Source organism: Labilibaculum sp., from assembly GCF_041595635.1.
Classification (GTDB): Bacteria; Bacteroidota; Bacteroidia; order Bacteroidales; family Marinifilaceae; genus Labilibaculum.
This window is the reverse complement of record NZ_JBFHJW010000037.1, coordinates 1-42260: the sequence shown is the minus strand read 5'-3', so window position 1 is coordinate 42260 and position 42260 is coordinate 1. Positions and strand designations below refer to the sequence as shown.

Below are 42260 nucleotides of genomic sequence, written 5' to 3'. Positions count from 1 at the left end.
TGGCTCTTTCCAAAGAACTGACTTCTTTTATGCAATTTAATAATTGTACAACACTTAAAATTCACAAAACCAGTCCAAGAAATTTTAAATCCATTTTGCAAATGAGCCTAAAGTAGAAACTCCGATATGACTTGGCAAAAAAGCTATCTATCCTATTTTTCAACAATAAAACACATATTTACAAAAGAACTTTACTCAAAACCTGTCCACAAATACAAGTTTTTACTATTCTTCCTGTTCTTACAGAATTTTGTTTTTCGAATTAAAAACAAAAAGATCTGATTGTATATTTTAAATATTTTATCGATACAATATTTCCAATCGTCGAAAAAACTTTCCCTGAATACATACACCATATATATTAGTAGTATGCTTAACAAATCAGCTAGTAAACAAAAATATATACATCTGATTATTAGGAATTAAAAATAGCATTTCGAACAGTACAACAGAAAATTGAATTATGAGAAACTTTAAAACAAACATAGTGAGTTGCATTTTTATGGCAACGGCCTTGCTGTCGCTTTATTCGTGTGAATCAAAAATTAAAAAAGATAATACTTTCACACCAGAATCAGCTTATGTGCAAATTGCTACTGGGCAAACTGTCTTATATGACAAAGATGGAAAAAGTATCAGTCGTGAAGACGATAAAGACTCCTGTTATGGACAAGATGCCGACTATTTGAAAGGTAAAAAGATGGCTTATACCAAGAATGAAGATGGAACCATTACCGACCAAAATACGGGTTTAATGTGGCAAGAGATCCCATACACCGAAGGATTTTCCTGGAAAGATGCAGTAGAATATTGCGAAGATTTGAAACTGGCCAGTTATGACGATTGGCGAGCTCCCAGTGCAAAAGAATTGTATTCCATCAGCGATTTCAGTTCAGGATGGCCTTATATAGATACGACCTATTTTTCACTGGCTTCAGGAGAAATTGGGAAACAGGAACAATATTGGACTCTCAACAATTATGTAGGAACAACTGAAGAGGGTGGATATTCAGCTGCATTTGGAGTTAACCATGTAACTGGACATATTAAAGCCTATGCGGGCGAAGCTCCTTCGATGAAAGATGGTAAAATGCCAGCTCCACCAAATGGGCCACAGGGAACAAAAGGACAAGGAACAGCTCCACCTCCTCCAGGAGGAAAAAATGGAAAACATTTCAATCCTCTATTAAAATATGTGCGTGCAGTGCGAGGTCAGGCATACGGAATCAACGAATTTACCGATAATAAAAATGGTACAATCAGCGACAAGGCAAGTGCCCTGATGTGGACAAAGGATGACAACAAAGAAGGTTTGAACTGGGAAGATGCTTTAAACTATGCTGAGAATTCAAAATTTGCAGGATACTCCGACTGGCGCTTACCTAATGTTAAGGAACTTCAGGGAATTGTAGATTACTCGTATGCTCCGGGAGCACAAGATTCTACAAAAAACAGAGCCGCTATTGATCCAATATTTAATTGCGCATCCATAACAAACGAAGCTGGCGTTGACGATTTTCCTTACTATTGGACCAGTACTTCGGCTCATTTTACCAAAGGAAAACCATATTACTATGCATGGTATGTGGCGTTTGGAAGAGCTGTAAATGCTGAAGGGGTAGACTTTCACGGCGCTGGTGCTGTTCGTTTCGACACAAAACATAAGAATGGTCCTGCCGGAGAAGGCGGAGAAAGATATTACAACTATGTTCGACTGGTTCGAAACATTAAATAGAATAAAACAATTTTATAATCAAGTCAATGAATCCGTCGGGGAAATTTCTCTGGCGGATTTTGCTTTTCGCTTAGGCTTAACTTGATGAATTTTCACCTAAAATTAAGGATTTTATAAAGCATAAAAAATCTAGGAACTAATTTCAAGGAAGAAATTCACCAACTTCTCTAAATTTTTAAGCATTACAATCACTCAATAATAGTTAAAACCATATTCTTCAGCCACTTATCAGACTGTAAATCCTAGAATACCGCAGGGTAAAAGGATCCTCAATATTCCATCCTAAAAAACATTTTGTTATCCTATCTGCGAGATAAAAATACAAAAAAATAACATCCAGAATCACTCCTTTTTCTTTAGGAATTGATTCTGGATGTTTATAAAATTCAATACTTCTTAAGTAATTTCAACTTACTTATCCCGAACTATTCGCACATAGTTTTGAACACGAATAGAATCTGCTGCATTTACCGATTCCATTACCCAATCTGAATAATCACCATATTTAGGATCAGAACGCTGAGCACCTGCTCCATGCCAATCGTAATATTCTGTAGCATCGCTATTGTCTTTGCTATAAGCTTTTCCAAAAGCCAAATAAGTGGCAGTATAAGGAAAATCTCCTAAAGTTGTACTTGTCCAGAACCAACTATCATCATCGGTACAAGAAAAATAATCTTCATCAATAGCTGGCCAGGTTGTTTTGTCGTAATCTACAATACTCTGCAATTCTTTTGTATTAGGCACTCTCCAATCGGTATAACCTGCAAGTTCGCTTTCATCAGCGTAAGCAAGAGCACTTTTCCAATCGTAAGTATTTCCATCATCTTCTTGCTGCCACATCAATCCGGTTGCATTATCGGTAACAGTTCCATCGCCATTGCTGGAAAAATCATTCACTCCATATACATCTTCGGTTCCTCGCACCGCTCTTACAAAACAACCAGGATCTTCAACCCCAGAAGTACCATCAAAGTACAAACCTGTTTCGTAGCATTTAATATGTCCATCAGCAAAATTGTACCCAAAAGCACCTTCAATAGCGATATTTTGCAAGGGACCTTTTGTATACAAAGTACTTGACCAATATTGTCCAGCATAAGACATTCCCTCGCTGTACTCAAAATCGAAATATTCATCATACAAATAAGGTTGAGAATTAGAAGTACTTTCTGAGTCTAAATACCCATTCGAATTAATAAGAGAATATAACTCTTTAATGGTTGGAAGTCTCCAGTCGGTATATCCACCAATTTCCAAATCATCCACATAGTCGAAAGAATCGTAATAATTATGACGTTCAAAATCGGGAGTTTGCTGCCACATTAAACCTGTGTTTAAATCGGTAACCGTACCATCACCATTATCCTGAAATGAGGATGCTGTTCCTGTATATTGAGCATCTTCTCCGTAGTAATCATCCGATTCACCTGGTTCAGAAATTTCATTTCCTTCCTCATCGTAAAAAGTATCTTGTCCGGTATCTGATAAAAAGAAGCTAACCGTTAAATCAGAAGTTGTTTCTGTATCATCATCTGTTATATCATCATCTGAAGTATCATCGCTACATCCAAATAACAATATTGCAAAACAATAAAATGGAATTAGCAATGCTTTTTTAATTATGCTTTTTTGTTTTGTACTCATAGTTTTCGTCTTTTTTAGATTTAAAAATTGTATGGATCAAAAGTATATTTTCTAAAAACAAAAAACGCCCATTCTTGTAAGGATGGGCATAATTTGAGTACAAAAAAGAGTCTACTCTTGCAAGTTCACTTTCCTAACTGGCTGTTTTAGTGTTTTTTATTTTTCCTCTAAATTCAAAAGGGGTCATTCCTGTTTCCAATTTAAAATTGTTGTTAAAACCCGATTTTGAATTAAAACCGGAATCGAAAGCGATCGCCAAAAGCGTATATTTGTCCTGTTCATCGTCTTGAATTCGCTTTTTAACTTCCTTTACCCGATAAGAATTAATGAAGGAATAAAAAGTTTGTCCTAACGAATCATTAATAATTTGGGAGATAAAATGTTTCGGTATTTCTAAAGAATCAGAAAGATCAGCAATACTGAGTTTGGTCTGCAAATAGGGTTTTTCCTTTTCCATAAAAGCCAATAGTTTGCATTTATATTCCTCTTTTACATCCTCGCTTAATTTGTTTCTTACATATTTTTCTTTGCAAAAGGAATCCTCCTCCTTTGCATTACTTTCTACTACTTCGCTATCGTCCAATTCATCCATCACACTCAGATAAACAGGCTGTTGCCTGATTCCCAAATAACCCAAAATATAAACGAAACTTGCAATTAAAACCATTTGAATGTCGCCAATGAGAAAATGCAAATGTTTTCCAATGATCTGCTCGACCAACATTACACACAAGTAGGCAGACACAAAGGAAATAATAATGCCATAGGACCAACGAATAGTTAGATACACGTCCTTATAAGAAAAATGATCTTGAATATTTCTTTCGTGTTTATTGAGGATAATAAGCGTATAAACAGAATATCCGAACAAAGAAATAGATTGAATAATTGAAAAAATAATTTTTGAAGTGTCATTCACTCCCTGCGAATGTGGCCCCATATTATCGGGCGGACCTGGTAATACATCACTATGAAAAAAAACTGCAAGCGAATAGTAGATCAGAAAAGGCAAACAATGAAAAAGCAAGAATTTGTAATTCATTTTCTTCCTGAGTAAGGAAACAACATAAAAATACAAGGCCGGTCCCCACAACAATCCAAAACTCGCATTGATCCATAAAGGAGAAAACCAAGGGGATTGTATAAATAGAACAGGAAGAAGCGATAAATTTAAAAGAACAATAAATAGAATTAAGAACCATTTATTGGTGTGATTTTCCTTTGAAAAAAGAATTATGAGAAGGTAAAAAACACTAGTTACCAATCCTGCACTTGCAAATATATAACCCATTTTAATGAATAGATTTTGAATATTATTTTTAAGATTAACTTTTTTTATTGATTTCAAAAGTAATTAAAACTATTCACCTGAGTAAATTCTCTTATGCTTTCTATCGTAATTGTAAAGCAAAAAACAAAATACAAAGCCGATTGGGAATCACTTAAAACCTGCGAGATACCATGATGGTACAAAGATGCTGAATTTGGAATATTTATTTGCTGGGTACCAACAATTGTACCTGCAAACAATGCAGAATGGTACGGTTTTCATATGTGGAACGAAGGAGAAGTTGACGCATTGGAAAATCCAAGTAAACAAACCTCAAGTACCCATAAATTTCACAAAGAGAATTTTTGGGAGCCTGCCGACTATGGATACACCAAATTTAAAGCTGAATAGCAAAAATAAAATAATACCACTTAAAGATCTGAAAAAGTAACTTTTTCAGATCTTTTTTAATTCTATTTCGTACCGATGCGAATAAAAAATAACAGAAAACAGCCATTAAAGACCAAAACTATCTTGCCATGCGCTGTTTTTTGTATCGTAAAAGCGATATGATTTAATAAAATTTCACAATCTTTACTTAGACTAGAAAAAAACAGTGCCAAAATCTATGGTAGATTAATTGCTGTTTTACTACCAATGATAATTAACCACCAATGAAGAATGCCTATGTTTCCAATTGATATTCGTACCATTTACCTTAGTTTGACTATTACCTGCATAATAAATCTAATATTGATTGGCTCCCTATATTTTCAAATTAAAAATAGATATCCTGGAACTTTTTTAATTCTACTTAGCTTTTTCATGAGCGCAATGGGAAATATTTTGGTTTTTTTACGCAGTGCTATCCCCGATTGGATTTCTATACCAGTAGCCAACACTCTAATTGTTTCATCAACCATTATTTTACTAATTGGATTGGAGCAATTCGTGAAGAAAAAAGGATACCAGCTTCAAAACCATATCCTACTACTTGTTTTTCTTCTCGTTCATTCGTATTTCACGTTTGTAGAACCCAATTTAAACGCCAGAATTATTAATCTCTCCTGCGCTTATGTTCTGGTTAGTTTTCAAATTGCATTTTTAATGTTAAAACGGGCCCCTGCATCCATGCGAAAAATAACTAATCCGGTTGGTTATGTGTTTGTTGGCGTTTTTACTATTCAATTTTTTCGAATCATTTATCTTTTACAAAACAACCAAAAGTTAACCGACTACTTCAAGTCTGAAGCTATAGAATCTCTATTTATATTAACTTGGGAAATCATTATCATATCTCTTACTTATAGCATTTTTTTGATGTACAATAAGCAATTGGTTATAGATGTAAATGCTCAAGAGGAAAAGTTTTCTAAAGCATTTCATGCAGCTCCCTTCGTCATCATGTTATCGAAATTTTCTGATGGAAAAATTTTCGAGGTAAATAAAAATGTCCAATCCATTTTTGGCTATCATCCCAACGAATTAATTGGTATAAAATCGATTGATTTGGGCATATGGGAGCATAATAGCGATCGTCTAAAATTCATCTCCGATTTGCTATCCAATAGAATTGTGATAGAAGATGAATATCTATTTCGTAAAAAATCGGGGGAATTATTTCCTGGACTAGTAACAGCCGAAATCATCAGTATAAATAATGAACAGAGTATTATTTCGGTAATAAATGACATCACCAATAGAAAACAAGCAGAGCTTAAACTTAAGAATAGTGAAGCTTCATTAAGAGAACTAAACTCTACAAAAGACAAATTTTTTTCCATTATTGCTCACGATTTAAAAAGTCCATTTAATGGCATTATGGGCTTTAGTGAGGTATTAAGTGATCAAGTTAAAAACAACAATTATGAAGGAATTGAAAAATATGCTGAGATTATAAATACCTCTTCGCAACATGCCATGGACCTTTTAACGAACCTTATGGAATGGTCGAGAGTACAAACAGGTTTAATAAAGTTCAATCCCGAATATATTGATGTGGTTCCAATGATAAAATCAATTACCGAATTATTAAAAAGTGCCTCGGAACACAAATCAATTACTATTAGTTTAAACAGCTCTATTAATTTCATCTTATATGCCGATAAAGAAATGATCGAAGTGGTATTACGAAATCTTATTTCTAACGCCATCAAATTTACCCCTTACAAAGGAGCTATAAATATTACTACCGTCGAAAAAGAAAACGAATATGTAATTTCTGTTGTTGATAATGGCATTGGCATTGAAAATAATGTGCTCGAAAATCTATTTCGAATTGATAACTCTCACTCAACACTGGGCACAAACAATGAGAGAGGTACAGGTTTAGGCTTAATTCTTTGTAACGATTTTATTGCAAAACACAAAGGCAAAATTTGGGTAGAAAGTGAACTCGATGTTGGAAGTACCTTTTATTTTTCTTTGCCCAAAAACTAAACTCATTAGAATCCTGTAAAATCGAGTCATAGCCAAACGTCTGAGATTTAAAATCTAAGCACAAAAAAAATCAAACTCGAGGTAAGCCGATTTCTGATAGCTCAAAATAGTTACCAAAAATTAAAAGGCAAAGAATACTCCATTTTCTTTTTACTGAGAATTAATAAGCAATACGGCTTTTATCTTTTAAAAAAGACTAATTTTGCAACTGCAAAAAGCAACTACTCTTACCGAAGCTAACACACAATCAGTTAATTATACACAAAACATGAAAAAAGATAACATAAAGCCATCACCAGAAGCAAAAGCACTTTCTCTTTACTTAATGGCCTACAAAACAATAGATCCTATGTGCAAAGAGAAATCGAAACGAATTAATAAGCGTTGGGATCTTGTTAAAGCTAATGAAGTGAGCCTTGGTGACTATATGAATGAAGTGAACGAAATGTTAGCATCCTATGGTGGGTATTCCGAAGTTGTCGAGAAAACAGTTAGGTTTTACATTGACAAAACTGGAGAATGGAAATTAGAAGGAAATGACAAATATTGCCAAGATGCGAAGTTAGTTGCTGATAGAATCTTGAAGAAATAAGCACTTGTTCACAAAGTCAGGATAGCTGAGTACTAAAAATGAGCTCACCGAAATATCATGCCAAAAGGCAAAGATCACATCCGGTAAGCTCATAACTATTAAAAAAGCGATATTTTTAAACAAAAGGATTTTTGTGGTAAGAGAATTGCTACTCAAAAAGTCCGTTTAGTAAATGATCCTCAACCAGATTTGGCACGCTTACCTTTAAATCGGGTCTGCGTTCCATTTCTCGTTTAAGAGCAAAAATAGCACCCTTGTTTCTGGCCCAACTACGTCTGGCAATTCCGTTGTTCACATCGTAAAATAGCATGCTTTTCAAACGGGTGTCGGCTTCTGGTGTTCCATCGAGTAACATGCCAAATCCACCATTGATTACCTCTCCCCAACCTACGCCACCACCATTGTGTATGGATACCCAGGTAGCACCTCTAAAACTATCGCCAATCACATTCTGAATGGCCATATCAGCAGTAAACTTACTACCATCGTAAATGTTCGAAGTTTCGCGGTAAGGTGAATCAGTTCCACTCACATCATGATGATCGCGGCCTAACACTACGGGTCCAATTTTTCCTTCGGCAATGGCTTGATTGAATGCTTCGGCTATTTTCGCACGTCCTTCAGCATCGGCATATAGGATACGAGCCTGAGAACCCACTACCATTTTATTCTTTTTGGCATTTTTTATCCAGGTAATATTATCCTGCATTTGCAACTGAATTTCATCGGGAGAACTCTCCATTATTTCCTTCAAAACTCGCATCGCAATTTCATCGGTTTGGTCTAAATCTTCCGGTTTTCCCGAAGCACAAACCCAACGGAAAGGACCAAATCCGTAATCGAAACACATGGGTCCCACAATATCCTGAACATATGATTTGTATTTAAAATCGATTCCATTTTCAGCCATAACATCCGCACCAGCGCGAGAAGCTTCTAACAGGAAGGCATTTCCATAATCGAAGAAATAAGTTCCTTTTGCAGTGTGCTTATTTATTGCTGCCCCATGACGACGCAAACTTGCCTGCACTTTTTTCTTAAAAGTTTCTGGCTCTTCGCGAATCATTCTGTTAGCCTCCTCATAAGAAGTATCAACGGGATAATATCCTCCCGTCCAAGGAATGTGCAAGGAAGTTTGATCGGAACCAATGTGTATGAAAATATTCTCCTCATCGAAACGCTCCCACACATCCACTACATTTCCAATAAAAGCAATGGAAACAACCTCATTATTCTCCTGAGCCTTTTTCACACGAGCAATCAATTCATCCATCGAATCGATTAGTACATCAACCCAATTCTGTTGGTAACGCTTAGTAGCCGCTTTACGATTCACCTCAGCAGCAATGGTTATGCAACCTGCAATATTTCCTGCTTTTGGTTGTGCCCCACTCATTCCGCCCAATCCGGCAGTTAAGAAAATCTTTCCTGCAGGCGTTTCCTCTTTTTTCAGGATTTTACGAAAAGCATTCATCACGGTAATGGTAGTTCCGTGCACAATTCCCTGCGGACCAATGTACATAAACGAACCCGCAGTCATTTGTCCGTACTGCGATACACCCAGAGCATTAAATTTCTCCCAATCGTCGGGCTTGGAATAATTTGACACCACCATTCCGTTGGTCACCACAACTCTAGGTGCATCTTTCGACGATGGAAACAAACCCATAGGATGACCTGAATACATGTTTAAAGTCTGCTCATCAGTCATGGTAGCCAAATACTGCATTGTTAACAGATACTGCGCCCAGTTTTGAAAAACCGCACCATTTCCACCATACGTAATCAGCTCTTCGGGATGCTGAGCCACAGCTGGATTCAAGTTGTTCTGCATCATAAGCATGATACCTGCCGCTTGAAGCGACTTTGCAGGATATTCCTGAATAGGTCGGGCATACATCTCGTAATCAGGCTTGAAGCGATACATGTAAATGCGACCAAAATCCAATAATTCTTGTGCAAATTCAGCTGCTAATTCTCTATGCCATGCTTTTGGAAAGTATCGCAAGGCATTACGAATTGCCAATTGCTTTTCCTCAACACTTAATATATCTTTTCGTTTCGGTGCCCTATTGGCATCCTTTGGATATTCTTTTTTTGCAGGTAATTCAGATGGAATTCCTTGCAATATTTGTTCTTGGAATGTCATAGCTATTTCTTTACTATTTCACAATAAAAGCTCTGGTCTTTACAAAATTGATCATCGCATAAATATCATCTTTCAACACACGGTCATCTTCTAATTTATCAACCTTACTTCTGATAATATTAAAATTCTTTTCCATGATATCAGAAACATGATTTGGACTTCTAAACTCTAATGCCTGAGCACCGTACATCAATTCAATGGCCAATATTTTTTCAAGATTTCCTAAAATCTGATTGAATTTACGTCCGGAAATACTTCCCATGGAAACATGATCCTCTTGTCCTAAAGAGGTAGGTACACTATCTGCCGAAGGTGGAAAACATAGCGATTTATTCTCTGTGACCAAAGCTGCGGTAGCATACTGAGGGATCATAAATCCTGAATTCAACCCTCCACTGGCAGTCAGCAAACGAGGCAATCCAAATTTCCCTTCCAGTAACAAGTAACATCTTCGATCTGAAATATTACCCAATTCCGATGCGGCAATCGAGCAATAATCCAAGGCCATTGCCAAAGGTTGTCCGTGAAAATTACCACCTGAAATAGCTTCTGTGTCGCTTAACACGATAGGATTATCGGTTACCGAATTCATTTCGATTTCAGCCAACTCATTTAAATGATAATAGGCATTTCTCGAAGCCCCATGTACCTGAGGAATACAACGCAATGAGTAAGGATCCTGAACCCGTCCACAATTAATATGACCCGCTAAATTTTCCGAATTTTGCAAAAGCATACGCATTCGCTCCGCAACTTTCATATTTCCTTTGAACGGACGAATGGCGTGCAATTCCTTTTTAAAAGGAGCTGCACTTCCCTGAAAACCTTCCAAACTCATTGCCCCTGCAACATCTGCTAAATCAAGAAGATATTCCATTTTGTATAAACCAAGAATGGTATGAGCTAGAATAAACTGAGTGCCATTATTCAAAGCCAAACCTTCTTTTGCTTCCAATCGAATAGCAGCTAATCCATGCTTTGCTAACACTTCTTTTGCTGGAACAATTTCTTTCCCTATCCAAAATTCACCTTCTCCTAAAATAGGCAAAAATAAATGCGACAATGGAGCCAAATCGCCCGATGCTCCTACTGAACCTTGTTCGGGAACAACAGGCAACAAATCATTATCTATAAAAAACAGAATACGTTCAATAATATCTAAACGAACGCCCGAGAACCCTTGCGATAAAGCTTGGACCTTGCAAATCATCATTATTTTCGACAATTCTTTTTCAATGGGATTTCCTACCCCTACAGCATGAGAAATCAACAAATTCTCTTGAAGCTTACTTGTCTCTTCTGGAGAAATTTGAGTATCGCATAAAGGACCAAATCCCGTATTGATTCCATAAACGGCCTTTGCAGACGCAGCCATCTTTTCAACCTTAGCTCTACATTCTTTCACTTTGCTAATTGCCTCTGGACTTAAACCTGCTTTTAGCTCTCCTCGAGCTATCTGAATTGTTTTCTCAACCGTTAGGTGATCTATTCCATATTTAAACATAGTTCTGGTAGATTTAATTTTGATCAAAGTTATTTGTATTTTTGATAACTAACAAGATCAAAATAACCATCAAATAATAACTGTGAGTAATCAAATAGAGTTTCGACATTACCGATATTTTCTTGCATTAGCAGAAGATTTACACTTTGGTAAAGCTGCCGAAAGGTTGTACATTTCGCAACCAGGCTTAAGCAGGCAGATTAAACAAATGGAAGAATTTTTGGGTATTAAACTGTTTGAACGTCACAATCGAAAAGTACAGTTAAGCACAGCTGGTCTTTATCTTCAGAAAGAACTAAATAGCACTTTTAATCGCTTGAATGAAATTGTAAATCATGCCAAATTACTAAACGATGGCTTAAATGGAAATTTAAATTTAGCTTACGTTGGATCGGCTATGCAGGATGTAATTCCTAATTTAATGTTGGAATTTAAAAAGCACCATCCAAATGTACTGTTCAGTTTAAAAGAAATGGATAACAACAAGCAAATCCAAGCTTTATTAAATCAGGAGATCGATTTGGGATTTGTTAGAATGGAACGGGTCCCTAGAGGTTTAAAAATTCAATCTGTTTTTGAAGATACTTTCTCATTGGTTCTACCTAAAGATCATCCAATAAATGAGGAAAACTTTAAAAACTTGTCACAATTAAAAGATGAATCTTTCATATTCTTCGACTCTTCGTACAGCGAATCTTATTATGAAAAAATGATGCAAATATTTGATGAAAGTGGATTCTCTCCTCTCATTTCTCATAATACAGTAAATGCGAGTTCTATTTTCAGGCTAGTAGAAAATAATTTTGGAATTTCTATTGTTCCCACCTCATTACAACAAGGATACAACATGAATGTAAAATTTATAGAACTGCTTAAAATTCCTCAACGAACTACATTAAAGCTCGTTTGGAACAGTTTAAATACCAATCCTATTTTAGGAAACTTTTTGAAAGTGATTACTACATTAGTAATCGATACGAATCACAATTTATTTTAAATCACGCATTATAAAAAGTAGCACTCTTTTAATCTTCAATTTTCAAGGGAATTTCGAATTTAAATGTGGTACCAACATCTTTTATACTTTCCACCCAAATTTTCCCTCCATGCTTTTTTACTAATTCATTGCACAAAATTAAACCCAAACCAGTACCTTTTTCATTTTCTGTACCTAAAGTACTTATCCCTTTATTTAGGTCAAACAATTCTTTCTGTTTTTTTAAGCTCATTCCTATACCATTATCTTTTACTGAAACAATTAATTTTGTTTCCTTCAGTTCAACATTAATACTTATTTCTCCATTTATTTTTGTGAATTTGATAGCATTAGAAATTAAATTTCGGAGTATCGTCCTGAATATATTTATATCAATATCAACGTAAATAAATCACTAGATTTTTTTATAAATAATTTAAAAGAAGAAAATAAATCGCAATCTAAACGTGCTTTAATTTATCAACACTTTTGTTCATTTAAACATGTAAATAATACAGTACACTACCTTCTAACAAGCCAATAATCAAACAGATTCAATTGTTAATAAGAAAACACAAAATACAGCTCGATAGTATGAGTAAAATGTATAGCTTTGTCGCTGCTAAAAAATATTGGAAGCAATGGCAGTCTTCCTGCAGTAAGTAATTATCCATCAGGAAATTTAGAGAGAAATAGCTATGAAGCGAGTAAATGCGTACAAAAAATTATTTAATGTAGATCAGGACACTGATCTAAAAAAATTAAAATCGACTTATCGTAATCTGGTAAAAGAGTGGCATCCTGACAAATTTCAATCAGATGATGAAAAATTTGCAGAAGCTGAAATCAAAAGTCGTGAGATTATTGACGCTTATCATTTTTTAGTTAGTATTGCTCCTGAAACCATCGAAGCAAATAAAGATGAATACCAAAAAACAACAAATGAATCGGCCATTGTTGATTACAAGCACAAAGGCTTGTTGCTCGAAATTTCTTTCTTAGATGGAACTACTTATGAATATTTTGGTGTACCAAGAACGGTGTTCAACAAATTCATCAATTCAGATAAGCAATACCGATTTGCCAAAAGAAGTATTTTCAATTCCTACTTGTACCGTAAATCAAAAAAGGATGCTGTAGCAGCCTAAAACAATATTTTCAATATCATACCCAAACTACTTCGGGTGTGATATTGTTCTTATTCCCCCCAACACCTTACTAAAAAATAAGAAGTTAAACCTCTATTTTTTCCTTTCGCCTCCCCAGAAAAATAATTCCGATCTGAGTCCTTTTTGTCGCATTTTTTTCTTGAAAAACGAATTCAATACCCTATGAACTAAAATTTCTGTGTAATTTAAACATCTAAAATTTTCAACATGAATTTGACCATCGACAACATCCTGCTCATTGGATCTATACTATTATTTATTAGTCTTATAGCTGGTAAAACATCCTATAAATTTGGTATTCCAACTTTAATCCTTTTTTTGGCTATTGGCATGATGGCTGGCTCTGATGGTTTTGGAGGCATATTTTTTAACAATCCAAGAATTGCAAAATTTATTGGCATTGTATCCCTAAATTTCATTCTTTTTTCGGGAGGTCTTGATACTGATTGGAAACAAGTAAAACCAGTTTTGAAAGTTGGATTAAGCTTGTCTACTCTGGGCGTATTGCTCACTGCCTTAAGTTTAGGAACTTTTGTTTGGCTCATCACCGATTTCACGATCTACGAAAGTTTACTATTAGGCTCCATTGTATCTTCAACCGATGCAGCAGCTGTATTTTCTATTCTCCGGGCAAAAAATCTATCCCTCAAATTGAATCTCAGACCGACTCTGGAATTAGAAAGCGGAAGTAATGACCCTATGGCTTACGTGCTTACCATCGCGTTTCTTTCCCTAGTTGTCAATCAGGATCAAAGTATCTATTCCTTAATTCCTTTGTTTTTTACACAAATGATTGTTGGTGGACTTTTAGGTTTTGGTTTTGGATGGCTCAGCAAACTGATCATCAATAAAATAAAACTAGATTTTGAAGGACTCTATCCCGTTTTAGTCATATCCTTAATGCTCATTACCTTTTCATTTACCGAATTTATAGGCGGAAACGGATTTTTGGCTATCTATATTTGTGCTGTTTATTTAGGAAATCAGGACTTGATCCATAAAAAGACCATTCTAAAAATGTTCGATGGAATGGCCTGGTTGATGCAGATTATTCTGTTCCTAACCCTTGGATTACTAGTATTCCCGTCGCAATTATTTACCTGGTCGGTTGTAGGATTAGGCTTACTCATCTCCCTATTCCTAATTTTCCTTGCAAGGCCAATAGGTGTATTTCTAAGCCTGGCACTTTTTAAAATGAAATTACGAAAACGACTCTACATTTCATGGGTTGGATTGCGAGGAGCTGTGCCTATTGTGTTTGCAACCTATGCTTTGTTAGCAGGAATTGAGAAAGCAAATATGATCTTCAACATTGTATTTTTCATTTCCTTTAGCTCCATTTTAATTCAGGGAACAACACTTTCTCTGGTTGCAAAATGGCTTAAGCTTGCGCTTCCCGAAAGCTCAAAATTACTAACCACACATGATACCCTGCTAAGCGAATATCCCAAAACCACTATGAAAGAACTCAAAATAGAAGCAAACAGTCCTGCAATTGAGAAGAAAATTGTTGAACTAGCTTTTCCTCCAAATGCAATCATTGCCATGATAAAACGAGATAACAAATACCTCACTCCCAATGGATCTACGGTAATTAAAAACAAAGATATTCTTGTTGTTTTATCCGAAAATAAAGAGGTCTTAAACAATGTATTGGATAGCTTAGAAATTAAACCAAATTAAAATGGCAGCCATTACTAAACCATAAAAACTTTCAAGCAGCAAAAAAAGGTAAAACACATTGAAAAAAACATTTTTACAATCCAGTTGTTTTACTAATATGATTGCACAACTTATACTAATTCTGTTATTGATAAAGCCTAACACAATGACTCTTGTCGAATTCAACTCGTCTACAAATATATCCGATTGGTTCATCGTTAATGATGTGATTATGGGAGGAAAATCCAATTCTGATTTTTACCTAAATAAGGAAGGTAACGCCATATTTAAAGGCTTTGTATCTCTTGAAAACAATGGCGGTTTTTCCATGTCAAAACATCCTTTTGAACAAACATCTATCCATCAGTTTAGCAAGATAGTTTTAAAACTTAAAGGTGATGGTAAAAGATACCAATTCCGTGTCAAATCCAACGCGTCAGATGCTCATTCTTATGTAAGTTATTTTGAAACGAATGGCGAATGGCAACTTATTGAAATTTTTCTATCACAATTGGTTCCCACTTTTCGTGGACAAACACTAGATAAGCCAAACTATCCTGCTAAAGTTCTGCAGGAAATTGCATTGCTTATTGGAAATCAAAAAGCAGAAAGCTTTCAATTGGAAATCAAAAGCATTGTCTTAAAATAATTTTAAAAAGGCACAGGTAATTATTTATTGTCTACATATTTTGCTTGTAAATTCTATATCTTTATTCTTAAAAATAAGCCGAATATAGAATATGCAGCAAATTCGAAGTTTTTTTCTGGGAATTGTAATTTTAACAGGAGTTCTTCTGAATTCATCTGCACAAGAAAATGCGATTGTAACTAAAATTAGCTTTACTGGAATAGATAGTCTGCAAAAAGACGTTTTATTAAAACAGATGAGCACCAAAGCCAGACCCTTCACCGGAAAACTAAGTTTCTGGAAAAAAACGGCACGATTCTCAAGTTTCACATTCGAAGAAGACCTTCTTAAATTGAAAAAATACTATCAGCAAAATGGTTTTTTAGATGCAGCTATTGCTTACGAACTGCTACCCAATAAAAAAAACAAAAAACTTGCTATTCAAATTAAAGTCCGCAAAGGAATACCAATTTTATATGGAGATATAAATTACCAATTAAATAACAATTCAGCACTTGTAAGTTTTTTAGACTCCTTACAAACAAGTATCTCCATTAAAGAAGGCATGCCATTTCAAGATGAAAAAGTCCTTTTTACAGAAAATTTACTTCATGAAAAATTCAGTCAAAAAGGATATCCTTTCGTTCAGGTAGAAAAAAGCATTAAACTGAATGAAAAAGAAAAGCTCGCAGACATTACGTTCAGCATCAGTCTGGGAAATAAAAGCCACTTCGGTGCCATACTGCTAAGTGGTGACTCTTTAATCGACAAATCGTACATCCTAAAACATATTGACCTAAAAAAAGGCAATGCATTTTCGCAGGCTAAATTGGAAAAAACACAAGAAAGTTTGTTCGATATGGGTTTATTTAAATACGTGATTATACGCGCAGTAATGGACAGTGCTCTTCACGATCCCATTCCCATCTCCATTCAAGTAAAAGAACTTCCTCGATGGTCGTTAAAAGTTGGTGCTGGTTATGGAAGCGAAGATAAAATTAGAACATCCATACTACTGAAACGGATTAATTTTTTGGGTGGAGGACGAACTTTACTAATCAAAGGAGAACGGTCCTACTTCACACCAATCGACATTGAAAGTAAATTCATACAACCTGATGTATGGGGAAAAAATCTAGATCTCATTGTAAACCCCTATTTTTCACGCGAACGAGAGGATAGTTATGAAGTAGACCGATTGGGTACCGCACTTACCTTACAAAAACAACTAACAAAAAAATCATCAACGTCTATAACCTACACTTTTGGAAAAGACAAAGTTGATTTGACTGAAGATTCCAGTTTAACCACCGATGAAGAAGACGAACTGAACACCAATAAATCAGGAATTACACTCGGTTACAATTTAAATACTACAAACAACCTATTTTCGCCTACAAAAGGATGGAAATACGAGGGCAGTTTAACCTATATGGGAATAGGCTTAAATTCTGAATATCACTACTACAAAATAATCTCCGAGCTAAACTATTTTCATCCTATGGGCAAAAAAATCGTTTTTGCTAACAAATTAAAAGGTGGAATTATGAAACCAACACAGGGTGATTTGGCAACGCCAATTGAAGATCGATTTTTAATGGGTGGGGCATTATCCTTGCGAGGATGGGGAAGAAACAACATCTCACCTACCGACGATTCGGGAAGTCAGTTGGGTGGAAACAGCATGTTCGAAGCCAGCAGTGAACTCCGTTTTCCTTTATTTGGCATATTTTCGGCAACCGCCTTTGTAGATTTTGGAAATGAATGGTACAGTTCTTGGAAATTGAAACTAAACGACCTAAAATACGATGCTGGTTTGGGCTTGCGAATTCAAACTCCAGTAGGACCCATTCGCTTAGATGTGGCAAGTCCTGTTTTCGATGGTCAATTTAGAACCCAATTTTTTATTACCATTGGTCAAGCGTTTTAATGTAAATCTAAGAGCAGAAAAATGAAGCGATTCTTTAAAATAGCAGGTACAACAGGCTTAGGAATATTACTTTTCCTAACCATTTTTATTTTGCTCCTATCCAGCGGATCTTTCAACAATTGGATTTCACAAACCATCTGTAGAGCAGCCAACCAACAACTAAATGCAGAACTTAACATCGGAAATATCGAAGGAAATCCTCTTTCTCATCTACAAATCAATAAGCTACAAATTACCCAGAACAAGCAAAATTTAGTTGCTATTCAGGAACTTGAAATCCAATACAATATTTGGAAAATATTTCAAAAAAAAGTCGAAATTACCCATTTAAAGGTGAGTGAAACCAATCTATTTTTAAAACAAGAAGATGAGTTATGGAATTTACAAAAACTAATTCCCGCAAATGAAAATACCAATACAGAAACTAATTCCCAGCCATTTTCATGGAAAATTGAATTGGCTGATGTTCGAATCAATAAATTCGAAACGACCATAGAGAGCAAAGACACCAGCAATCTTATTCCTCACAATGTAAAATTCGATGCTGCTTTTCAATTCTTACAAACATTAAATCGAAAAGGATTTAAGCTTCATCAATTTAAATTGGAAACAGAAAAACCAACCTTTCACCTCAACCATTTTCAAGTGGAAACAAATCTTGTGGATTCTGTTTTTAATTGGTCAAACTTGCAACTTCAGCTGCCAAAATCAGTCATTGCTTCCAATGGCACACTTCCTTTAAATCAGCTGGAAAATTCCGAGATTCACTTTCACGCCACCCCTTTCTCTTTCGAGGATATCCATGCATGGCTGCCATTTATCCATGGTAGTGCAGACATAAATCTAGATGTTGTTAAAAAAAACGAAAGCAGTCAAATCGATCTTACGCTTCAACAAGGCCACCAAATTCTCACTATTTTAGGCGAAATTACCAACAATAGTAACTTAGCCAACTTTCATTTTATTTTGAAGACAGATAGCCTGAACGGTGAATACTGGACACATCAAGCAGCATTACAATCAAATATTAAAGGAACATTAGAACTAAGTGGAGAAGGTCTCAATTTCGAGAACAATACCCTTCAAGCCCGCGCAAACTTTACTGATTTAAAATACAATAAATATACAGTTGATGATTTCACACTGGGTGTTGACAAAAATGGGAACCAAGTTGAAGCAACAATAAAAGCAAACACCATTTTTGGAAACCTGAATTCAAAAATTCATATGGATCAAATTTCTGAATTGGCCAATTACAAGGCTGAACTTAACATCAGAAAACTTGATTTGAGTAAACTAAGTGCGAATAAAAATTTAAAATCAAACTTGAACTTTGATTTACAAGCCATTGGACAAGGATTCACTCTGGGAGAACTGCAATCAAAAATCAACTTACAATCCCAAAAATCAACATTATTCAATCAGCCACTCACAAAACTAAATGCCAATCTTTTTCTCCATAAAAAAGAATATCAAATAAATCAGATTATTTTTGAAGCGCCCTATTTAAAAGCTCAGATTACTGGGAAAGGCAACTTTAACGAAAGCAACCTTCTACAAGCAAATCTGAAAACCAACAATATAAACAAAGTACTTATTGCATTAGGAACGAAACCTGCAGTTTGTAACGGAGATATTACAGCCAAACTATCTGGTCCTTCTCAAGCGCTTGATTTTAATAGCAAAATAAACATTGCAAATGCTCAAATCGATTCGCTCGAAATAAGAAACTTACAAGCCAAAATCCAGTCTCACTTTTCGTGGAATGATTTAGTAACAGGCCTCGACTCCATCGCAAGTGATAGTGCTACAAATCCACTTTTTCATCATCTTTCACTAAAAACGAAGGTCAGTGCAGACTATGCTGCTTATCAGAAGTTCTACTTTACGGATGTAGACGTGAATGCAGAAAAAAAACAGGAAACAATTACTGGTCAAATCGCCTCTTCGGGGATTTTCGGGAAGCTAAAAAGCAAATTCAACATTCAACACCTGTTTTCAACTCCGAGCTATGAACTTGAAACTAGTGTCGAAAATATTGATTTTTATAGGATTACTGAAAATGAAAAACTCCATTCTGATCTCAACCTAGAAATTCTCGCAAAAGGAAAAGGAATAGATGCTGAATCAATGGAAACAAGTTTACAGATTAAATCCAACGAGTCATCTATTTTTGGACTTCCCATGAAGACTTTACAAGCAGAAATCAATTACAAAAAAGGAAATTACCAAATAGAAGGATTCCATTTAGAAAGTCCTTTCGCAGTTGCCGATTTAACGGGGCATGGTAATTGGACAAAAAACAACGCTGTAAAATTTCAAGTAAAAACAACCGATATTCACCAGTTCAATTCAGCTTTAGGGATGGACAAGCTGCAACTTAATGCTCATATAGATGCAGAAATGAAAGGTCCAGCCGATTCTCTTCAAATCTTCTCCTCAATAGAAATCAACCATCTGGAAATGGATTCAATAAAAATCGACCAAATAAAAGCCGATGGCAATATCCAATTTGTAAACACAAATTATTCTGGTTCTTTTCAGCTTATGGCTAAGGAGTCTAAAATTCAAGATTTTCAGATAAAAGACATACAATTTACCAGCACTTTCGATCAGCAAGAAGCCAACAATTCTTTCCGCTTTTTCGCCAGCGATTCACTAGAAGCTAACATTACATCAAAAATCATTTTCGATCAAAATCCTATCATTTCCTTTCCTGATATTCATTTGAATCTCCACAATGATATTTGGACAGAAGCTAACAAATCTAACTACATTCGGTTTTGGCAAGATTCTATTGAATTCCACCAAATAGAGATCAATTCAAAAAAAAGCAAGCTGAAAGCCAATGGAATGTTTGCCTTTCGAGGATTAGAAGACCTGCAAGTTGATATTGAAAACATAAATCTGACAAATATTTCAGATCTTCAATTGCTACCTTATCAATTTTCCGGTCAACTCAGTGCAAATATCGACATCTCCGGCTCAGCCAATCTGCCCCATATTCAATGCTATATTGACATTAACGAACCTGAAATTGACAGCCTAAAATTCCGAAAATTTCATTCAAACTTTAACTATGCTAGGAATCAACTGCGTTTCGAAACCTATCTTAATGATTACGAATCACAATTAGTAAATGCAGAACTTGAACTTCCTTTGCAATTTTCTTTTACCGAAAAACTTTATCTTCCAAAAGAAGATCAACCCATTCATGCCATTGTTAGCATCAAGCAGTTGGATGTAAACAAACTCAATCGCTTTATGCCAATAGAGATTGTAGCCAAAGGCTTGCTAAGTGCACAAATCAATATCGATAACACCATTAACAATCCATACTTAAAAGGAAAACTTGATTTTAGCAAAGGAGCTATTCGTTATCAAAAGCTAGGAGTGGATTACAAAAACATCGAATTGCACAGCAAGCTCGATCAAAAACACATCTACCTCGACAGCCTTTACCTTAAAGCTGGCAAGGGTTATTTACAAATGAAGGGAGCTGGAGAGCTTGAATCTTTAGCTGATGGAGACTTCAAAAGTATTCAGATGGAACTAAAAGGGCAAAATTTTAAGGCCTTCGACTCTGATATGCTAAAAACAGTTCTCAATACCAACCTGAGTGTAAATAGTTCGCCACAAAAAGCCTCATTCAGTGGAAAAGTTACTATCATAAACTCCACCCTGAACACTGACCTATTTCTGAAAGAAATCGATAGATATTATGACGATACGAATCAACCCCTATTGGTAAGTGCCCAAAAAAAAGTTGAAAAAGCAACAAAAAAATACGAAGTAAAACAGGATAGTAGTAAGAAATTCACACCCGATATTTTCAAAAAGTTAAAAGGTCATTTCGATATCGAAATCCCAAGAAATACTTGGGTAAAAGGGAAGAATATGAATTTCGAATTAGCTGGTAACCTGAAACTTATAAAAGAAAGCGATGAGATCGATATTTTGGGTTCATTGAATATAAAAAGAGGATTTTACAAAATATACGGGCGAAAACTCGAATTTGAAGAAGGCGAAATTACCTTAACCGGTGGATCCACTTTAAATCCCATTGTTAATTTCAAAATTGCCTACAGCTTCCGAGATTCGGATAATGAACTCCGAACACTCAATGGAAATGTTACAGGGCGAATTTCTAAACCCGAGGTTGCGTTTACCCTTGATGATGAATCTATTGAAGAAAAGGATGCTATATCCTATCTTATCTTTAACAAAAGCACCAACCAGCTCAATACTCGGGAAAATACATCCATAAAAAATAGCAATCTCGATCTCGCAAAAGATTTTGCCATTGGTCAATTTTCCAACCTTATGAAGGATGCCCTACAATCATCATTAGGACTTGATGTAATTGAAATTTCGGGCGAAGATGGATGGTCGCAAGGCAATGTATCGGTTGGCAAATACATCACAAATAATTTGTATCTGAACTACGAAAGAAGCTTTGCCATCGACAGAAAAGACAAAGTTGTGGAACCAGAAAAAATTTTAATGGAATATCAATTTTACCGGTCTCTATTTCTACAAGCTACCAATCAGAGTTCCAATTCTGGATTTGATTTTATTCTCAAGTGGAGTTGGAAGTAATTTGCGAATGAAATGAATTAACTTGGTAAATAAAAATATACTCCCAATCCATTTGTAAACAAAATATTACCATAGAGAGAATGCTCGATAAAAACTGCGTTTAAGGACCTATTTCGAAGATATGTCCAAGAAAACACCAGACTTCCAACAAAGGTAAAAATTAAGGCCAGCCAATTTCTAAATATGATATGTGCCATGGCAAAACAAAAGGCATTAATCAACAACATCAGCAAGGAATTTCCAAACAACATTTTGTAGCGGTGAAAGAAAAAAGCACGAAAAATAAATTCTTGCGTGTAGGCCGACCAAATTGGATAGCTTACAATTACCAAAAGCCAAATCCAGACATTATTACGTGGAAGGTGAAAGAATACATCGGACCTAAAAACATACACCCAAAGAGATGTAAGAAGTAGCAATACAAATCCTTTCAATAAAATTACCCGCCAGGGATAATGCCGCTTGATTTTAAATATTTCACGGTCAAAATTTTTATCCCTAAAAACAATAAAAAGGCAGTAAAGAAATACAAAAACCAGTGGAATAGCTTTGTGTACAGGTATCAGCTCATAAAAATATAAGACTGGAATTACCAGAAACACAAAAATCATTTCAAACCACAGGTAGAATTTGTTCATACTTACATTCAATAAAAAAATGAAATCAAGAGAAATAGAAGAATAACAAGAGGAAATCCTTATCGGGAGTCGTTCTACTTAATTTACAATTTTTAACTGAAATTTATAGCACAAACAATATTATACTTTAGGAATGACTTTAATTTTTTGACTAATGAAATGAACAAACAAAAATGTCGGATAAAAAGACAACTACCAAAGCTCATTTTCTAGTCCTAAATTCTTTTTTACAGCAATTATTTAGAAATTTTAGCTTGAGCTCTTCGAGCCGCAATAATCAACAAATATCCAATAATAACTGGCACATAGGAAACAAAGTAATAGCCTTCTAAATCGAACCATTTCAAATAAGTGCCAATGGTTAGTAAACCACCAACAATCATCAAAACCCATCCAATTAAACGCAATTCTTTGGATCTATTTTTTCCCTTCGATTTTACCTCTCCTCTAAATAGGCGATTATCGATAACACGAACAACATCCTTAATTGTTTTTTCATCGACACCTTGCTCTGTCATTTCTTTACGTATTTGAGAGAAATCCATCCCCTCTATCTTCTTTTCGTGATAGATATCTACCAACTCTTTAAAATCTTTAGCCATACTTGTAATTTTGAATCCTACAAATCTAATCAGATTGAAATCATTTTCAAAGTCATTTTCTTCCTTGAAAACGCATCATCGAAGTAGATCTTTGTAAAGAAACTCAAAAAAAAGGCTTCCCAAAAAGAGAAGCCCTGTATTTTATATTTTCATGTAAGAATCTTAACTGTAAATTTCTTTTCTAGCTGCCAACAAAGTATTCTGCAACAGAGAAACAATGGTCATTGGCCCCACACCCCCTGGAACCGGAGTAATAAAGGAAGCCTTAGGAGCTACCTCGTCGAATTTTACATCGCCCAATAATTTCCAACCTGATTTTGTTTTGTCTGATTTTACACGGTGAATTCCCACATCAACAATTACAGCACCATCTTTCACCATATCGCCTGTTAAGAATTCCTTGATTCCCAAGGCAACAATCACAATATCTGCCTGACGGGTAATTTCTGCAATATTTTTGGTTCGGCTATGACATAAAGTAACCGTACAATCACCATATTCAGCTTTTCGCGACATTAACACACTCATTGGTGTTCCTACAATATTGCTTCGGCCAATCACCACACAATTTTTTCCTGAGGTTTGAATTTTATAGCGTTTCAGTAATTCCACAATTCCTGCAGGAGTTGCGGGCAGATAAGTTGGTAAACTAGCTACCATTTTCCCCACATTCATTGGGTGAAATCCATCCACATCTTTTTCTGGACGAATGGTTTCAATCACTTTCGATTCTGAAATGTGTTTGGGCAAAGGCAATTGTACAATCAAACCATCAATATCCTCATCCTCATTCACCTTTTTAATTTCGGCCAACAATTCTTCTTCGGTAATGTCCTCTTCGAAACGAAACTCTGAAGAAATAAAACCAACCATTTGACAAGCTTTTACCTTAGCTGCCACATATGTTTCGCTAGCTCCATCGTGTCCTACAATCATCGCAGCCAAATGAGGAATTTTTCCTCCAGCCTGCTTAATCACTTCTACTTCTGCTGCAATTTCTTGCTTTACCTCACTCGAGATTTTTTTTCCGTCGATTAATTCCATGCTTCTTATTTTTGCGGGTAAAAAAAATGCCCAACCCAATGGGCCAAGCATTCTCATTTATATCTTAACTATCTTTTGCGCCCCATATTCCCCATCATTCGGGACATGTTTCCGCCTTTCGACATCATTTTCATTAGCTTACGGGTTTCATCGAATTGTTTAATCAATCGATTTACATCCTGAATGGTAGATCCGCTACCGTCGGCAATTCTCTTTCTTCTCGAACCATTAATCAACTGTGGATCGTCTCTTTCTGCTGGGGTCATTGAAAAGATAATTGCCTCTACGCCTTTAAAAGCATCATCATCAATATCAATGTTCTTTAAAGCTTTTCCAACTCCTGGTATCATCGAAGCCAAATCTTTTAGGTTACCCATTTTCTTAATTTGGGAAATCTGAGAAAGGAAATCGTTAAAGTTGAATTGGTTCTTAGCAATTTTCTTTTGAAGCTTCTTTGCTTCATCAGCATCAAATTGTTCCTGAGCACGTTCTACTAACGAAACGATATCACCCATTCCCAAAATACGATCGGCCATACGATTGGGATGGAAAACATCCAATGCTTCCATTTTTTCGCCTGTACCCACAAATTTAATTGGCTTGTCAACAATAGAACGAATAGAAAGAGCCGCACCACCACGAGTATCACCATCTAATTTAGTAAGTACAACACCATCGAAATCCAAACGATCGTTGAATTCTTTTGCTGTGTTTACAGCATCCTGACCGGTCATGGCATCTACCACAAAAAGAATTTCAGAAGGAGTAATCGCTTTTTTAACCGCTTCAATCTCTTTCATCATCTCCTCATCGATGGCCAAACGCCCCGCTGTATCGACAATCACCAAATCGTTGCCATTTGCTTTGGCTTCTTTGATAGCGGCCTGAGCAATTTTCACTGGATCTTTACTGTCTACATCAGAAAAAACAGGAACACCAATTTGTTCACCTAGCACTTTCAACTGATCGATCGCCGCTGGACGATACACATCACAAGCAACCAAAAGTGGATTTTTAGAACGTTTTGTTTTCAGCAGATTTGCTAGTTTTCCCGAAAAGGTAGTTTTACCAGATCCTTGCAAACCAGCAATTAATATTACGGCAGGTTTTCCCTGAGTATTGATATCAACCTGAGTACCACCCATCAATTCAGCCAACTCGTCGTGAACGATTTTCACCATCAACTGATTCGGCTTTAAAGCGGTAAGTACATTCTGTCCTAATGCTTTTTCTTTTACTGTATTGGTAAAGGACTTGGCAATTTTAAAGTTCACATCGGCATCCAATAAGGCACGTCTCACGTCTTTCAATGTTTCTGCTACATTGATTTCAGTAATTTTTCCTTGCCCTTTTAATAATTGGAAGGATCGCTCAAGTCTTTCGTTAAGATTTTCAAACATTATTATCCAGATTTATATTTCCCTGCAAAATTAAAAAAATCTGCTTAGTGATAAAGTCTAAGTGACAGAAATATCAATAAAAATACAAACAAATTCGCTTCATTTTTATAAAAATGCCAAAGTCATATGGTTGGGAAGAGAAATATGAAAAGTAAAAAGGCAAAATTAAACTAAAAAAAAGAGTGCATTCCCAAATTGAAAATGCACTCTTTATAGGTATTATCTATATTTTACATTCTTTCAGGAACCTTTATTCCCAAAAGTTCCATACCACTTTTTATAATTGCTCCCACTTGTTTAGAGAGAACAATACGGAAGGCTCTTAAAGCAACATTTTCTTCTTTAGCAATAGGAAAATCGTGGTAAAACTGGTTGTATTCTTTCACCAAATCGTACACATAGTTTGCAATTTGAGCCGGACTTGTTGAATCGCCAGCTTCCTTAATAACAACAGGATAGTTTGCGATTACTTGAATTAAATTTGATTCTTTTTCCGAAATCTCGATACTTGCATCTGCTTGTGCTGGAACCTCAATTCCTTCATCAACTGCTTTTTTAAGAACCGATTGAATACGAGCGTAAGTGTATTGAATAAAAGGACCTGTGTTGCCGTTAAAATCAATAGAATCTTTCGGATTAAACATCATATTCTTTTTAGGATCTACCTTCAGAATAAAATATTTCAAAGCTCCCATAGCTACTTTGTAGTATACATCTTCAGCTTCTTCGGCGGAATAGCCCTGAAGTTTTCCTAATTCGTTAGAAGTTTCGCGAGCGGTGTCTACCATTTCCTCCATCAACTCATCCGCATCGACCACAGTTCCTTCACGCGATTTCATTTTTCCTTCGGGTAATTCTACCATTCCGTAAGAAAGATGTTGAATTTTATCGCTCCATTCATATCCTAGTTTACCCAAGACTAAGGACAATACTTGGAAGTGATAATTCTGTTCGTTTCCTACCACATAAATGTGCTCATCGATATTAAATTCCTTAAATCGTTCGTATGCTGTTCCAATATCCTGAGTCATGTAAACAGAAGTGCCATCGTCACGCAAAAGTAATTTGTGATCTAATCCGTCTGCTTCAAGATTTGCCCAAACGGAACCTGTATCTTTTTGGTACAAAACACCTTCTTCCAATCCTCTTTCAACAATAGCTTTTCCTTTTTTGTATGTTTCCGATTCGAAGTAAACCTTATCGAAATCTACGCCCATTTTGTTGTAAGTAACATCGAAACCAGCTAAAACCCAATCGTTCATCTTTCTCCACAAAGCCACAACTTCCTCATCACCAGCTTCCCATTTCACCAACATGCTCTGAGCTTCTAACAATAAAGGAGCCTGCTTTTTCGCCTCATCAGCATCCATTCCACTGGCTACCAAGGCTTCCATTTCTTTTTTGTACTCCTGATCGAATTTAACATAGTATTTTCCAACTAAATGATCTCCTTTTAATCCTGTTGATTCTGGAGTTTCACCTTCGCCAAAACGCAGCCAGGCTAGCATGGATTTACAGATGTGTATACCACGATCGTTCACCAAATTTACCTTGATAACTTCATAACCATTGGCTTTTAATATCTGAGCAACCGAATATCCCAAAAGATTGTTACGAATATGTCCTAAGTGAAGCGGTTTATTGGTATTCGGAGAAGAATACTCAATCATCACTTTTTTAGCTCCTTTTTCAATCTTTTTACACCCGTAATTTTCTGTTTGCAAAGCTGTATTTAGCACCGATATCCAATAGGAATTATCAATAGCCAAATTTAAAAATCCTTTAACCACATTAAATGTAGTAACCGCTTCGATATTCTCAGACAAATAAGCTCCCAGATCCTTCGCAGTCTCCTCTGGCGATTTTTTTGAAAAGCGTAAAAAAGGAAATACAACTACTGTTAAATCACCTTCAAATTCACGTCTTGTTTTTTGAATTTGAACTGCTTTCTCATCTATTTCCTGACCATAACAATTCGTTATAGCCTCCATAACTTTACCTTTTATAATGCTTTCAATACTCATCTGAAAATTCTTTATTTCGAACTCAACTTATTTACAAACAATCCTATTACTCAGATTACAATATGACTTTTTGTTATTTAATATTTTTAACATCAAACGACTAAAAAAGCCTCTTCATAATCGAGAAATGCAAAGATAATACGAATAAAATAAATAGTTCCCTACATTTCAAAAAAAGTGATTCGTAAGCATGTATATGGAATCCCTCAAATAGCTCACTATATTCCCATTTAGATTTAAAAACAATACTTATCTTTGAAAATGCAACAAACAATTTGATCATTTTTAGTTTGATATATGTGTCGAACAATAAAATCTTCAATTATAAGTTATTCTAACAAAACGTCTTGAATTCTCACACTACAAAGAATGAAAAATATACTTCTGATTCTATTTTCATTAATTATCCCTCTTTCCCTTTCTGCCAATAAGGAATCCGAAGTTCTAAATTTTAAAATCAGAAAATCGAATCTTGATAAAGTAATCGAAATTGCTCAATCTAAATTCGAATCTAATGATCCAGACGCACTACAAATAAGCAAACTGGCCGCAGAAAAATCTCTCGAATACGACAACAAAGAACAATATGCCAAAGCCAATGAACTACTAGGGAAAATTTATACCTATCGTGGAGAGTTAAAAAATGCTGAAACCTGTTTTACCGCCAGTTTTAACTATTGGAATGAAATACAAGACACTCTTAAAATGAGCTATGGCTATGGCTACTTTGGTGATTTACATTATTCTGTTTGTAATTATTCTGAAGCCCAAAAATACTATTTAAAAGGCTTTAGATTAAAACAACTTACTAAGGATAGCATTAACTACAATTACAGCTACAATGCTCTTGGTAATATAAAATTAGAAACTAATAAATACGCAGAAGCGCTAACGGATTACAAGAAAGCATTAGAGTTAAATACTAGATTTAACATCATTTCTGGTATCTGCTATTCAAACAATGCACTGGGAAATTTCTACTATGAAATTGACGATATGCAACAGGCCAAAAAGTATTTCGAAGAGGCATTGCAAATTGGAGAAGAAAATCAGTTGGATAAAAACATAAGCTATTCTTTACTAAATCTGGCAAAACTACAAAACCGCATAGGAAATCGGAATACGGCAATTGATTTGTACAATAAATCTCTTTCTATTAGTAATAGGTTACTTTCTAAAAATGGAATTGCTTCTGCTTATATGGGAATGGGCGAAGTATATCAGTCCATTATGCAAAACGACAAGGCTTTAGAATATCAGCATAAAGCACTTAAACTTTTCGAACAAATAGAATCGCACAAAAATATAGCCCAATGCTACCTAAATATTGGAACCATCTTGTATGAGATGAAAGACTATGAACTAGCACGGGAAAATTTTCTAAAATCAATTGATATTTACAATCAAATAAGCTACAAAAAAGGAAAAGCTCTTGGATACCGAAAACTTGGGAATACCTATATTATGAAAAATAACTTTGAGGCTAGTCTGGCAAACTATACCAAATCCTTAGAGCTACAAACAGAAATTGAAAATTCGAAAGGCATTGCCGCCTGTTATACGAATATGGGCTTAGTACATTTAAAACAAAATAGACTAAATATCGCCGAAAATTATTTTAACAAGGCAACCGAAATTAATCTTGGGATTAACAACCTACATGGTGTTAGTATTACCTACAATAATTTAGCAGAATTATATCGAATTAAACAACAACCAGACATAGCCATTCAATATCTCTTAAAAAGCTTCGACATGGCTTCAAAAATTGATTTGAAGAACATTGAGTCCGAATCGGCGAAAAATCTTTCAGAGATTTATTCCTCTCAAAAGAATTATGAGCGTGCATTGCATTATCATAAATTGTATTGTGAATTATACAACCAAATGTACAATGCGCAAATGGAAAATAGAATTGGTTGGATACAAATGCAAAATGAAAGAGAAAAAAGAATCACTCTTGAAAAATATTTTGCAAACGAAAAAGCAATCGAAAAGGAAAAACTTAAAAAACAATCTTTAATCAATTCATTTTTAATGGCTATAGTCATTCTTATTCTTCTTTCCATTACACTAGTTTATAGACTTTACGTAGCTGTTAAAAAGGCAAACAAAAAATTAACCTTAGAAGTTGCTGAACGAATAAAAGCAGAATCTCAGCTAGCCAACAACCATCGAAACCTAGAAGGATTAGTAAAAATTCGCACATTAGAACTGATTAAGGCCAAGGAAAAAGCAGAACTATCGGACCAATTAAAAACTGCATTCTTAGCTAATATGTCGCATGAAATTAGAACTCCAATGAATGCTATCATTGGATTTTCGAAACTACTTAGAATGACTGACTCCATAGACAAACAAGAAAACTACATCAACATTATCAATAAAAATGGTCATTTACTGCTTACATTAGTGAATGACATCATCGATATTTCGATGCTAGAGTCAAAACAACTAAAAATCAAAAAATCCAATTTTCATATTTTCCCAATGCTCGAAGAACTTCAAAGTATCTTCGATGAGCAGAAGAATTCCTCAAAAAAACAAAATATTGAATTTAAAATACTCAGGAATAATACACCAGAAGATCTAAGTCTATTTTCGGATCCTGTCAGAATCAAGCAAATTTTAATAAACTTGCTTCGAAATGCACTTAAATTTACCAACTCTGGTCAAATTAGTTTTGGAGTTGAACTACTCGAGACCAAAATTCGCTTTTTCGTAAGCGATTCGGGCATTGGCATCCCCTACGAAGATCAATCGTTAATTTATGAACGTTTTAGACAAGCAAGCAATAATACCGTTGAACACGGAGGAACAGGTTTAGGTCTTACCATTTCGAAAAGCTTAGTTGAATTACTTGGTGGGAAACTTTGGTTTACCTCCAAGCCAAATATTGGCAGTCAATTCTACGTCGATTTCCCCATAGAAACACCGACAATTCAGTGTTTACCTAAAAATGACAATACCAACCAAGCAATTGATTTCTCTGGAAAAAAAATACTAGTAGCAGAAGATACCACCTCAAGTTTTCTGTACATCCAGGAAGTATTGCGAAAAACAAATGCAGAAATAATCTGGTCGAAAGATGGTGTTGAAACCATGAAACAATTTACATCCAATCAGTTTGACTTGGTCTTAATGGATATTCAACTCCCTAAAATTGATGGATATAAAGTCACAAAAAAAATGAAACAGCAGAGCCCAAATATTCCAATTATTGTTCAAACAGCCTTCGGCAACCAAGGACAACAGCAAAAACGCATAGAATATGGCTTTGATGATTTTATTGCAAAACCTTATACCGAAACTGAGCTTCTTTACATCATCTCTCAGAACCTTTCGTAAGTGAATTAGAAATTAGCATAATTCATTCTTCAATTCATATTTTAAATATCTAAAACTACATTCCCAAATACACCTGAGTTCAAAGGCAAAAAATAGATAAGCCATTCTCGAAAATTTATTTTATTAGTTGAACATTTTAACCTAAATTATGCTTAGGCAACAAAAAATGAGACAACATGAAAATAAATCTTAATGGTAAGTGGAAGAACCAATACAATTCGGAAATGGAAATTGTGGTGATTGAAAATAGGGTAAGCGGAACTTTTCAAACCGCTATAGGTCAAGCAAAATTTGAAGAAAAGTTTGAGCTCACAGGAAAAATCAACTCCAATGTAATTGCTTTCTTAGTTGATTTTGAAAAATATAAATCAATAGCATGCTGGACAGGTCGTTTTGAAGAAGATTGCTCAGGTCCAGTCATTCACAGCATGTGGCATTTATCGCAAAGCGATGGTGGTGAAGAGGAACAATTGGCCAAAGCAATTCTCACTGGAGTTGGCACATTCCGAAAAATATAAAAGGCTGTCAAACCAAAGTTTTCACAGCCTTTATTTCTTTGCTTAAATTGCCTCTTCGAGTTGATCAATTTCTCCTAGAAGTTTGTGGGTTGAGTTGAGCAAATCATCATAAATAGACTTGTAATGACTCTTTATTTCATTTGCCGTTTTCCCACTTAATTTCTCATTTACACGAGCAATGTAATTATTTCTCGCTGCTGCTGCTTCATTCATCAATACGTATACTTCTTCCGACTTTGTACGATCAAAGAAATTCAAATGAATCATTCCTCTCATTAAGATTTCATTGGTCAGAAAATTGATGTCCTTTTTAAAATTTCTTCTACTTGCCATACCTATATTTTTAAAGTTTGATGCAAGCTAAATTACTAAAATTATAACATGAAAATACCCGAGTAGAATGATTATTGAACTTTTATTTGTAGGAGTTTACGACTCGTTACCTGAAATTCTTCATTAAAAGAAAAATCATCCTTATTTCTGTTATTCGTAAAAAAACAAGTTAATTTGCAGAAGATAATCATAAAATAAAGAACATAAATAATGAGTGAATGTTTCCGCTATGTTTTCATTAAAAACGAAAAATCCAAAGATTCTAAAGATTTTAAGGATGAAATATTTCTACATGGAATAGCTCTTTATGAAGTGATTAGAATCGTTTCGGGCAAAGCTTTGTTTCTGGAATCACACCTGGAACGACTTAACAAATCTGCATCGAAATTGGAGCAAAATATTTGGTTAAACTCTAATCAGATTAAGGAAGGCGTTGCTAAACTAATAGCTTTAAACGACACTAAGGAAGGAAACATTAAATTGGTATTCCATATCGAAAACCGAAATAAAACATTCTACGCCTACTTTGTGAAACATTACTATCCCCAAAAAGAACAATATGAAAATGGAGTCCTTACACTAGTTCATCCTGCCGAACGTCCCATTCCAAATGCTAAGGTCTACAATCATCAACTGCGATCCAAGACTAATGACATCATTAAAGATGCCGAGATATTCGAAGTTCTGCTATTAAACTCCATGGGAAACATTACAGAAGGAAGTCGTTCTAACCTATTTTTGATTAAAAACAACGAATTACATACATCTTTAGATACTAGTGTTTTAGAAGGAATTATTAGAAGTAAAGTTCTTGAAATAGCAAAAAAATTGAATATTCCCATTCGAAAACATTCCTTGCCTTTTAATCATCTATCGGATTATGAATCTGCTTTTTTAACGGGGACATCATTACGGATTTTACCCATCAGAAAGATTAACTCTATTGCTTATTCCTGTTCTAATCCTCTACTAAAAAAACTTTCGAACTGTTTGCAAAACGAAATAGAAAATTATTTACAATAGCTAATCTATTTTTTTAGGAATAGTGATTTCAACCAAGGTTCCCTTCGCCAATCCATTTTCATCCACTAAATCTTGTATCAGATAAGAGTACCTTCTACCTTCAGCATGCATTTTATTTAGCAAACTCATTCTATCCCTGATTATATCTAATGTTTTATATTGTTTTTTAATACTCGAACTTTCCTGCATATCTTTCGACTTTTTGCGACCACATCCGTTGTCTGTAATGGTACAATTCAAAAAACCATCATCCTTTAATTCAAAAGTAAGACTTAAGATTCCATTGTCTTCGGATCCCGATAATCCATACTTAATTGCATTTTCCAGAAACGGATGAATGAGCATTGCCGGCAATTTAAACTCATGAAGGTTAATCGTTTTGTCGACCTGTATATGAAACGTAAATTTATTAGGGAAACGCATCTGCTCCAACTTTAAATAAAGTCGCAAGTACTCTATTTCTTCCGATAAAGAAATAAAATCACAATTTGCATGCTCAATTTTTTTTCTTAAAACATTCGAAAAATCAGATAAATAATCCAAAGCATTCTCTTTTTTTCCATCCAGAATATAACTCTGTATGGAATTTAAAGCATTAAAAATAAAATGCGGATCTAACTGATTCTTCAAAGATTTCATTTGTAGATTAGCTTCCTGATTGAATTGTTGAATTCTTGCTTCTTCTCTCCTCTTGATTACAAACACATAAAAACAAGACACAAAGCAAACTATTCCAAGAAAAAACAAACCAAGCAATACGAGAAACCATGAACTTTCCCAGCAAGACACTTTTATCATGCCCAATGAGCAGTAAACGAAATTACTAGTAGAGGATATAGGACTTCGGAAATTCTCACAATTTCCAATCAAATTGACTCCTGAAAAACTCGGAAACAAGCACAAAGTTTCATTCCAAATCGCAAGGTCTTGAAAATAAAACAGTAGATTTATACTGAACAAAAAGGTAAATATTTTTTGTTGAAGGAAATACATAGCACAATGATAGTGAATAGAAAGCAGATAGAATGCTGTCAAATGTGCCAAGTTAAGTTACTTATGTTTCAACAAGCAATAATTAGATTTGTGCATGGAAATAAAATAAATAATAGTTACGATTAACAAAACAATTCAGATCTTGTTCCGTATAAAACTTACTTGAAACATAAAAAATACCCATTAATTGTATAAAACATAAGGGTTATTCACAATAAATCGTTTCTTTTGTTGTAAACAGTAACCAAGTCAGAAATAGTAGTAATATGAGATCCCCTTTTAATCAAAAAAATTTAAACAAGTTTATTCAGGATTATTCCGGCAATGAAAATTTCGCGCACATTGTGCTTCCTCGATTAAAACTACTTTACGCAATAAAAAAGGAACTTAAGAATATTTCTGAAATAGAGTGGTATGTTGAATTTAGCCATGCGGATATAAATTTGAATAGAGTTGTACTTCAATACATAAAATCAAAAAACAATGATTTCAATTTCTATTATGAAATACCGTTAAACTCAAAATTCGAACTTCGGGTTTTTCTGTCTAATTCATCTATCCATTTCATTGATTTATATAATTTCTTACTAGAAAAGAAAATCATTGAAAAAGATCAATATAAAATTAAAGCAGCCTATCATACCATTCCCCATTTCATTCTAAATACCGAAACAAGGCGGTATGATATGAGCATACTTAGCAAACTAGCTATGATATCAGAGAAAAATGAGGATTTAATTGATGAAAAGGTAAAAAAAGAGATTCTAATTGCAACTCAAATATTTAATCCCATTTTTGACCAAATAATTGCACAATTTAAAATTTGAGATTGATACAATATGATATTAAAACTTTTTTTTTCCAAACAGAATAATGTAAGTATTAGCAGATCTTACTTTTTACTATTTATGGTTCTAACCATTTCGTTTCTGATGGGAATTGGAGGCATGTGGATCTACAAAGAAATCTCAAAATTTAAAATTGAATCAGAGGCCCTACGAGTAAAATCTATTGCTCAACAAAAAGAATTACTCATTAATAAATTAGATGAGTGCACTAATTTCATCACCTACCAAAACAATCAGGCTGAAACGCGAATCAAAAACAGGCTTAAAAATTTCGTGAATCAAGCTCATGCAATAGCAACAAATATTTACGAGGAAAACAAGGGCAAAGTATCTGATCGGGAAATTAAAAAAAGGATTAAAGAAGCTATTTCGCCCATGCGATTTTTCAACAACAAAGGCTATGTCTTCATCAATTCATTAGATGGGATTGGTATACTTTATCCATTTTCAAAAAACTACGAGGGAAAAAACTTAATTGAACTACAGGATATCAATAAAAATTACCTTGTCAAGAATGAAATCAATTTGATGGCGCTTCAAGATGAAGCCTATTCAAAATATGAAAACCACAATAAGCTTAAAAACGAATTCAACGCCTATTTAAAGGTATCCTTCATCCAAAAATTTACGCCTTTCAATTGGTACTTTGGTAGCTTTGCCTACCTTGATGATTTAAAGGACGAAAACCAAAAAGAAGCATTAAATAGAATTGACCAGATAAACATTAGCGAAAACAACTATTTCTTTGTTTACAAAAAGGATGGAACCTGTTTGTACCATGACGACGCTGAAAGCGTAGGAAAGAACTACCATGACTATCAAAACCCATTGCGCAAAAAAAATGTTGAGTTCCTTTTAGCTCAGGCCGAATTACAAAAAGAAGCCTTTGTCGAATATCAAGATCCGAACACAGAAAAAGGAACAAAAGTCTCCTATGTAAAAACCATTGATGATTGGAATTGGGTAATTGGAGCAGGAATTTACACCAAAGAAATTGATGCAAGGATTAAAGCTTCCAGAAACGAGTTACGTGAAACAGTCTTCCATTACATTTATCAGATTGTTATTTTTATTACCATTGCCATTCTTATTTTTTACATCACCTCGAAGTCTATCTCAGTAAGGATGAATAAGAATTTTGTCTCATTCAATAATTTTTTCCGCAAAGCCTCTACTCAATCCAATAAAATTGATCCTGATGGTTTGTATTTCCCTGAATTTAGAGAAATGTCGAAAACCATCAATTATATGATTGACATTCGAGCACAAAAAGAAAAAGAATTACAAGTTGCCAAAGAACATGCGGAAGAATCGGATCGTTTAAAATCCTCTTTTTTGGCCAATATGTCGCACGAAATTCGAACTCCAATGAATGCAATTATTGGATTTTCGGAGCTATTACAAGACGACGATTTACCCAAGAAAACCAAAGCGCAATTTTTCAGTCACATTCAAAACAGTGGGAACTCTCTACTCAACCTAATTAATGATATCATTGATTTCTCAAAGATAGAATCAGGAGAATTAAAAATCTCCAGGACTGTATTCAATCTAAATCTTCTTTTTGATGAATTGGAGCAAACATTTGAGAATATTAAATTGGAAAAAGGGAAAGATCACATTCATATTCAATTTAACAAAGGTTTGAACGATAAAGAATCTATCATCTATACCGATCCGTTACGATTAAAACAAATACTTACCAACTTAATTGACAATTCGCTTAAATTCACCGAAAAAGGCAGTATTATTGTTTCGTACCAATTAAGTGAAGATGAATTAATTTTCTCGGTAAAAGACACTGGAATAGGGATTTCAGATGACAAACAAAAAGTAATTTTTAATCGATTCAGACAAGCTGATGATTCTCATGCTCGCAAATATGGAGGAACAGGATTAGGACTTTCCATTTCGAAAAAGCTTACCAAGCTTATTAATGGTAAAATGTGGTTAGAATCTACCTTAGGAATTGGCAGTAGTTTCTTTATCCGTGTTCCTTTTCAACAAAATGATACACCTATTAAGATCTCATCGAGAACACCTAAATATTTGAATAAAGCCCTTAGCGGAAAAAAAATTCTTGTTGTAGATAATTACAAATTAAATCTTACTCTTTTAAAGAACATGCTCGAATCCACAGGAATAGAGCTGACAACTGCTAAAGATGGGAAAATAGCCATAGATCATTGTACAAAAAATCAATTTGATTTAATTCTTTTGGATCTTCAAATGCCAAAATTAGATGGATACGACACCTTACAACTCATAAAGAAAAACAGGCCCGAGACCAAAATAATTGCTCAAACAGCCTATGCATCAAACAACAACTGCAAGGAAGCTCTAAAGTTTGGTTTCGATGGCTACATTTCTAAACCAATTATCAAAAAAGAATTAATTTCAATCATAGAGAAAATAATCTAACATTATAATTCAGCTTTTAAAACTTAGGGCAACTGATTCGCCCATTTTTTCGTCGTTTTCTAATCCTTTTTTCCATGATGCCATTGTTGGAGTATTTGAACCTCATTAAAAAAGAGATTTCGTGAGCTCCTGTATTAGTATGAATTAATTTAGAAATTGTCTTGTCGTAACTATAGGAGACTTGCCACCAATCCCTAATAACTCCCAATTGCAGAATGATTGCATCATATTCCAGCTCTAAATTATCGCGGTACCACATGCCATAAATGATGGATCCCTTAGAAAGATACAAACCATAATTTAATTGTTTATTGGATGATTGCTGCTGATACAAAAAGTTAGGTGCTAAGCTAAATGCCGACCGATGGAGTCCATTTCGGAAAACAGGAACATTAACACCACAATGCAAGGTGTATTTTCGAGGTAATTTTGAGTAACTACTCTCCGCCTTAAAGCTTTGATCTGGCTCTGATATGTGATGAGCGGCAAAGCCTATAAACCAATTTTTATAGGAAGCTAAAATCCCTGTGGAGAAATCAATATAGTTTCTATTTGGATAATCAATTTCACCCTCTCCTGTAAAAGGATTAATCAATCCATTAATATAAAATTCATCAGTCTGATCGGGATACGTAAAATTGGTATCATCGAGTTTTCGCTCAATAAAAGAAACCTGGAAACCAGTCTTTATCAACAAACTACGTGAAACTCTTAGTGAATAAGCATACATTCCGCTTACCATTGTTGTACTGATGCTTCCACCTCCTTGTTCATCTTGCATGATGTGCAAACCAAGACCACCACCTAACCCATCAACATATTGATCGTAAGCAACACTATAGCTAATGTATGCTGAATTCAATTCGGGCCATTGATTTCTATATCCTAATGAAACTCGAGGATCATAATCGGATCCAGCGAAAGCTGGGTTTAGATAAATTTTATTCGCATAGAATTGAGAGAACTCAACATCCTGCGCAAACAGGTTTGTTGAATTCATCAACAGTAAAATAAAACCGATTATTTTTAGTTCCTTTCTCATTATCTAAATAAAGTTACAGTACCATGAGCACGCTCTTTACCACCATAAAAAATCATCCAAACATAAACTCCTATTTCAGATTCCTTGCCTTTATAGGTTCCATCCCAACCTTCGTATTTTAACTCATTATTACTTACCATATCCTTTCTAAGTTCGAATAATTGCTCTCCCCAGCGAGAATATATATACATTTCAAAATCAGTTACAACACCTTTAAAAACAGGATAAAAAATCTCATTTGGACCTTGCCCGTTGGGTGTAAAAACATTAGGAACCACCATCTTTGGCTGCAACATTTCAACCGTAGCTGTCGATTTTACCAGACAACCATAACTATTGCTTACCTCAACGGTATAATCTCCTGCTTCGTCTACATCAATGCTCCTCCAGTCTGATCCTGTACTCCAGTAATAGGACGAATAACCAGCTCCAGCGTCGATAGTAACCGACTGCCCCTTGTAAAAACTTAGGGTATCTGTCGTTAAATTCAATTCTGGACTCGGATAAACCTCTACATGTAAAGTATCTGTTCCCATCAATCCATATACATCCCAGACGCTTACGATATAATCACCTGTTTTGTTCACATTAATTGTTCTTGTTGTTTCTCCAGTACTCCATTCGTACTTTTCCCAACTTCCAGCATCTAACATTAAAGATGTTCCCTCACAAATACCAGCATCTCCTCCTAAGTTAATAACTGGCACAGGATTCACAGCCACTTTTACCGTTCCATTTCCTTTACAGCCGTTTACATCCACAACATCCACAGAATATTCTCCATCCCGATCTACTTTTAAATATTGTGAATTTTCTTGATTACTCCATTCATATTCAACATATCCACTTCCTGCATCAAGAAGTAAAATATCTCCTTCGGCAATTGTCGTATCACGACCTAAATAAACTTCAGGATTCTCATTGACAAATATTTCAATCTCATCTTGGCCAATACATCCATATTCATCTGTGACTTTTAATGTATATTCACTTGCCTCATACACATAAATTTCTTGAGTAAATCCGCCAGGAATCCATTCTATTTGGAAACCATCTGGAGCTTCTAGAATCAATTGTTCCCCTTCACAAATATATAAATCAGGACCTAAATCTACTATTGGAAGATCGTGTGCTATCACATTTATTGAATCGTAACCAATACATCCATTTAAATCGGTAACCATTACCGAATAAATACCATTGTCATAAACCGATCTCGTCTGTGTGGTGATTCCATCATTCCATAAAAAACTCTCTCCATCCCCTATATCTAATGTCACAGAATCGCCAAAACACATATCAATTTGATCAGGTAATGAATTATTTGGCAGATGAATTATCTCAACATAAACACTATCCGAGGCAGAACAAGAATTTTCATTACTGATATTAAGCGTGTACCATCCTGTTTCTCCCGCTTGCATAGACCAATTGTTTTCCCCTGTTATCTGAGTACCATCCTTGTACCATTGATAAGTATATCCTGCTTGATTTGGACCTTCTATATAAGTTGAATCACCATAACAAAGTAAATTTGATGTGTGAGATAAATTAAACTGAAAAGCATCGTATAATTCTACTTCGATACTATCATTCGCAACACAACCATTGGCATCGGTAACTGTTACAGTGTAATTTCCAGAAGTAGAAACACTAATTGCCTGAGTCGTTTCTCCTGTAGACCATAAGTAGGTAGAACCCACATTTCCGGAATCAAAAGTAATCGTACCGCCTGCACATGTTTCCTGATCTGCACCCAAATCAACAAGTGGATTTGCATGGATGGTTGCATTGACATCATCACTTGAAGAACATCCATTGGCATCGGTGATCGTTACGCTGTAATTTCCTGATGTATTTACAGATATTGTCTGCGTAATTTCTCCAGTAGACCATAGGTAAGTGGCACCTGCATTTCCGGCATCGAAAGTTATGGTTCCACCGGCACAAGTTTCCTGATCTGCTCCCAAATCAACAACTGGAAGAGAATGAATCGTTGCATTCACATCATCGGTAACCGAACAGCCGTTGGCATCGGTGATTGTTACGCTGTAATTTCCAGAAGTCGAAACAGAAATAGTCTGAGTAGTTTCTCCGGTAGACCATAGGTAAGTAGCACCTGCATTTCCAGCATCGAAAGTGATGCTATTTCCGGCACAAGTTTCCTGATCTGCTCCCAAATCCACAACCAGATTTGCGTGAATCGTTGCATTCACATCATCGGTAGCCGAACAGCCGTTGGCATCGGTAATAACAATCGAATAATTTCCTGAAGCCGAAACAGAAATGGTCTGAGTTGTTTCGCCGGTAGACCATAAGTAAGTTGAGCCTGCATTTCCAGCATCGAAAGTTATGGTTCCACCGGCACAAGTTTCCTGATCTGCTCCCAAATCAACAACTGGATTTGCGTGAATAGTTGTATTGACATCATCACTTGCTGAACAGCCGTTCGCATCGGTGATGGTTACACTGTAATTTCCTGATGTATTTACGGTGATTGTCTGCGTCGTTTCGCCAGTAGACCATAAATAGGTTGAGCCAACATTTCCGGCATCAAAAGTGATCGAACCGCCTGCACATGTTTCCTGATCTGCTCCCAAATCAACAACTGGATTTACGTGAATGGTCGCATTCACATCATCCGTTGCAGAACAGCCGTTCGCATCGGTAATTGTTACTGAATAATTGCCACTTGTATTAACCGTGATGATCTGAGTCGTTTCACCGGTAGACCACAAATAGGTTGAACCAACATTTCCAGCATCGAAAGTGATGCTATTTCCCGCACAAGTTTCCTGATCTGCTCCCAAATCAACAAGTGGAAGAGCATGAATTGTTGCATTCGCATCATCCGTAGCTGAACAGCCGTTGGCATCGGTGATGGTTACGCTGTAATTTCCTGATGTATTTACGATGATTGTCTGAGTCGTTTCACCTGTAGACCATAAATAAGTTGAACCAATATTTCCGGCATCGAAAGTGATCGAACCACCAGCACAAGTTTCCTGATCTGCTCCCAAATCAACAACTGGAAGAGAATAAATCGTTGCATTTGCATCAGCCGTAGCTGAACATCCATTCGCATCGGTAATCGTTACTGAATAGTTGTCTGAAGTTGAAACTGTGATTGTCTGAGTAGTTTCTCCGGTAGACCATAAATAAGTTGAGCCAACATTTCCAGCATCGAAAGTGATGCTATTTCCGGCACAAGTTTCCTGATCTGCTCCCAAATCTACAACTGGATTTGCATGGATGGTTGCATTCACATCATCACTTGAAGAACATCCATTGGCATCGGTGATCGTTACGCTGTAATTTCCTGATGTATTTACAGATATTGTCTGCGTAATTTCTCCAGTAGACCATAGGTAAGTGGCACCTGCATTTCCGGCATCGAAAGTGATGCTGTTTCCTGCACAAGTTTCCTGATCTGCTCCCAAATCTACAACTGGATTTGCATGGATGGTTGCATTTGCATCAGCCGTAGCTGAACATCCATTCGCATCGGTAATCGTTACTGAATAATTGCCACTTGTATTGACCGTGATGGTCTGAGTCGTTTCGCCGGTAGACCACAAATAAGTAGAGCCAACATTTCCAGCATCGAAAATGATACTATTTCCCGCACATGTTTCCTGATCTGCTCCCAAATCCACAAGTGGGTTCGCATGGATGGTTGCATTGACATCATCACTTGCTGAACAGCCGTTCGCATCGGTGATGGTT

The 42260-nt window shown here is 35.3% G+C and carries 28 protein-coding genes and 1 pseudogene; 15 read left to right on the top strand and 14 right to left on the bottom strand.

Translation table 11 applies throughout. The annotated features are described in order from the left end of the window. Positions 1–487: 487 nt before the first annotated feature. Complete coding sequence (locus ABYT26_RS11455; protein ID WP_372753976.1) at positions 488–1735, top strand: DUF1566 domain-containing protein; 1248 nt, start codon at positions 488–490, stop codon at positions 1733–1735. A gap of 411 nt (positions 1736–2146) precedes the next feature. Here ABYT26_RS11455 and ABYT26_RS11450 read toward each other — a convergent pair whose 3' ends face one another. After that, a complete protein-coding gene (locus tag ABYT26_RS11450) occupies positions 2147–3382 on the bottom strand; it encodes a DUF1566 domain-containing protein (protein ID WP_372753974.1) in 1236 nt (411 codons plus the stop codon). Between the two features lie 133 nt (positions 3383–3515). After that, complete coding sequence (locus ABYT26_RS11445) at positions 3516–4673, bottom strand: helix-turn-helix domain-containing protein (protein ID WP_372753972.1); 1158 nt, start codon at positions 4671–4673, stop codon at positions 3516–3518. Positions 4674–4859: 186 nt separating this feature from the next. Here ABYT26_RS11445 and ABYT26_RS11440 point away from each other — a divergent pair. The 3 genes and pseudogenes from ABYT26_RS11440 to ABYT26_RS11430 form a co-directional block, all read left to right on the top strand. Next, positions 4860–5063, top strand: a pseudogene (locus ABYT26_RS11440) (hypothetical protein); the annotation flags it as partial. 414 nt (positions 5064–5477) lie between these two features. Continuing rightward, complete coding sequence (locus ABYT26_RS11435) at positions 5478–7091, top strand: ATP-binding protein (protein ID WP_372753970.1); 1614 nt, start codon at positions 5478–5480, stop codon at positions 7089–7091. Between the two features lie 268 nt (positions 7092–7359). Next, positions 7360–7683, top strand: a complete 324-nt coding sequence (locus ABYT26_RS11430; protein ID WP_372753968.1) for a hypothetical protein — start codon at positions 7360–7362, stop codon at positions 7681–7683. 148 nt (positions 7684–7831) lie between these two features. Here ABYT26_RS11430 and ABYT26_RS11425 read toward each other — a convergent pair whose 3' ends face one another. Continuing rightward, the gene (locus ABYT26_RS11425; protein WP_372753966.1) at positions 7832–9832 is read right to left on the bottom strand and encodes a urocanate hydratase; all 2001 of its coding nucleotides are present in this window, start codon (positions 9830–9832) and stop codon (positions 7832–7834) included. A gap of 13 nt (positions 9833–9845) precedes the next feature. Next, complete coding sequence (gene hutH / locus ABYT26_RS11420; protein WP_372753964.1) at positions 9846–11336, bottom strand: histidine ammonia-lyase; 1491 nt, start codon at positions 11334–11336, stop codon at positions 9846–9848. An 82-nt stretch (positions 11337–11418) separates the two neighbouring features. Between hutH and ABYT26_RS11415 the strand changes: the two genes are divergently transcribed. Further along, on the top strand, positions 11419–12333 hold the full coding sequence (locus ABYT26_RS11415) for a LysR family transcriptional regulator (RefSeq protein WP_372753962.1): 915 nt from the start codon (positions 11419–11421) through the stop codon (positions 12331–12333). A 28-nt stretch (positions 12334–12361) separates the two neighbouring features. On the opposite strand, the gene ABYT26_RS11410 is transcribed toward ABYT26_RS11415, so the two are convergent. Continuing rightward, complete coding sequence (locus tag ABYT26_RS11410) at positions 12362–12697, bottom strand: sensor histidine kinase (protein WP_372753977.1); 336 nt, start codon at positions 12695–12697, stop codon at positions 12362–12364. 313 nt (positions 12698–13010) lie between these two features. On the opposite strand from ABYT26_RS11410, the gene ABYT26_RS11405 reads away from it, so the two are divergent. The 5 genes from ABYT26_RS11405 (at position 13011) to ABYT26_RS11385 (ending at position 22300) form a co-directional block, all read left to right on the top strand. Beyond that, entirely contained in the window at positions 13011–13460 is a 450-nt protein-coding gene (locus ABYT26_RS11405; RefSeq protein ID WP_372753961.1) for a KTSC domain-containing protein, read from the top strand. Between the two features lie 228 nt (positions 13461–13688). Beyond that, on the top strand, positions 13689–15164 hold the full coding sequence (locus tag ABYT26_RS11400) for a potassium/proton antiporter (protein WP_372753959.1): 1476 nt from the start codon (positions 13689–13691) through the stop codon (positions 15162–15164). A gap of 145 nt (positions 15165–15309) precedes the next feature. Next, positions 15310–15792: a CIA30 family protein gene (locus ABYT26_RS11395; RefSeq protein WP_372753957.1), complete on the top strand. Its 483-nt coding sequence runs from the start codon at positions 15310–15312 to the stop codon at positions 15790–15792. Between the two features lie 91 nt (positions 15793–15883). Beyond that, the gene (locus ABYT26_RS11390; protein WP_372753955.1) at positions 15884–17701 is read left to right on the top strand and encodes an outer membrane protein assembly factor; all 1818 of its coding nucleotides are present in this window, start codon (positions 15884–15886) and stop codon (positions 17699–17701) included. Positions 17702–17722: 21 nt separating this feature from the next. After that, entirely contained in the window at positions 17723–22300 is a 4578-nt protein-coding gene (locus ABYT26_RS11385; protein ID WP_372753953.1) for a translocation/assembly module TamB domain-containing protein, read from the top strand. 17 nt (positions 22301–22317) lie between these two features. On the opposite strand, the gene ABYT26_RS11380 is transcribed toward ABYT26_RS11385, so the two are convergent. The 5 genes from ABYT26_RS11380 to argS all read right to left on the bottom strand — a co-directional run bounded on the left by ABYT26_RS11380 (position 22318) and on the right by argS (position 28008). Continuing rightward, positions 22318–22938 (bottom strand): CPBP family intramembrane glutamic endopeptidase, encoded by a 621-nt coding sequence (locus ABYT26_RS11380; RefSeq protein WP_372753951.1) that lies wholly within the window; start codon positions 22936–22938, stop codon positions 22318–22320. Between the two features lie 236 nt (positions 22939–23174). Continuing rightward, positions 23175–23540 (bottom strand): hypothetical protein, encoded by a 366-nt coding sequence (locus ABYT26_RS11375; protein ID WP_372753949.1) that lies wholly within the window; start codon positions 23538–23540, stop codon positions 23175–23177. 162 nt (positions 23541–23702) lie between these two features. Next, on the bottom strand, positions 23703–24584 hold the full coding sequence (locus ABYT26_RS11370; protein ID WP_372753947.1) for a bifunctional 5,10-methylenetetrahydrofolate dehydrogenase/5,10-methenyltetrahydrofolate cyclohydrolase: 882 nt from the start codon (positions 24582–24584) through the stop codon (positions 23703–23705). Positions 24585–24652: 68 nt separating this feature from the next. Then, a complete protein-coding gene (gene ffh, locus ABYT26_RS11365) occupies positions 24653–25984 on the bottom strand; it encodes a signal recognition particle protein (RefSeq protein WP_372753945.1) in 1332 nt (443 codons plus the stop codon). Positions 25985–26214: 230 nt separating this feature from the next. Then, positions 26215–28008 (bottom strand): arginine--tRNA ligase, encoded by a 1794-nt coding sequence (gene argS, locus ABYT26_RS11360; protein ID WP_372753943.1) that lies wholly within the window; start codon positions 28006–28008, stop codon positions 26215–26217. A 369-nt stretch (positions 28009–28377) separates the two neighbouring features. Here argS and ABYT26_RS11355 point away from each other — a divergent pair, with 369 nt between their 5' ends. Both ABYT26_RS11355 and ABYT26_RS11350 read left to right on the top strand, forming a co-directional pair. Next, a complete protein-coding gene (locus ABYT26_RS11355; RefSeq protein WP_372753941.1) occupies positions 28378–31356 on the top strand; it encodes a tetratricopeptide repeat protein in 2979 nt (992 codons plus the stop codon). 176 nt (positions 31357–31532) lie between these two features. Next, positions 31533–31874 carry an avidin/streptavidin family protein gene (locus ABYT26_RS11350; RefSeq protein WP_372753939.1) on the top strand — a complete coding sequence of 114 codons (342 nt, stop codon included), beginning with the start codon at positions 31533–31535 and terminating at the stop codon, positions 31872–31874. A gap of 42 nt (positions 31875–31916) precedes the next feature. On the opposite strand, the gene ABYT26_RS11345 is transcribed toward ABYT26_RS11350, so the two are convergent. After that, the gene (locus ABYT26_RS11345) at positions 31917–32207 is read right to left on the bottom strand and encodes a hypothetical protein (protein WP_372753936.1); all 291 of its coding nucleotides are present in this window, start codon (positions 32205–32207) and stop codon (positions 31917–31919) included. Positions 32208–32417: 210 nt separating this feature from the next. On the opposite strand from ABYT26_RS11345, the gene ABYT26_RS11340 reads away from it, so the two are divergent. Continuing rightward, complete coding sequence (locus ABYT26_RS11340) at positions 32418–33230, top strand: aminotransferase class IV (RefSeq protein WP_372753934.1); 813 nt, start codon at positions 32418–32420, stop codon at positions 33228–33230. On the opposite strand, the gene ABYT26_RS11335 is transcribed toward ABYT26_RS11340, so the two are convergent. Continuing rightward, the gene (locus ABYT26_RS11335; protein WP_372753932.1) at positions 33231–33860 is read right to left on the bottom strand and encodes a sensor histidine kinase; all 630 of its coding nucleotides are present in this window, start codon (positions 33858–33860) and stop codon (positions 33231–33233) included. It lies immediately after the preceding gene. 629 nt (positions 33861–34489) lie between these two features. On the opposite strand from ABYT26_RS11335, the gene ABYT26_RS11330 reads away from it, so the two are divergent. Then, positions 34490–35050 carry a hypothetical protein gene (locus ABYT26_RS11330; RefSeq protein WP_372753930.1) on the top strand — a complete coding sequence of 187 codons (561 nt, stop codon included), beginning with the start codon at positions 34490–34492 and terminating at the stop codon, positions 35048–35050. Positions 35051–35062: 12 nt separating this feature from the next. Then, the gene (locus ABYT26_RS11325; RefSeq protein WP_372753928.1) at positions 35063–37492 is read left to right on the top strand and encodes a cache domain-containing protein; all 2430 of its coding nucleotides are present in this window, start codon (positions 35063–35065) and stop codon (positions 37490–37492) included. Positions 37493–37508: 16 nt separating this feature from the next. Here the strand turns inward: ABYT26_RS11325 and ABYT26_RS11320 are convergent, their stop codons facing one another. Together ABYT26_RS11320 and ABYT26_RS11315 are read right to left on the bottom strand one after the other, a co-directional pair. Then, positions 37509–38534: a PorP/SprF family type IX secretion system membrane protein gene (locus tag ABYT26_RS11320; RefSeq protein WP_372753926.1), complete on the bottom strand. Its 1026-nt coding sequence runs from the start codon at positions 38532–38534 to the stop codon at positions 37509–37511. Beyond that, on the bottom strand, positions 38534–42260 hold a 3727-nt coding region (locus ABYT26_RS11315; RefSeq protein WP_372753924.1), incomplete at its 5' end, for a gliding motility-associated C-terminal domain-containing protein. The genes ABYT26_RS11320 and ABYT26_RS11315, both read right to left, overlap by 1 nt.

Bases quoted from the DNA above. Each gene is read 5' to 3' on its own strand.
- ABYT26_RS11435 (WP_372753970.1), top strand. From the start codon at position 5,478: ATGAGCGCAATGGGAAATATTTTGGTTTTTTTACGCAGTGCTATCCCC.
- ABYT26_RS11395 (WP_372753957.1), top strand. From the start codon at position 15,310: ATGACTCTTGTCGAATTCAACTCGTCTACAAATATATCCGATTGGTTC.
- ABYT26_RS11405 (WP_372753961.1), top strand. From the start codon at position 13,011: ATGAAGCGAGTAAATGCGTACAAAAAATTATTTAATGTAGATCAGGAC.
- ABYT26_RS11370 (WP_372753947.1), bottom strand. From the start codon at position 24,584: ATGGAATTAATCGACGGAAAAAAAATCTCGAGTGAGGTAAAGCAAGAA.
- ABYT26_RS11350 (WP_372753939.1), top strand. From the start codon at position 31,533: ATGAAAATAAATCTTAATGGTAAGTGGAAGAACCAATACAATTCGGAA.
- ABYT26_RS11330 (WP_372753930.1), top strand. From the start codon at position 34,490: ATGAGATCCCCTTTTAATCAAAAAAATTTAAACAAGTTTATTCAGGAT.
- ffh (WP_372753945.1), bottom strand. From the start codon at position 25,984: ATGTTTGAAAATCTTAACGAAAGACTTGAGCGATCCTTCCAATTATTA.
- ABYT26_RS11425 (WP_372753966.1), bottom strand. From the start codon at position 9,832: ATGACATTCCAAGAACAAATATTGCAAGGAATTCCATCTGAATTACCT.
- ABYT26_RS11355 (WP_372753941.1), top strand. From the start codon at position 28,378: ATGAAAAATATACTTCTGATTCTATTTTCATTAATTATCCCTCTTTCC.
- ABYT26_RS11320 (WP_372753926.1), bottom strand. From the start codon at position 38,534: ATGAGAAAGGAACTAAAAATAATCGGTTTTATTTTACTGTTGATGAAT.
- ABYT26_RS11390 (WP_372753955.1), top strand. From the start codon at position 15,884: ATGCAGCAAATTCGAAGTTTTTTTCTGGGAATTGTAATTTTAACAGGA.
- hutH (WP_372753964.1), bottom strand. From the start codon at position 11,336: ATGTTTAAATATGGAATAGATCACCTAACGGTTGAGAAAACAATTCAG.
- ABYT26_RS11445 (WP_372753972.1), bottom strand. From the start codon at position 4,673: ATGGGTTATATATTTGCAAGTGCAGGATTGGTAACTAGTGTTTTTTAC.
- ABYT26_RS11450 (WP_372753974.1), bottom strand. From the start codon at position 3,382: ATGAGTACAAAACAAAAAAGCATAATTAAAAAAGCATTGCTAATTCCA.
- ABYT26_RS11375 (WP_372753949.1), bottom strand. From the start codon at position 23,540: ATGGCTAAAGATTTTAAAGAGTTGGTAGATATCTATCACGAAAAGAAG.
- argS (WP_372753943.1), bottom strand. From the start codon at position 28,008: ATGAGTATTGAAAGCATTATAAAAGGTAAAGTTATGGAGGCTATAACG.
- ABYT26_RS11385 (WP_372753953.1), top strand. From the start codon at position 17,723: ATGAAGCGATTCTTTAAAATAGCAGGTACAACAGGCTTAGGAATATTA.
- ABYT26_RS11380 (WP_372753951.1), bottom strand. From the start codon at position 22,938: ATGAACAAATTCTACCTGTGGTTTGAAATGATTTTTGTGTTTCTGGTA.
- ABYT26_RS11430 (WP_372753968.1), top strand. From the start codon at position 7,360: ATGAAAAAAGATAACATAAAGCCATCACCAGAAGCAAAAGCACTTTCT.
- ABYT26_RS11325 (WP_372753928.1), top strand. From the start codon at position 35,063: ATGATATTAAAACTTTTTTTTTCCAAACAGAATAATGTAAGTATTAGC.
- ABYT26_RS11400 (WP_372753959.1), top strand. From the start codon at position 13,689: ATGAATTTGACCATCGACAACATCCTGCTCATTGGATCTATACTATTA.
- ABYT26_RS11345 (WP_372753936.1), bottom strand. From the start codon at position 32,207: ATGGCAAGTAGAAGAAATTTTAAAAAGGACATCAATTTTCTGACCAAT.
- ABYT26_RS11340 (WP_372753934.1), top strand. From the start codon at position 32,418: ATGAGTGAATGTTTCCGCTATGTTTTCATTAAAAACGAAAAATCCAAA.